Annotated in this window: 49 protein-coding genes and 1 pseudogene (1 of these 50 only partly in view); 25 read left to right on the top strand and 25 right to left on the bottom strand. The window is 73.3% G+C overall.

Annotated features, from left to right (window positions below; translation table 11 throughout):
- On the bottom strand, positions 1-722 hold the 5' portion of the coding sequence (locus AB0D10_RS06170; protein ID WP_360252079.1) for an SAM-dependent methyltransferase. It extends 136 nt beyond the left edge of the window; only the first 722 of its 858 coding nucleotides appear in the window; the start codon lies at positions 720-722; the stop codon falls past the left edge of the window.
- A gap of 546 nt (positions 723-1,268) precedes the next feature.
- On the opposite strand from AB0D10_RS06170, the gene AB0D10_RS06165 reads away from it, so the two are divergent.
- The 5 genes from AB0D10_RS06165 (at position 1,269) to AB0D10_RS06145 (ending at position 6,353) form a co-directional block, all read left to right on the top strand.
- Positions 1,269-1,892, top strand: coding sequence for a polysaccharide deacetylase family protein (locus AB0D10_RS06165; protein WP_360252076.1), 624 nt, complete (start codon positions 1,269-1,271; stop codon positions 1,890-1,892).
- Between the two features lie 154 nt (positions 1,893-2,046).
- Positions 2,047-2,370, top strand: a complete 324-nt coding sequence (locus tag AB0D10_RS06160; RefSeq protein ID WP_360252073.1) for a hypothetical protein — start codon at positions 2,047-2,049, stop codon at positions 2,368-2,370.
- Positions 2,371-2,547: 177 nt separating this feature from the next.
- Positions 2,548-3,630: a methyltransferase domain-containing protein gene (locus AB0D10_RS06155; RefSeq protein ID WP_360252070.1), complete on the top strand. Its 1,083-nt coding sequence runs from the start codon at positions 2,548-2,550 to the stop codon at positions 3,628-3,630.
- A 136-nt stretch (positions 3,631-3,766) separates the two neighbouring features.
- On the top strand, positions 3,767-4,639 hold the full coding sequence (locus tag AB0D10_RS06150; RefSeq protein ID WP_360252067.1) for a sulfurtransferase: 873 nt from the start codon (positions 3,767-3,769) through the stop codon (positions 4,637-4,639).
- A gap of 187 nt (positions 4,640-4,826) precedes the next feature.
- Positions 4,827-6,353, top strand: a complete 1,527-nt coding sequence (locus AB0D10_RS06145) for a M1 family metallopeptidase (RefSeq protein ID WP_360252064.1) — start codon at positions 4,827-4,829, stop codon at positions 6,351-6,353.
- An 81-nt stretch (positions 6,354-6,434) separates the two neighbouring features.
- Here the strand turns inward: AB0D10_RS06145 and AB0D10_RS06140 are convergent, their stop codons facing one another.
- From AB0D10_RS06140 to AB0D10_RS06120, 5 genes are all read right to left on the bottom strand, one after another.
- On the bottom strand, positions 6,435-7,274 hold the full coding sequence (locus AB0D10_RS06140) for an AAC(3) family N-acetyltransferase (RefSeq protein ID WP_360252061.1): 840 nt from the start codon (positions 7,272-7,274) through the stop codon (positions 6,435-6,437).
- An 83-nt stretch (positions 7,275-7,357) separates the two neighbouring features.
- Positions 7,358-7,723 (bottom strand): hypothetical protein, encoded by a 366-nt coding sequence (locus tag AB0D10_RS06135; RefSeq protein WP_360252058.1) that lies wholly within the window; start codon positions 7,721-7,723, stop codon positions 7,358-7,360.
- Positions 7,641-8,609 (bottom strand): NAD-dependent epimerase/dehydratase family protein, encoded by a 969-nt coding sequence (locus AB0D10_RS06130; protein WP_360252055.1) that lies wholly within the window; start codon positions 8,607-8,609, stop codon positions 7,641-7,643. Before AB0D10_RS06130 ends, AB0D10_RS06135 begins: the two co-directional genes overlap by 83 nt.
- A gap of 21 nt (positions 8,610-8,630) precedes the next feature.
- Complete coding sequence (locus AB0D10_RS06125) at positions 8,631-9,800, bottom strand: alkene reductase (protein WP_360252052.1); 1,170 nt, start codon at positions 9,798-9,800, stop codon at positions 8,631-8,633.
- A 34-nt stretch (positions 9,801-9,834) separates the two neighbouring features.
- Positions 9,835-11,331, bottom strand: a complete 1,497-nt coding sequence (locus tag AB0D10_RS06120) for a condensation domain-containing protein (protein WP_360252049.1) — start codon at positions 11,329-11,331, stop codon at positions 9,835-9,837.
- 250 nt (positions 11,332-11,581) lie between these two features.
- On the opposite strand from AB0D10_RS06120, the gene AB0D10_RS06115 reads away from it, so the two are divergent.
- Positions 11,582-12,901: an MFS transporter gene (locus tag AB0D10_RS06115; RefSeq protein ID WP_360252046.1), complete on the top strand. Its 1,320-nt coding sequence runs from the start codon at positions 11,582-11,584 to the stop codon at positions 12,899-12,901.
- 369 nt (positions 12,902-13,270) lie between these two features.
- On the opposite strand, the gene AB0D10_RS06110 is transcribed toward AB0D10_RS06115, so the two are convergent.
- Positions 13,271-13,729, bottom strand: a complete 459-nt coding sequence (locus AB0D10_RS06110; RefSeq protein WP_360252043.1) for a MarR family transcriptional regulator — start codon at positions 13,727-13,729, stop codon at positions 13,271-13,273.
- 127 nt (positions 13,730-13,856) lie between these two features.
- Between AB0D10_RS06110 and AB0D10_RS06105 the strand changes: the two genes are divergently transcribed.
- Positions 13,857-15,122 (top strand): alpha/beta hydrolase, encoded by a 1,266-nt coding sequence (locus AB0D10_RS06105; protein ID WP_360252040.1) that lies wholly within the window; start codon positions 13,857-13,859, stop codon positions 15,120-15,122.
- 137 nt (positions 15,123-15,259) lie between these two features.
- Here the strand turns inward: AB0D10_RS06105 and AB0D10_RS06100 are convergent, their stop codons facing one another.
- The gene (locus AB0D10_RS06100; RefSeq protein WP_360252037.1) at positions 15,260-16,135 is read right to left on the bottom strand and encodes a methyltransferase domain-containing protein; all 876 of its coding nucleotides are present in this window, start codon (positions 16,133-16,135) and stop codon (positions 15,260-15,262) included.
- A gap of 188 nt (positions 16,136-16,323) precedes the next feature.
- Entirely contained in the window at positions 16,324-16,896 is a 573-nt protein-coding gene (locus AB0D10_RS06095; RefSeq protein ID WP_360252034.1) for a carboxymuconolactone decarboxylase family protein, read from the bottom strand.
- Between the two features lie 222 nt (positions 16,897-17,118).
- Here AB0D10_RS06095 and AB0D10_RS06090 point away from each other — a divergent pair, with 222 nt between their 5' ends.
- A complete protein-coding gene (locus AB0D10_RS06090) occupies positions 17,119-17,577 on the top strand; it encodes a DinB family protein (RefSeq protein WP_360252447.1) in 459 nt (152 codons plus the stop codon).
- Positions 17,578-17,629: 52 nt separating this feature from the next.
- Here AB0D10_RS06090 and AB0D10_RS06085 read toward each other — a convergent pair whose 3' ends face one another.
- A complete protein-coding gene (locus AB0D10_RS06085; RefSeq protein WP_360252031.1) occupies positions 17,630-18,124 on the bottom strand; it encodes an ATP-binding protein in 495 nt (164 codons plus the stop codon).
- Between the two features lie 264 nt (positions 18,125-18,388).
- Complete coding sequence (locus AB0D10_RS06080; protein WP_360252028.1) at positions 18,389-20,044, bottom strand: CehA/McbA family metallohydrolase; 1,656 nt, start codon at positions 20,042-20,044, stop codon at positions 18,389-18,391.
- A gap of 383 nt (positions 20,045-20,427) precedes the next feature.
- Between AB0D10_RS06080 and AB0D10_RS06075 the strand changes: the two genes are divergently transcribed.
- Positions 20,428-21,204 carry a polysaccharide deacetylase family protein gene (locus tag AB0D10_RS06075; protein ID WP_360252025.1) on the top strand — a complete coding sequence of 259 codons (777 nt, stop codon included), beginning with the start codon at positions 20,428-20,430 and terminating at the stop codon, positions 21,202-21,204.
- A 103-nt stretch (positions 21,205-21,307) separates the two neighbouring features.
- Here the strand turns inward: AB0D10_RS06075 and AB0D10_RS06070 are convergent, their stop codons facing one another.
- The 3 genes from AB0D10_RS06070 to AB0D10_RS06060 form a co-directional block, all read right to left on the bottom strand.
- The gene (locus AB0D10_RS06070) at positions 21,308-21,691 is read right to left on the bottom strand and encodes a barstar family protein (RefSeq protein ID WP_360252022.1); all 384 of its coding nucleotides are present in this window, start codon (positions 21,689-21,691) and stop codon (positions 21,308-21,310) included.
- A gap of 109 nt (positions 21,692-21,800) precedes the next feature.
- Entirely contained in the window at positions 21,801-22,451 is a 651-nt protein-coding gene (locus AB0D10_RS06065) for a 4'-phosphopantetheinyl transferase superfamily protein (RefSeq protein WP_360252444.1), read from the bottom strand.
- A 270-nt stretch (positions 22,452-22,721) separates the two neighbouring features.
- Positions 22,722-22,916, bottom strand: a complete 195-nt coding sequence (locus AB0D10_RS06060; protein ID WP_360252019.1) for a hypothetical protein — start codon at positions 22,914-22,916, stop codon at positions 22,722-22,724.
- A 253-nt stretch (positions 22,917-23,169) separates the two neighbouring features.
- Between AB0D10_RS06060 and AB0D10_RS06055 the strand changes: the two genes are divergently transcribed.
- Both AB0D10_RS06055 and AB0D10_RS06050 read left to right on the top strand, forming a co-directional pair.
- Positions 23,170-23,700 carry a cysteine/serine endopeptidase inhibitor gene (locus AB0D10_RS06055; RefSeq protein ID WP_360252016.1) on the top strand — a complete coding sequence of 177 codons (531 nt, stop codon included), beginning with the start codon at positions 23,170-23,172 and terminating at the stop codon, positions 23,698-23,700.
- A 275-nt stretch (positions 23,701-23,975) separates the two neighbouring features.
- Positions 23,976-24,716: a hypothetical protein gene (locus tag AB0D10_RS06050; protein ID WP_360252013.1), complete on the top strand. Its 741-nt coding sequence runs from the start codon at positions 23,976-23,978 to the stop codon at positions 24,714-24,716.
- Positions 24,717-24,874: 158 nt separating this feature from the next.
- On the opposite strand, the gene AB0D10_RS06045 is transcribed toward AB0D10_RS06050, so the two are convergent.
- Positions 24,875-26,098: a GNAT family N-acetyltransferase gene (locus AB0D10_RS06045; protein WP_360252010.1), complete on the bottom strand. Its 1,224-nt coding sequence runs from the start codon at positions 26,096-26,098 to the stop codon at positions 24,875-24,877.
- 253 nt (positions 26,099-26,351) lie between these two features.
- Between AB0D10_RS06045 and AB0D10_RS06040 the strand changes: the two genes are divergently transcribed.
- The 8 genes from AB0D10_RS06040 (at position 26,352) to AB0D10_RS06005 (ending at position 33,966) form a co-directional block, all read left to right on the top strand.
- The gene (locus tag AB0D10_RS06040; RefSeq protein ID WP_360252007.1) at positions 26,352-28,589 is read left to right on the top strand and encodes an FUSC family protein; all 2,238 of its coding nucleotides are present in this window, start codon (positions 26,352-26,354) and stop codon (positions 28,587-28,589) included.
- A gap of 238 nt (positions 28,590-28,827) precedes the next feature.
- On the top strand, positions 28,828-29,007 hold the full coding sequence (locus AB0D10_RS06035; protein ID WP_360252004.1) for a hypothetical protein: 180 nt from the start codon (positions 28,828-28,830) through the stop codon (positions 29,005-29,007).
- Positions 29,008-29,022: 15 nt separating this feature from the next.
- The gene (locus AB0D10_RS06030) at positions 29,023-29,538 is read left to right on the top strand and encodes a flavoprotein (protein ID WP_360252001.1); all 516 of its coding nucleotides are present in this window, start codon (positions 29,023-29,025) and stop codon (positions 29,536-29,538) included.
- A gap of 82 nt (positions 29,539-29,620) precedes the next feature.
- Positions 29,621-31,009 carry an FAD-binding oxidoreductase gene (locus AB0D10_RS06025; RefSeq protein WP_360251998.1) on the top strand — a complete coding sequence of 463 codons (1,389 nt, stop codon included), beginning with the start codon at positions 29,621-29,623 and terminating at the stop codon, positions 31,007-31,009.
- A 154-nt stretch (positions 31,010-31,163) separates the two neighbouring features.
- Positions 31,164-32,123 carry a DUF6528 family protein gene (locus AB0D10_RS06020; RefSeq protein ID WP_360252441.1) on the top strand — a complete coding sequence of 320 codons (960 nt, stop codon included), beginning with the start codon at positions 31,164-31,166 and terminating at the stop codon, positions 32,121-32,123.
- Between the two features lie 264 nt (positions 32,124-32,387).
- The gene (locus AB0D10_RS06015) at positions 32,388-32,699 is read left to right on the top strand and encodes a hypothetical protein (RefSeq protein WP_360251995.1); all 312 of its coding nucleotides are present in this window, start codon (positions 32,388-32,390) and stop codon (positions 32,697-32,699) included.
- The gene (locus AB0D10_RS06010) at positions 32,696-33,250 is read left to right on the top strand and encodes a thioesterase family protein (protein WP_360251992.1); all 555 of its coding nucleotides are present in this window, start codon (positions 32,696-32,698) and stop codon (positions 33,248-33,250) included. Before AB0D10_RS06015 ends, AB0D10_RS06010 begins: the two co-directional genes overlap by 4 nt.
- A 320-nt stretch (positions 33,251-33,570) precedes the next feature.
- Positions 33,571-33,966 carry a DUF2267 domain-containing protein gene (locus tag AB0D10_RS06005; RefSeq protein ID WP_360251989.1) on the top strand — a complete coding sequence of 132 codons (396 nt, stop codon included), beginning with the start codon at positions 33,571-33,573 and terminating at the stop codon, positions 33,964-33,966.
- Positions 33,967-34,005: 39 nt separating this feature from the next.
- Here the strand turns inward: AB0D10_RS06005 and manA are convergent, their stop codons facing one another.
- The 7 genes from manA to AB0D10_RS05970 form a co-directional block, all read right to left on the bottom strand.
- Entirely contained in the window at positions 34,006-35,346 is a 1,341-nt protein-coding gene (gene manA, locus AB0D10_RS06000) for a mannose-6-phosphate isomerase, class I (protein WP_360251986.1), read from the bottom strand.
- A gap of 19 nt (positions 35,347-35,365) precedes the next feature.
- Entirely contained in the window at positions 35,366-36,298 is a 933-nt protein-coding gene (locus AB0D10_RS05995; RefSeq protein WP_360251983.1) for an ROK family protein, read from the bottom strand.
- A 101-nt stretch (positions 36,299-36,399) separates the two neighbouring features.
- Entirely contained in the window at positions 36,400-39,441 is a 3,042-nt protein-coding gene (locus tag AB0D10_RS05990; protein ID WP_360251980.1) for a glycoside hydrolase family 38 C-terminal domain-containing protein, read from the bottom strand.
- Between the two features lie 113 nt (positions 39,442-39,554).
- On the bottom strand, positions 39,555-40,811 hold the full coding sequence (locus AB0D10_RS05985) for a glycosyl hydrolase (RefSeq protein WP_360251977.1): 1,257 nt from the start codon (positions 40,809-40,811) through the stop codon (positions 39,555-39,557).
- A gap of 41 nt (positions 40,812-40,852) precedes the next feature.
- Positions 40,853-41,797: a carbohydrate ABC transporter permease gene (locus AB0D10_RS05980; protein WP_360251974.1), complete on the bottom strand. Its 945-nt coding sequence runs from the start codon at positions 41,795-41,797 to the stop codon at positions 40,853-40,855.
- 4 nt (positions 41,798-41,801) lie between these two features.
- On the bottom strand, positions 41,802-42,674 hold the full coding sequence (locus AB0D10_RS05975) for a sugar ABC transporter permease (protein ID WP_360251971.1): 873 nt from the start codon (positions 42,672-42,674) through the stop codon (positions 41,802-41,804).
- Between the two features lie 112 nt (positions 42,675-42,786).
- Complete coding sequence (locus AB0D10_RS05970; RefSeq protein WP_360251968.1) at positions 42,787-44,076, bottom strand: sugar ABC transporter substrate-binding protein; 1,290 nt, start codon at positions 44,074-44,076, stop codon at positions 42,787-42,789.
- Between the two features lie 255 nt (positions 44,077-44,331).
- On the opposite strand from AB0D10_RS05970, the gene AB0D10_RS05965 reads away from it, so the two are divergent.
- The 4 genes from AB0D10_RS05965 to AB0D10_RS05950 all read left to right on the top strand — a co-directional run bounded on the left by AB0D10_RS05965 (position 44,332) and on the right by AB0D10_RS05950 (position 53,237).
- Entirely contained in the window at positions 44,332-45,444 is a 1,113-nt protein-coding gene (locus AB0D10_RS05965; RefSeq protein WP_360251965.1) for a LacI family DNA-binding transcriptional regulator, read from the top strand.
- Positions 45,445-45,734: 290 nt separating this feature from the next.
- Complete coding sequence (locus AB0D10_RS05960) at positions 45,735-48,218, top strand: discoidin domain-containing protein (protein ID WP_360251962.1); 2,484 nt, start codon at positions 45,735-45,737, stop codon at positions 48,216-48,218.
- Positions 48,219-48,255: 37 nt separating this feature from the next.
- Positions 48,256-52,545, top strand: a complete 4,290-nt coding sequence (locus AB0D10_RS05955; RefSeq protein ID WP_360251959.1) for an NEW3 domain-containing protein — start codon at positions 48,256-48,258, stop codon at positions 52,543-52,545.
- Positions 52,542-53,237: a hypothetical protein gene (locus AB0D10_RS05950; RefSeq protein ID WP_360251956.1), complete on the top strand. Its 696-nt coding sequence runs from the start codon at positions 52,542-52,544 to the stop codon at positions 53,235-53,237. Before AB0D10_RS05955 ends, AB0D10_RS05950 begins: the two co-directional genes overlap by 4 nt.
- Positions 53,238-53,327: 90 nt before the next feature.
- On the opposite strand, the gene AB0D10_RS05945 is transcribed toward AB0D10_RS05950, so the two are convergent.
- Both AB0D10_RS05945 and AB0D10_RS05940 read right to left on the bottom strand, forming a co-directional pair.
- A complete protein-coding gene (locus AB0D10_RS05945) occupies positions 53,328-53,840 on the bottom strand; it encodes a GNAT family N-acetyltransferase (RefSeq protein ID WP_360251953.1) in 513 nt (170 codons plus the stop codon).
- Positions 53,837-55,087 (bottom strand): XRE family transcriptional regulator, encoded by a 1,251-nt coding sequence (locus AB0D10_RS05940; protein ID WP_360251950.1) that lies wholly within the window; start codon positions 55,085-55,087, stop codon positions 53,837-53,839. The genes AB0D10_RS05945 and AB0D10_RS05940 overlap by 4 nt, the downstream gene beginning before the upstream one ends.
- Positions 55,088-55,367: 280 nt before the next feature.
- Between AB0D10_RS05940 and AB0D10_RS05935 the strand changes: the two genes are divergently transcribed.
- Positions 55,368-55,853: an ATP-binding protein gene (locus AB0D10_RS05935; protein ID WP_360251947.1), complete on the top strand. Its 486-nt coding sequence runs from the start codon at positions 55,368-55,370 to the stop codon at positions 55,851-55,853.
- Between the two features lie 72 nt (positions 55,854-55,925).
- On the opposite strand, the gene AB0D10_RS05930 is transcribed toward AB0D10_RS05935, so the two are convergent.
- Positions 55,926-56,276: a DUF6368 family protein gene (locus AB0D10_RS05930; RefSeq protein WP_360252438.1), complete on the bottom strand. Its 351-nt coding sequence runs from the start codon at positions 56,274-56,276 to the stop codon at positions 55,926-55,928.
- A gap of 133 nt (positions 56,277-56,409) precedes the next feature.
- Between AB0D10_RS05930 and AB0D10_RS05925 the strand changes: the two are divergent.
- A pseudogene (locus AB0D10_RS05925) lies at positions 56,410-56,796 on the top strand (hypothetical protein); the annotation flags it as partial.

The following is a 56,796-nucleotide window of genomic DNA, read 5'->3' as shown; positions in this document are numbered from 1 at the left end:
TCGTCGTAGGAGCGCGGCACCAGGGTCATCCCGCCGGCCCGGGCGGCCTCGGCGACCTTGCCGACCGCCTCCGGGTCGAAGTCCTGGGTGGGGGTGGTGAGGGCGATGCAGCTGCCGGCGGGCAGGGCATCGCGCAGCGCGGCGACCCGGCCCCACGGGTCGTCCTCGTCGGCGATCAGCATCAGCACGGCGATCATCAGCAGGCCGACCGGCCGGGTGAGGTCGAGGGTGGAGGTGAGCGCCGGATCGGCGAACAGCTCCTCGGGCTTGCGCAGGTCGGCGTGGATGTAGGTGGTGCGGCTGGCCGGGCTGGAGACCATCAGCGCGCGGGCGTGGGCGAGCACGATCGGGTCGTTGTCGACGTAGACCACCCGGGTGCCGGGGCTGACCGCCTCGGCGATCTCGTGGGTGTTGGGGGAGGTGGGGATGCCGGTGCCGAGGTCGAGGAACTGGCGGATGCCGTGCTCCCGGGCCAGGTAGCGGACGGCCCGGCCCTGGAAGGCGCGGTTGGCCTTGGCCATCTCCTTGACACTCGGAACGGCCTGTTCGATGGCCTGGCCCATGGCGCGGTCCGGCGGGAAGTTGGTCTTGCCGCCCAGCCAGTAGTCGTACACGCGTGCGGAGTGCGGAGTGGTGGTGTCGACGCCGAAACGTTCCCACTGGCTCAGCTCGGCGGCGTCGTCCTGCGGGCCCTGCTGGGGGAAGTCCTGACTTGTCGTCATGGCCACGTCCTCTAATGGCAGATCATCACACTGGGGAGGCACAGCGTAGCGGCCCGGGTAAGAGGCCGGGTGGCGGGTCGGAGAAGAACGGCCGAAGGTGCCGGGGGCGGGGCGTGCGCTCCGGTGCCCCAGGAGCCTGCCCGGGGGGCCGCGCCGGGGTCTTCGCAGGGGCGCGCCGGAGTCTCCACGGGGTCACGCCGGGGTCGTTCTTGGGCCGTCCGGGTGGTGATCGGGGCCGTAGGGGGCGCCTCCGGGGAGCGGCGGTGACGCCCGGGGGAAGCATTCAGAATGCTGTCAGATCGTCAGATTATTTCGCGAAGATTGCTGCTGGCCACGGCCGGGATGTCCCTCCTGGGGGCCGCTTCCGGCTGCCGGAGCCCCTGGAGCGGCGGGGAGGGCGGGACGGCGGCCGAAGTGGGCGTGGACGAGAGTGCGCTCCCGGTGGTGGTGGCCGGAGCCGGGGGGTCGCCGGGCGCTCTACCGGTCACGCCCCCGGCGGTTCCCTCGGCCGTGTCGTCCCCCTCGCCCTCGGCGGTGCCGAGCGTGATGCCCGTGCGCAAGGCGCTCACCGAGGCCGAGACCAAGCCGGTGTACGAGCTGGACGCGGCGCGGAAGGTGGTGGCGCTCACCATCGACGACGGTCCCGACCCCCGGTACACCCCCACCGTGCTGGCGCTGCTCCAGCAGTACGGGATCCGGGCGACGTTCTTCCTGATCGGCGAGAACGTCGTCGAGCATCCGGAGCTGGTGCGGGAGATCGCGGACCGCGGCCACCACATCGCCAACCACACCTGGACCCACCCCGACCTGCGGCACCTTTCCGACACCAAGGTGCGGGACGAGCTGCAGCGCACCTCCGACCTGCTGTACAAGACCACCGGCCGGCAGCCCACCTGGTTCCGCGCACCGGGCGGGGACTGGTCCCCGGAGTCACTGAAGGTCGCGGCCGACCTCGGGATGCGGAACATGGCCTGGTCGGTGGACCCGAGGGACTGGTCCCGGCCGGGGACCTCGGCGATCATCGACACCATCCTCAAGGACGTCCGGTCCGGGTCGATCGTGCTCAACCACGACGGCGGCGGTGACCGTTCGCAGACGGTGGCGGCACTGAAGGCGTACCTGCCGGTGCTGGTCGACTCGGGGTACTTCTTCACCGCGCCGCCCAACTGAGAGCACTACCGGAGGTAGTGGGGTAGCGGCTCTTCCGGCGAAACCACTCGAACGGGTGGATTGGGAGAACCGTTTCTGCGCATTTTGGGCCTCTAGGGTGATAACGCACCAATGAATCCGGTACCGCCGCGTACCGCCTGAAAGGCCATCACCCATGCGACTCCGAAACGCCGTTCTCGCTGCCGTCAGCGCCGCCGCCCTCGCCCTCGCCGTGCCGACCTCCGCCAACGCCGCCACCGGCGACTTCCTCTACAAGGTCGGACCGGGCATCCCGACCGGCATCTTCGACCCGCAGAGCGGCGTGTGCATCGACGTCCCGGACATCGGCACGGAGCCGGCCTTCGCGCCGGAGAACCTCACCACCTCGACGGCCACGGTGTTCCTTGAGAAGCACTGCGACGGCGACGTCTTCTACGTGATGAACCCGGGCAAGAGGCTCGGCGACCGGCTGAAGTTCCGCTCCGTCGCCTTCTCCTGAGGCCGAGGACGATCACCGCGGATCCGGACGGCCCGGCGACAGGCAGGGTGCCGCCGGACCGTCCTCCCTCCTCGACCCGGCCCCATCGGCCCCATCGGTATCACCGGTGGGGCCGTTCGGGTGAACGGCGTAGCGTGACAGGAGAGGGGCGCCGTTCCGGCCGCGGAGGAGGAAGCCATGTCCGTACGGGAACTGGACGCGGAAAAGCAGGAGGCCTTCGCCGGACGCGTGGTCGGCGTCCTGAACGACGCCTGTCTGGGGCTGATGACCAGCCTCGGCCACCAGACCGGGCTGTTCGACCTGATGGCCGGACTGGATCCGGCGACCAGCGAGGAGATCGCGCGGGGTGCCGGGCTGAACGAGCGCTACGTGCGCGAATGGCTGGGCGGCATGGTCGTCGCCGGCTTCGTCGCGTACGACCCCGAGCGGCGCACCTACGCGCTGCCGCCCGAGCACGCGGCGTCACTGACCAGGGCGGCCGGGCCGGACAACCTGGCCGGCATGATGCCCTTCCTGGCGATGATGGGCGAGGTCGAGCAGGAACTGCTCGGCCACTTCCACACCGGCGGCGGGATGCCGTACTCGGCCTACCCGCGCTTCCAGCAGCTGCAGGCCGAGGAGAGCGCGCGGGTGTACGACCTGGCGCTGGTGGACGCGATCGTGCCGCTGGTCCCCGGACTGACCGAGCGGCTGCGGGCCGGCATCGACGTGCTGGACGTCGGCACCGGGCAGGGGCACGCCGTCACGGTGCTGGCGAAGGCCTTCCCGGCCAGCCGGGTCACCGGGATCGACATCGCCGAGAACGGCATCGCCGCGGCCCGCGCCTCGGCGGCCGAACTCGGGCTGGACAACGCCCGGTTCGAGATCGCCGACTCGGCCGGGATCGACGGATCGTACGACCTGGTCACCGCCTTCGACGTGATCCACGACCTCGCCCGGCCGACCCGGACGCTGGCTGCCGTCGCCGGTGCGCTGCGGCCCGACGGGGTCTTCCTGATGGGTGACGTCGCGGCCAGCAGCAAGTTGGAGGAGAACGTGGAGCACCCGCTGGCGCCGGCGCTGTACACCTTCTCGACCTTCTACTGCATGACCGTCTCGCTCGGCGAGGGCGGGGAGGGGCTCGGGACGGTGTGGGGCGAGCAGGCCGCGCGGCGGATGCTGGCCGAGGCCGGGTTCGGGTCGGTGGAGGTGGAACGCGTCGAGGGGGACATCCTGAACCTCTACTACGTGGCGCGGCGGGACGGGGCGGCCGCCGCCTGACCCGGCCGGGGTGGCCCGGGCCGGGCGGGCGGCGTACGTTCGAAGGGTCCGGCCCGGTCGCCGGTGCCCCGCGCGCACGCCCGAGCGCACGCGCACGGCGACGCGGCACGCCCACGGCAGGCAAGGAGGGCCCGGGATGACCGGCAACGGTTACGCACACCCCGAGGCGCTGGTCGACACCGAATGGCTGGCCCACCACCTGGACGACGGGACGATCCGGGTCGTCGAGGTGGACGAGGACAGCACCGCGTACGACCGGGACCACATCCCCGGCGCGGTCGGCTGGAACTGGACCACCGACCTGCACAGCCGGGTCGGCCGCGACTACGCCGACCGCGACGGCGTCCAGCACCTGCTCCGGGCGGCCGGGGTCGAGGAGGACACCACCGTGGTGCTGTACGGCGGCAACAACAACTGGTTCGCCGCGTACGCCTACTGGCTGTTGCGGTTGCGCGGCTTCGGGCCGGTGCGGCTGCTGGACGGCGGGCGCAAGAAGTGGGAGCTGGAGGGCCGCGAACTCACCCCCGAGGTGATGGACTACCAGCACACCGGCTACCGGCTGACCGGCCCCGAGCGGCCGGAGCTGCGGGCCCTGCGGGACGAGGTGCTGGCCAAGGCCGAGGTGTTCGCCAAGCCGGGGGCGGACGCGGTGCTGGTGGACGTCCGCTCGCCGGCCGAGTTCCGGGGCGAGCTGATCGCACCGCCGCACCTGCCGCAGGAGCAGGCCCAGGTGCCCGGGCACATCCCCGGCGCGGTCAACATCCCGTGGTCGCAGGCGGCCAACGACGACGGTTCGTTCCGGTCGGCGGAGGAGCTGCGGGCGCTGTACGCGGGCAAGGGGGTGTCGACGGAGCGCGAGGTGATCGCCTACTGCAGGATCGGCGAGCGGTCGGCGCACACCTGGTTCGCGCTCACCGAGCTGCTCGGCTACCCGCACGTGAAGAACTACGACGGCTCGTGGACGGAGTACGGCTCGCTGGTGCGGGCTCCGGTGACGCTCGGGTCCTGAGTGGCGGACGGGGCTCAGGACTGCGGGCGAGGCCGGTGTGGTGACGTGACGCCGTCGCGGCGTTGCTGCGACGGTGTCATTTCGGCGCGTTTCTTTTCATGAACATCTCACGATTGGGGAGTGGAGCGGGGATCACCGGGACATGGATCGATCCGACCCATCGTTCCGGTGATCCCTGGAGGACCACGTGCGCAAGAGGCTGATCGTCTCTGCTGCCAGCGCCCTGAGCCTGTTCCTGGCCGTTCCCGCCTCGGCATCCGATTTCCAACCCGGCGCGGCCGGGGTCGGCGACTCCTACTACCCGACCTACGGCAACGGCGGATACAACGTCTCGCACTACGACATCCGGCTGAAGTACCAGCCCACCACCGACGAACTCGAAGGCACCACCACGATCCTGGCCACCGCCACGCAGGACCTCTCCCGGTTCAACCTCGACTTCGCACTGAACGTCGCCGAGGTCCGGGTCAACGGGAGGCTCGCGGCCTTCACGACCAGCGGCGAGCAGGAACTGGAGATCACCCCCGCCCGGCCGATCGCCAAGGGCAGCCAGGCCACCGTGGTGGTCCGCTACAAGGGCGTGCCGTCCACCATGAAGAAGTACGGCTTCACCGCCTGGCTGCGCACGCCGGACGGCGCGGTGGCGGCCGGCGAGCCCGAGTCGGCGTGGTGGTGGTTCCCGAGCAACGACCACCCGAGCGACAAGGCCACCTTCGACGTCTCGGTACTGGTGCCGGACGGCAACCAGGTGATCAGCAACGGCATCCTGACCGGAACCTCCTCCCAGGCCGGGTGGACCCGCTACACCTGGCGGGAGAACAAGCCCCAGGCGACGTATCTGGCCACGCTCGCGGTCGGCAAGTTCGACGTCACGACCGACACCACGCCCGGCGGGCTGCCGGTCTACAACGCGTACAGCAAGGACCTCGGCGACAACGCGGACGCGGCCAGGGCGAGCGTCGAGCGCACCGGCGAACTCGTCGACTGGCTGAGCGGCTACTTCGGCGACTACCCGTTCAGCTCCGTCGGCGGCTACGTCCCCAACGTCCAGACCGGTTTCGCGCTGGAGACCCAGACTCGGGTCTTCTACAGCCCCCGGCAGTTCTCGCGCGGCGCCAACACCTCGGTGGTCGTCCACGAGCTGGCCCACCAGTGGTACGGCGACAGCGTCTCGCTCTCGCGCTGGAGCGACATCTGGCTGAACGAGGGCTTCGCCCGGTACTCGCAGTTCCTCTGGTCCGAGCACGAGAACGAGGGCACCGCGCAGGAACTGGCCGACTACGTCTACGCCTCGCACCCGGCCGACGACGCGTTCTGGACCGTCAAGCCGGGCGACCCGGGCGCCGACAACCAGTTCTCCGGCGCCGTCTACGACCGGGGCGCGGTGGCCATCCAGGCGCTGCGCAACACCGTCGGGGACGAGGCGTTCTTCCGGATCCTCAAGGGTTGGCCCACCGAGCGCCGCTACGGCAACGCCACCATCCCCGAATTCCAGGCGTACGCGGAGAAGGTCTCCGGCAAGAAGCTCGGTGACCTCTTCACGACCTGGCTGTTCACCGCGGCGAAGCCGGCCACCGGGCCGGTGGCGCCGGGAGCCGCGGCGGCCGCCTCGCTGGCGCCCGGAGCGGGCCAGACCGACGGGCAGCTGCCGGCGGAGCCGAAGTCCTGGAAGAAGATCCAGGAGACCAACTCCCTCCACGACGCGGGGCACTGACGCCCGGGCGTGAAGTGAGGTGACGGGGGTGGCCCGGTCGGCCGTCCGGGAGCGGGCGGACGGCCGGGCCGCACCGTCCGGTCACGGCCTGTCGTGCCGTGCGCCGGTCGGCTGCGCCGTGGTCGGGCCGTCCGCGGCCAGCAGCTCGGTGAGGCGGCGGACGGCGAAGGGTATGAGGCCGCGCAGCGGGACCAGCCGGCAGGGCGCGGCGCCGACCGGCACCTCGCGGATGCCGGCCGTCTCCTCGAACTCCCGCCCGACGACGGGGAAGTGGGTGTCGTTGTCGTCGCCCACGTCCGGCGCCTCGATCCAGACCCGCTCGCCCTGGATCGCCATCGGGAAGCGGCGGAGCTTGAGCCGGCGGTTGGGCGCGAAGGTCTCGGCGTAGTGCAGGGCGGTGTTGCGGTTGTGCCCGACCCCGATCAGCAGCACATGGCCGCCGAGGTCGTGCAGCGCGCCGAACGGCGACTCCCGGCCGACGGCGAAGCCGAGCGAGCGGCGGGCGGTGACCTCGCGGGCGTGCGCTCCGACGGCGGCGACCGACACCTGGGGGTGCGTGCTGCGCAGGCTCTCCGGCAGCGCGCGCAGGGCCTCCGCCACGGCGCCCGTGGAAGAGGGGAGTCCGGCGTGGAACAGCGGCACGGCAGAACGCAGTTCGGCGATCTCGGCCGTGGGCGGACCGGCCCGCCCGGGGGCCGGGTCGCGGACCGTGTCGGTGGTGAAGGTGGGCGCTGCGACGGTGCCGCCGGGCCCGACCGCCTCGCGCAGGGAGGCCACCACGGCCGCCGCGCCGCCCTCGACCCGGCCGAGGCCGGACAGCGAGGAGTGCACCATCAGCGCCATGCCCTCGCGGACGCCCACCCGGCGCCAGCCCTCGACGAGGTCGGCGGTGGTGAGCGTGGTGGTGCCCGGTGCGGTCATGGTGCCCTCCAGTGCGATCGTTCGGGCCCGACCATATCGGGTGGCACTGACAGGCGGTCAGGGCGGGGACGAACGGCGTCAGTTCACGGCCGGGCTGCGGCGTTCGAGCAGGACCACGTGACGCCCGGGCCCCGGGCGCCCGGGGCGGCGGGGTCGAGGGCCACCGGGCGGTGGTCGGGGAACTCGGCGGCGTCGACGGCGGCCCGGTCGGGGGCGCGGGTCCCGACGGTGGCGCTGCCGGTGTCGATGCCCGCCTGGAAGACCGCTGGGACGGCCTCGGCGTGCTCGGGGTGCAGCGCGACGACGACGGGGCGGGGCGGCGGCGGGGACGGGCGCAGGTGGGGGCGGGCGCAGGTGGGGCGGGGGTCATCGTGCGTCCGCAGCGGCGAGGGCCCGGGCCTCCTGCTCGGGCGTGAACCCGTGTCCGAGCGGCGGTGCGCCGCGCTCACGGTCCCAGGCGAGCACGTCGGCGACGGTGGCGGCGAGCGGGGTCGCGGGCAGCCCGGCGGCGCGGGCCCTGGCGGGGTCGCGCTGCTGGCCCGGCCAGAGCGACTCGGCCCGGACCAGGGGGAAGAACGACTTCGGGGCGGTCTCCGGCGGCACCGGGACGACCTCGGCCTCGGTGCCCGCGACCTCGGCGCAGGTGGCGATCAGCCCGCCCAGGGTGGTCGGTTCGGCCGGGCCGACGGCGTGGAAGGCGCCCGGCCGGTCGTCCTGGAGCAGCCGGAGCACCAGCCGGGCGAGGTCGCGCGCGTCGACCAGCTGGACCGGTTGCTCGGGGCGGCCGGGCAGGGCGATCCGCCCGCCGCGGGCCGCCCGGCGCGCCCAGTAGGTGAGCCCGCGGTGCTCGTCGTGCGGCCCGGCCACCTTCCCCGGCCGCACGACGGTCGCCCGGGTGCCGTAGCGGGAGGTGACGTGGTCCTCGCAGGCGACCTTGAGCCGGCCGTAGGTCTCCTCGGTGAGGTGCTCGGCGTCGCGCAGCGGGGCGCGGCGCGGGGCGGACTCGTCGGAGCCGGGGGCGAGGCCGTCGCGCCGGTACACCGCGTGGCTGGAGACGAAGAGGTAGCGGCCGACCCGGTCGCCGAGGACGGCCGTGGCCCGGTCGACCTGGTGCGGGCGGTAGCCGCTGACGTCCACCGCGGCGTCCCAGCGGCCCTCGCGCAGGGCGGTGAGGTCGTCGGTGTCGCGGTCACCGATCAGGCGGGCGGCGCCGGGGAAGAGGCCGGGGTTGGTCCGGCCGCGGTTGAACAGGGTGACCTCGGCGCCGCCGCGCAGGGCGTCGTCGACGATCGCGCGGCCGACGAAGGAGGTGCCGCCGAGGACGAGGATCCGCATGGAACCAGGGTAGGGGCCCGGTCAGCGGGTGGGCCGGGGGACGACGGTGGGCTCCGGGTCGTCGGCGGGCTGCGGGATGCGGGCGGGCTGCGGGGCGTCGGTGACGTCGGTGAGCCTCGGGTAGTCGGTGAAGCCGGCCGCCGTCTGGCCGTAGAGGTGGGTCGGGTCGACGGGGGTGAGCGGGGCGCGGGCGGCGAACCGTTCCGGCAGGTCGGGGTTGGCGATGAAGGCGCGGCCGTAGGAGACCAGGTCGGCCAGTCCGCCGGCCAGCACCGCCTCGCCTCGCTCGCGGTCGGTGGCCTCGCGGTTCTCGCCGACGTTGCCGATCAGCGGGCCGGACCAGCGGGGGCGCAGGTCGGCCAGGGCCGGGTAGTCGTCGTTGTCGGTGAGGTGGAGGTAGGCCAGGCCGAGGCCGTCGAGTTCGGCGAGCAGGGCCCGGTAGACCGGGGCCGGATCGGTCTCGTGCATGCCGAACTGCGGGTTGCCGGGGGACAGCCGCAGGCCGAGGCGGTCGGGGCCGATCGCCCCGGCGACGGCGGTGACCAGCTCGACCGGGAATCGCAGTCGGTCGGCGAGGGTGCGGGGGCCGTACTCGTCGGTGCGCAGGTTGGTGTTGTCGGCCAGGAACTGGTGGATCAGGTAGGAGTTGGCGCCGTGCAGTTCGACGGCGTCGAAGCCGGCGGCGAGCGCGTTGCGGGCGGCGTCGACGTGGTCGGTGACCGCCTGGCGGATCTCCTCGCGGGTCATCGCGCGCGGGGTCACGGCCTCGGCCTTGCCGCCCTCCCTGACGTGCACCGGGCCGGGCGCGGGGATGGCGGAGGGGCCGGCCGGCAGGTCGCCGAGCAGCCGGTTGAGCGGGTGGCCCTGGCGGCCGCCGTGCATCAGCTGGGCGACGATCCGGCCGCCGGCGGCGTGCACGGCCCCGGTCGCCGCGCGCCAGCCGGCCACGTGCGCGGGCGTCTCCAGGCCGGGCAGCCGCCAGCCGGACTGGCCGCGGCTGCTCGGCCAGATGCCCTCGGTGACGATCAGCCCGGCGCTCGCGCGCTGGGCGTAGTACTCGGCGACGACGGGCAGCGGCGTACCGTCCTCGGCGGCCCGGTAGCGCGTCATGGGGGCCATGACGACGCGGTTGGGGAGGTCGAGCGAGCCGAGGCGGTACGGGCTGAGCAGGGATTCCGCGGTGGTGGTCATGCCGGTACGGTAGAACCTGACATCGGTGTCAGGTTCAAGCCCGGGAGGACGCCTGCGCCGTCGCGCCCGCCGCCGCCGCGGTGCTCGCCGCTGCTGCCGCCGCACTCGCCTCGGTGAGGATCAACTCCTCGATGCCGTAGAGGAATCGCTCCATCGCGGGGCGCGGGAGCACGGAGGGGTCCGCCGTCATGGCGAGGCTCAGCGCCGCGGGGGACTGCAGGGCGTCCAGTGCGTACGTCAGGCCGGGGCGCGGCTCGAACTCCACCGGCCAGGTGAGGGTGGTCCGGTCGTCGCCCGGGTCGGTGCCGGCGGGATCGGTGTCGGCGGGGATCAGCTCGCGGGTGTCGTTGAAGACGCAGGACCGGTCGGCGGGTTCGGTGCCCTCGGCGGCGAGCCGCTCGATGTCGGCGGCCAGCGCGAGCTTGTCGTAGTAGGCGTGCCGGTAGGTGCCGATCGCGGCGGCATGGGTGCGGCGCACCACGTCGCCGAACTCGGCTGTGGCGTCCGGGAGATGGAACAGGCCGTCGCCGGCGACCACGCTCACCGCGTTGGTCAGCTCGGGCAGGAAGCGGTTGTTGACGACGACGTTGAGCACGGCCTCGGTCCTTCCGGCCAGCTCGGCGGTCATCGCGGCCGCCGCGGCGAGCAGGACCGAGGAGGTGCTCACCCGGTGGGTGGCGGCCACCTGCTCGACCGCACGGGGGAGGGCGGGGGAGCGGAGGACCGCGTTCGGGAACGGTGCGGGGGCTCCGGCGGCCGGGCCCGCGGTGGTCGGGCCTGCGGTGGTCGGGTCTGTGGCGGTCGGGCCTGCGGTGGTCGGGCCTGCGGTGGTCGGATCTGTGGTGGCGGTCGGCGGGAAGAGCCGGGGTGGGCCCAGTCGCAGCTTCCGCACGAAATGCTTGCGGGCGCCCGTGTCCCGTCGGACGCCCCGCTCCGAGGTCTGGAACTCGGCCTCCTCCAGGGGCTGTTGGGCGGGCTGCCGCAGGCCGGCCAGCTCGTCGCGGGAGTGGCCGAGGCTGAGTGCGGTCAGGTCGGCGACCAGTCGGTTCATCCCGGAGCCGTCGACCGCCGTGTGGGAGAGCGCCAGGCTGATGTGCCGGGCCAGCCCGTCCGCGGTCACCACGCCGACCCGGATCGGCCACTGCGCGGCGGTGTCGAAGGGGCGTGCCGCCAGTTCCCCGTGCAGCCGGGCGCCGAGCTCGGCCGGATCGTCGGCCCCGGCGGCGGACCACACCTCGACGCCCAACGTCCCTTCCGGGTCGACGATTTGGCGCAGTTCGCCGTCCTCGCCCGGGAGCAGCCGGGTGTGCAGGGAGTCGTGCAGGTGCAGCAGGTGCTCCAGTGCGCCGAGGATGACGGGCAGTGGCAGGCCCGGGTCCAGTGGTGCCGCGGTGGTGATGTTGTAGCGCGGCGCGTCGGCCGGGGCCAGCCGGCGTACGGCGTCCCGGATGGCCCGTTGGCCCCAGGTGGCCGGGCCGGACCCGGACCGGCCGGACGAGAGGACGATCTCCAGCAGTTGACGAGTGCTCACCGTGAGGCTCTCCGTTGTGCGGTGGTCAGGACGTCGTGCCGGTGCGTTGGGAGCGCGGGGTGCTGCTGGGGAGAGTGTGGCGCACCGCCCGCCGCGCGTCGAGGGCCCGGCCGGGCGGGGTGGCGGGGATGGGCGGGGCGGTCGGGGTGGCGGGGGCGGGGGTTCCACAGGTGTCTTGATATGAAGTATCTTGATGTCGAGATTGATGCCGATCATGCAACGGGGGCCTGCCATGCGGGGGAACGGACTGATGGCGCAGCTGCGGAAGCCGCCGGGCGGGCGGGACGCGCGGATCATGCTGCTGGCCCAGTGCGTCGACCGGACCGGGACCGGGGTGTGGGCGGCGGCCTCGGTGCTGTACTTCACCTACGTGTGCGGGATGGACGCCCGGCGGCTCGGCCTGCTCCTCGGGGTGGGCGCGGTGGCGGGGATCGCCGGGTCGCCGCTGGCCGGACGGGCGGCCGAACGGGTGCCGGTGCGATGGCTGCTGATCGGGTGCCACCTGCTGCGGGTGGGGACGATGGGCCTGCTGCTGGTGGTCGACGACTTCGCCGCCCTGCTCCCCGCGGTCGCCCTGACCTGCCTGGCCGAGCGGGCCGCCAGGACCCTGGAGATGCTCTTCGCCACCCGCGTCGCGGGCGAGCGGCGCGCCACGTACCAGGCACTGTTCCGCAGCGTGGCCAACGCCGGGTACGCGCTCGGTGCGGGCGTCTCGGCGATCGGCCTCGCGGTCGGCACCACGGCCGCGTACCGCACGCTGATCCTGGCCAACGCGGTCTCCTTCGTCGTGGCCGCCGTCCTGGTCTGGCGCACCCGGGAGCCGGCCGGCCGCGGCCTGGTCGCGGCGGCCGCCGGACAGGAGCCCGCCGCCGGCGCGACCGCCGTGCCGAGCCCCTGGCGCGATCGCGGCTACCTGGTGTTCGTCCTGCTGGACATGCCGATGAACCTCGACGACTCGATCCTCAACGTCGGCCTGCCGCTCTGGCTCGTCCACCACACTGACGCGCCGCCCGCCGTCGTCCCGGTCTTCCTGGTCCTCAACACCGTGCTGGTGGTGCTGCTGCAACTGCGGGTCTCGGCGCTGGCGGAAGGCCCGCGCGGGGCGGCCGCGGCCGTGGGCTGGTACGGGGTGACGCTGTTCGCCGGCTGCCTGCTGATCGTGCTCGCCACCGGTGGCGGGCCGTGGGCGGCGTCGATCGCGCTGCTGGCCGCGGCCGTGCTGGTCACGCTGGCGGAGCTGATGCGCTCGGTGAGCTCCTGGGAGCTGGCGGTCGTCCTGGCGCCGCCGGGCGCCCAGGCGTCGTACCTGGGCGTGGCCGGGATGTCCCAGTCGGTGCAGAAGTCGGTGGGCCCGCTGCTGCTGACCGGGGTGGTGATGGCGGCCGGCCCGGTCGGCTGGCTGGGCCTCGGCGCGGCCACCGTGGGCCTCGGCGCGCTCCAGCGCCGGGCCAGCCTGCGCCGGCTGGCGGCCCTGGCGGAGCCCGGGGCTCCCGCAGGTACGGAGGCTCCCGAGGCTTCCGTAGCGCCCGGGACCGATCCGGTGAAGCGGGCCGGCGCGGCGGTCGGTTGAGCCGGTGGCCCGGTGGCCTGGTGGCCGGTTCGTCGGTGGCAGGGGCGGCGGGCGGCGGGCGGCGGTCGTGACGGGGAGGGTGCGGAGGGCCCAGGCGGCGGCCGGGGCTGCGCAGGAGGCCGCAAGGAGGAGGGCCCCGGCGCTCCCCGGTCCGGCCGGCCGCCAGGGCGGCGCCCACGGTCCGGGCACTCCGAGGGTGGCCGACGCGGCGGCCATGGTGCCCGGTCGGGCGGCCATGACCCGAACGCGAGGTGCCGGCGCTGACGGCGGAGGGCCGGTCGAACGCGGCGATCTGCCGGGTGCCGGCGGTGCTGGAGTTCCTCCGGACGTGCGGCCCGGCCCCGGGCCGCACGGGGCGGGCGGCGGGGTTCAGAGCCGGTCGTAGACGGCGGACAGCCGGTGCAGGACCTCGGCGGCGCGGTCGAGTGCCTCGGCGTCGTAGTCGGACAGGTCGGTGTGCAGGGCGTCGGTGAGCGCCTCCTGGCGCTGCCGGTGCCGTTCGCGTCCGGCGTCGGTCAGGGTGACCACGACGGAGCGCTTGTCCTCGGGCGGCCGGGTGCGGGTGACGTAGCCGGCCGCCACCAGGCCGTTGACCAGCTGGGTGGTGGCGGCGCCGGTGGTCTCGGTGCCCGCGGCGAGCCCGCTGATGGTCAGCGGTCCCTGGTCGGCCAGGGTGCGCAGGGCGCGGGCGTGGGTGAGCGAGAGGGCGCCGGGGGTGCGGGTGGCGCGGCCGCGCAGCCGGGCGTCGGCGGCGCTGAGGCGGTAGGCGGCGCGGGACAGGCGGTCCAGGGCCTGGGCGCGGTCGGGGGTGGGCGGCTGCTCGGCCATGGTCGGTCCTCCTCGGCGGGTTGACAGCAGACTAGCCTAAGTACTTAATAGCTAAGTACTTAGTCACTAAGTGCTCAGTGATTCGCGGGGCGGCTCGACCCTGCCCCCGACCCCGGAGGAGACCACCATGACCATCCGTTCGACCGGACAGAGCTGGGCCCTGGACATCGCCCTCGCGCAGGGCGGATTCGACGCGCTGCACCCCGAGGCCGTCGGGACCATGGAGCAGCTCGGCCACGACCACACCGACTTCACCAAGGTCTTCGCGCTCGTCCGCAGCGGCGCCATGCTGCCCAAGGCGTGGGCGACGGTGGCCGGACAGGCCGAGGAGCGCGCCGCCCACCACGAGCGCGGCGGCTTCGCACGGACCGCCGCCGACCTCTACCTGCGGGCCGCGGTCATGTGGGGCCGCGCCCAGTACTCGGTGTTCGACGCGGCCGACCCGCGCAAGGCGGCCATGCGCGAGCGCGCGAACCACTGCGTGGCCCGCCTCGGCGCGCTGCGCGACGGCCGGGTGCGCCGGGTGGAGCTGGACTTCGAGGGCTCGACGATCCACGCCCTGCTGCACCTGCCGGCCGGCCGGGTCGAGAACGCGCCGGCCGTCATCCTCGGCCCCGGGATGGACATGATCAAGGAGGACTACATCTGGGCGGCCGAGCGGTACTACACCTCCCGCGGGATCGTCGCGCTGTCCGTCGAGGGACCGGGCCAGGGCGAGAGCCGCGCCGGCGGACTCACCGTCGACCTGTCCAACTACGAGCGGGCGATCGGCCGTTACCTCGACCACCTGGTCGGGCTGCCGGAGGTCGACGCGGACCGGATCGGCATGTTCGGCATCTCGATGAGCGGCTACTGGGGCTCCCGCGCGGCCGCCACCGACCGGCGCCTGGCCGCGCTGGCCGCGTTCGAGGCCGTCACCGGCGACTTCGCGACCATCTTCGAGCGTGCCCAGCCGACCTTCAAGAACAACTACATGTACATGGCCGGGTACACCGACGAGGCGGCCTTCGACCGCGACCTCGCCGACCGGATGCCGCTCGGCGACCTGGTGGCCGACATCGCCTGCCCGGTGCTGTACGGCATCGGCGAGTTCGACGAGCTGACCGACCTCGGCCAGGCGCTGGAGAGCTTCGAGCGGATCCGGGCGCCGAAGGAACTGCGGGTCTACGAGGACGAGTTCCACCCGCTCGGCGGCGTGGCGGCCGAGGCCTTCCGGTTCGGCGCCGAGTGGCTGGAGCGCGCCCTGAACGGCGAGTTCGCCGAGCCCGGCCGCGACGTGCGCCACTACGTCCACCGCGACGGCCGCACCACCGACGGCAGTGCCGACCCCACCTGGTGGCTCGGCGCGGCTCCGACCCGCCTGGTGGAGGTCCGGGAGAACACGCGGGGCTGAAGGCGGCGCGGAACCGCGTCGGGTACTGCTCGTCGGGACGCCCGTCCGCCGCGTGCCCGTCCGCCGCGGTGCCTGTCCGCCGCGGTGCCCGTCCGCGCGCGCCGGCGGACGGGCATCGCGTTCGCGGACCCGGCAGGTCAGGCCCGGACGGCGGTGACGACGTGGTAGTCGAGGAGGCCGTCGCGCCAGGAGGGGAGGAAGTTGCGGGTCCAGTGGCCGGGCGGGACGGCGTCGACCAGGTAGCGGTCGAGGCCGGGCCACACGTCGGCGCCGATGGACTCGGTGGTGACCTCGGCGAACCCGGCCGCGGTGAGGTCCTCGGTGAAGGGGCCGAGGGGGTGGGGGACGTCGAGGCCGTCGGCGAAGCTGGCGAGGAGGATCTTCAGGCGTTCGGCGACCTCGGGGCCCTCGGCGGCGAAGAAGGTGGTGACGGCGAGTCGGCCGCCGGGGCGCAGCACACGGGCGGATTCCCGGGCGAAGCCGGTGAGTTCGCGGAAGTGCTGGGCGGCTTCGACGGAGTAGAGGCCGTCCAGGGAGGCGTCGGCGAAGGGGAGCCGGTCGGCGGTGCCGATGGTGTAGGCGAGGCGGTCGGGGTAGGTGGCCAGGGCCTTGGCGTTGACGGCTCGGGCGCGTTCGACCTGGTCGGGGTGGATGTCGATCCCGGTGACGGCGGCGAACCGGAATTCGCGCAGGGCCAGGGCGGCGCCGAGGCCGCGGCCGCTGCCGACCTCGGCCAGCCGCAGGTGCTCGCGTGGTTCGGGGAAGCTCCGCAGCACCCGCCGGTAGAGCTGCTCCTGGCTGTGCACGCGGTCGTCGGAGGTGGGCGCGGTCAGGTCGATGCCCTGCCAGTCACCGAAGTTGATGAAACCGCCGGCGAAGCTGGCTGCTTTCGACAGATCGCCGGCGCCGTAGGTCTGGCGTACGGTCGGGGGGATGCGGTTGTGGTCCATGGGCCGCTGGGTCTCCTGCTCGGTGGGCGCCCGGCCGTCGGGCGCGCCGAGGTACGTACCCAAACCGGTGGTGGTCCGAACACGTTACGTGATGGGCCGGTGTGCCCGGTGGGAAAGGAGCGCGGCGGTGGTCCGAGGGGGCTCGGACCACCGCCGCGCGACCGGGGGCGGCTACCGGGCGGGCCGGTCGCCGGGGCGTTTGCCGGGCGGGTGACGGCGATCGGGGAACGCTTGGTCGGCCCCGGGCCGGGTCATTCCTGTGCCGCTGCCGTGGCGGGGCGGCCGGCGAGCGGGACCTCGCAGGAGTCGGAGAAGCCCTGGGAGGAGACGCCGTTGGCGATGTTGTTCCGGGCAGCCATGTTGACGAAGGCGACGTAGGCGGTGAGTTCGACCATCGCCGCCGCGCCCAGGGCGTCGAGCAGACCCCCGTACTGCTCGTCGGTGACGGTCGGCGGAGTCACGGACATGGCCTCGGCGTAGTCCATCACCTCCCGCTCCAGCGGGTCGAACACCTCGGAGGCCCGCCAGTTCGGCACCTGGGCGGCCTTGGTCAGGTCCAGGCCCTTGTTCTGTGCCTGGAAGTAGTTGATGTCCAGGCACCAGCTGCAGCCGACCAGCGAGGCCACGGCCATGTGGGCGAAGGACTTCAGGCTCTCGTCGAGCGCGTCCCACCCGGCGATCCTGCCCGCGAACTCGGTGTTCGCGGTGGCGACCCCGGGGTTGTGCCAGATCACCTCGGTGGGCTCGAAGACGGCGCCGAACGCCGTGATCATGTTCTCGCTGAGCCCGGCGGGCAGCGGGGCCTTCGGCAGGCGGAGCGCCATGGTGTCCTCCTCGTGCGGTGGTTCGGTCGGGCATGAAGACACCGGAGGGCGGGCGGATGTGACAGCCGGGAGAAAATTCGCCGCCGGGCGGGGCGGTCCGTTCGCTACAGTCCGCGAGGATCCCGAGTCCCTGACGGGATCCGGACGACACGTGAGGAGAGCGACACCGTGAACGCCCCCGACGAACGCCCCGCACCGCCGCTGACCGGCGGCGAGCGCGAGATGCTGCGCGGCTTCCTGGACTTCCACCGGGCGACGCTCGCCATGAAGTGCGAGGGCCTGGACGACGAACAGCTGCGCCTGCGGTCCAGCCCGCCGTCCACGCTCACCCTGCTCGGGCTGGTCCGGCACATGGCGGAGGTGGAGCGCACCTGGTTCCGCCGGGTCATCAACGGCGAGGACCTCCCGCTGGTCTGGTCCGCGGACGGCGACTACCAGGCCGCGTACGACGCGACCGGCGCCACCCGCGCGGAGGCCTTCGCCGCCTGGCGGACCGAGGTCGAGCACGCCCGCCGCATCGAGCTCGCCGCCGAGACCCTCGACGTCACCGGGTACCAGGCCCGGTGGGACGCCGAGGTGTCCCTGCGGCTGGTGATGCTGCACCTGATCCACGAGTACGCCCGGCACAACGGGCACGCCGACTTCCTCCGCGAGGCGATCGACGGGGTGGTGGGGGCGTAGGCCCTGTCCGTGGGGCCCGGCCGGGCCGCTGCGGAGCCGGGCGGCCGTGCTGCTACCAGCCGAGGAGGTGGGTGCGGCGGGTCAGGGCGGCGAGGACGGACTTGGCGGTGGTCTCGTGGGTGAGGTCGCGGGTGTCGAGGACGTGCCGGTCGTCGACCGGGACCGGGCCGGGGCGGAGGACGACGTAGTGGAGGGCGGTACCGGTGGTGCGGCTCTCCCGGCGAAAGGTGTCCAGCCCGGCCGGGACGTCCGGGCTCTCCACGACGACCTGGTAGCCGCGGGTGGCGTACGCGAAGGCGGCCTGTGCGGCGGCGGCCAGGGCGGTGGCGTTCTGGCGCCCGGCCTCCGGCAGGTGGGGCTGGAGCCGGCCGCTGCGGATGACCCGCAGGAAGTCGTCCGTCCGCAGGTGGACGCTGGGGTGCAGCTCCCGGGCGAGCAGCTCCGCGACCGGGCTGTTCCCGGCCCCGGACGGGTCGACAAGGACGAGGACGCCCCCGGCGCCCCGGCCGCCCCCGAGCTCCGGCCCACCTACGGTCGTACGGTTCACAGCTGCGGATCCCTTCGCGGGCCGGGGACGGTCGGGTAGCCGGGGCGAGGCGGTCGGAGTGCGAAGGGGCTGGTCGGCCCTGGTCCGGACAGCCGATCGCCTCGTCCCTACGACTGATGCGTTTCGGGGATCAACCTAGTCCAAACGGGTGCCCCGAGTCGTCCCCCACCCGGTGGGTGGGTGGGGCGCCGCGGCCTGCCGGTGACCGCCCGGTAAGCGTTCGGTGACCGGCCGGTGGCCGCTTCCGCCGTTCCCGGGAGTCGCCTACCGCTCCTGGGCGCGCAGCACGACCGGGTTGGTCAGTGCCGCCATCGGGCCCCAGGGCAGGTCCGGGCCCATCGCGTTGCCCCTGCCCGGGGTGCCGTCCGGCTTCGGGTGGCGGACCTCGGCCCGGACGTACGCGGCGAGCGCGGCGGTCGTGCGCCACACCACGGTGCCCGAGCCGCCGGCGGGCAGCGACTCCTGGTGCATCTGCCCCTCGTCGGTGATCAGCCGGACCGTCCCGCCGGGCACCCCGGAGACGGTGAGTTCGACGTCCAGCGGCGCGTCGGCCGGGACGGTCAGCTCCTCGCCGATGCCCGCCCGGCGGCCGTGCCCGGTGACGGTGAACTCCAGCTGGACGGACCGGGATTCGGCGAGCCAGCTGCGCCCGTCGCGCAGCCCGTCCAGGACCGCGTCGCGGGTGAGGTCCTCGGCCAGTACCACGGTGTGCGGGGAGCCGATCACCTGGGGCTCGCTGTGCGCGTCGCTGTTGCCCATGGCGGGCAGCCAGGAGCGGCCCTCGCGCAGGGCGACGGCGAGCCGGCCGTCCCAGGTATCCACCGCGGACTCGTCGTCGTACGTCCAGGGGCCGTTCCACACCTCGACGGCGTCCGCCTGGTCGTAGCCGAACTTCCACTGGCAGGCGACGTACGGGCAGTACGGGTGGGCGGGCACCACCAGGCCGCCGGAGCGGTGGACCTGGCGGACGAAGCGCGGGAACTCCTCGTCGCGCGAGCGGTAGCGCCAGTCGACGAACTGGCCGCCCTCCAGGCCGAGGGCGAGCCAGTGGCCGTTGCGGGTGGTGATCTCCTCGCCCGGGAGGATCAGCAGGTCCGGGCCGGCCAGCGGGCCCCAGGCGGCGTGCGAGGAGCTGGTGTTGTGGTCGGTGGAGACGATGAAGTCCAGGCCGGCCGCGCGGGCCCCGGCCGCGACCTCCTCGGGGAGGCGCCGTCCGTCGGAGTGGACGGTGTGCAGGTGGCAGTCGCCCCGGTACCAGGCGCGGCCGCGGCCGCGGGCCCGTTCCGCCGGGTAGTGCGGGGTGAACTGTGGTCCGGGCGCGCCGAATCGGAGCGTGACCTGGACGCGGTAGTCCAGGCCCTGCGGGGCGACCTGGTACGGGCCCAGCACGACGTGCCAGGTGCCGGGATCGACCGGGCCGGGGAGGTAGCCGGGGGTGGCGGCGGAGCGGGAGAGGCTGAACTCGGTGCGGAAGCCGCCGGACCAGCCGCGGAAGCCGGGGCCGCCGAGGTCGGTGCCGCGCTCGTCGAAGATGCCGATGTCACAGGAGTTGCCCGGGGTGCCGGCCGGGACCGGGGGCTTGTCGTAGCTGTAGGAGACGGCTATCTCCCGCACGCCCTCGGGGACTTCGACCGGGAGGTGGACGAAGTCGGGGGAGCCGGTGGGGAGGTGGCCGGTGAGGGTGAGGGTGCGGTCGGGGGCCGCGGTGGGGGACGCGTCGGGGGCCGCCGCGGCTTCGCCGGTGGTGGCGGCGAGGCCGAGGGCGGTGGCGGCGCCGGTGGCCAGGCCGGTGCGGAGCAGGTCACGGCGGGCGGGGTGCGGCGGTCGGTCGGTCGGGCCGGGCCGGGCGGGTTGTCCGGGCTGGGGCGTGCCGGGCTGGGCCGGTCGTCCGGGCCGGGGCGTGCTGGGTTCGGTCGGCATCGGGGCCTCCGGATCGGGGCGGGCGGTCGCTCGCGTGCCTACCCGGGCGGGTGAACCGGGGGTGAGTGGGGGCCCACGGCGGCGGGGCGGGTCGGTGAAGAGGGGCCGGGTGCGGGGCGGTGGGCGAGTTGCGAGGAGTGACGAATGGTCGGTTCATAGTCATGTAATCAGTTGATTCGAGTGCAGATGAATCGGAGGCGGGCGTGGCGGTGAGTCGGCGGGCACTGCTCGTGGTAATGGCCGGTGGCGTGCTGACGGGGTGCGGGACCCGGGCGGCGTCGACGTCGCTCGCCGGGGCGGCCTCGTCCTCGGTCCCCGCCGCGGGGACGGCGACGGGGACGGCGGCGGCCACCACGTCGGGCATATCCGGGGCGGTCGACGCCGTGCCCACGGACCCCGCGACCGCCGCACCGACGGCCGAGCCCACCCCCGCGGCCACACCGGTCCAGGCGAAGGAGCCGACCCGGGCCGACGTGGTGGAGCGGTACGGAGCCGTCGCCCCGACGGACTGGGGGCTGGAGGTCGCCGGAGTGATCACCGAGCTGCCCGACGGCGAGCGCGCGACGGCACTCACCTTCGACGCCTGCGGCGGGCCCGGCGGCAACGGCTACGACGCCGACCTGATCGACTTCCTGCGGGCCCACGCCGTCCCGGCCACGCTCTTCCTGAACGCCCGCTGGATCGACGCCAACCCGGACGAGTTCGAGCAGCTCGCCGGCGACCCGCTGTTCGAGATCGGCAACCACGGCACCGTCCACCGCCCGCTCTCGGTCACCGGCCGCTCCGCCTACGGCATCGCCGGCACGGGTGACGTCGGCGAGGTCTACGACGAGGTGGCGGCCAACGCGCGGAAGCTCACCGGGCTGCTCGGGCATCCGCCCCGGTTCTTCCGCTCCGGCACCGCGCACTACGACGACGTCGCAACCCGGGTGGTCGCCGACCTGGGCCAGCGGGTGGCCGGCTTCACCGTGAACGGGGACGGCGGTGCGACGCTCAACGCCTCCCAGGTGCGGCAGGAGGTCGGGTCGGCCCCGTCGGGCGCGATCGTGATCGGCCACATGAACCACCCGGGCGGCGGCACCGCCCCGGGGGTGGCGGCGGCGGTGCCGGGGATGCTGGCGGCGGGGCGGCGGTTCGTCCGGCTCTCGGACGTGCTGTAGCCCGGGCTCCCGGAGATCGTGGCGTGGACCGGGCCCGGACGCCGCGACGCGGACCGGGGGCGGAGGCCGCGACGCGGACCGGGGGCGGGGGCCTCCGGCGGCGCTACGCGAGCCGGAGGCCCCCCGGGTGCTCGTCCTCGATGATCCGGACCAGCCAGTCGAAGACCGTCGGGCCCTTCCCGGCGCGGGCGGCGGCCAGGTCGGCGGCGACGTGCTCGCGGTTGGTGGGGTGGCAGCGGCCCAGCCGCAGCTCCAGCTGGCGGACCGTCTCCGGGTAGCCGAGCCCGCGCCGGGAGGCCTGGTGGTCACGCCACTCGATGACCCAGTCCCCGTCGTCGGGCGTGCCGTAGCCGCCGCGCAGGCAGTCGGCGAAGGCGTCGAGGTTGCGGCCGAAGTAGCCGTCGACGCCGATCTCCTGCCCGACGGCGTCCCAGAAGTCCTCCAGGGTGCCGATCCTGCCGCCGTCGATCACATAGGTCACCGTCACGGGGACGAGGATATGCCTCCCCCACCCGGGCGGGGGAGGCGGTGCAGGCGGCGGGTGGGCGGCCGGAGTTCACGGCCGGAGTCCGCGCCGGGGTGTCGGCGGACGGGCCTCACGGCTCCACGGCGATGGCGGTCGCGAGCAGCCCGTCCCGGACGGCCCAGCGGCCGTCGAAGCCGTCGAGCCGACGCCCGCCGACCACCGGGCCGGGAACCAGCAGCCGGGCGGTGAAGGTGCCGTCGGAGGACAGGTCCAGTTCGGCCTCGCTGAACTCCAGGAAGAGCCCGGTCAGCGGGAACCACGCCTTGTACACCGACTCCTTGGCGCTGAACAGCAGGCGGTCCCACGGGACGTCCGGGCGCGTGGCGGCCAGGTCGGCGAGCCGCTTCTGCTCGATGGGCAGCGCGACGACGTCCAGGACACCCTCAGGCAGCGCCAGCGCGGGCTCGGCGTCGATGCCGACGGAGGCGAGGGCGCCGGCCCGGGCCACGGCGGCCGCGCGGAAGCCGTCGCAGTGGGTGAGGCTGCCGACCACGCCGTCCGGCCAGCTCGGCGCGCCGCGCAGGCCAGGGACGAGCGGGCGGTAGGGGACGCCGAGCCGGGCGAGGGCGGCGCGGGCGCAGTGCCGGACGGTGGTGAACTCGCGGCGCCGCTTGTCGACGGCCCGGGCGAGGACGGCCTCCTCCGCCGGCTCCAGCCGGGCCTGCGGGGGGTCGTCGTACGCCACCTCGGTCGCCACGATGTCCGGCAGCAGGTCCCCGATCACCCGTTCCCCCTTCGGTCGGTCGCGCGGAGTCGTCGCCGCGCGGGACGAGGGTAACCCGGTGGGGCGATCCCGGTGGGCGGAACGGGGACTGCGGCCACCGTCCGTCGCGTGCTGCTCGACGGCGGTCCGGACCGGCGGACGGTCAGGACGCGAGCGCGCCGGGACAACAGCGGCGCGGGCGACGGCGGGGACGGGGCGGGCAACGGGGGAGTCCGGGTGCCGGCAGGGCGGCGGCCCGTGCCGGCGACGTTCGGTGACGGACCCGGGTCACTGTCCGAGGAGGCGGGCGAAGTCGAGCCCGAGGCTGCCGAGGACGGGCAGCGCGCCGAGGTCGGTCACGCCGCCGACCGGGATGCTGTAGCCCTGGTTCACCGCGCGGGGCGCGGAGTCGGCGTTCGCGGGAGCGGCGGCGGCCGGGACGAGGGCGCCGCCGAGGAGCAGGGCGGCGAGAGCGGTGCGCATGTGACGGGACCTCCGGGGCCGGGTCGGTGCGGGACAGGCAGGTGGGTGACGGCCTGTCAACACCCTCCGTGGTGGCGCGGTCACGCATCTTCGCCCCTTCGGCGGCATTCGTAAAGCTCCTTGCCTTGTGTTCATGCCAACATCATGGAGGTCTGGACCATATCGAGGACGAGCGCATACGTTCCCTTCACGAGATGACCGCCGGAGTCGCCGAACCGCCGTGCTGACGCGGTGACTTGTGTCTGTCATGTTCATGTCCAGCAAGCTCCGCCAGCACTGCAACCGGAGGGAACGAACCATGCGCGCCATCGGCAAGAACCTCAGGATCCTCGCGGGCGCCCCGCTCGCCGCAGCCGCTCTCATCGCCTTCACGGCCGGCACCGCCAGCGCCGCGATCCCGATCAACAAGCCCATGACCGGCAAGGCCACCTACTACAACGACTCGGGCTTCGGCGCCTGCGGCACCCAGATCAACGCCTCGTCGCAGATGCTGGTCGCCGTCTCGCACACCTGGTGGACCACCGCGAACCCGAACAACGACCCCGTCTGCAAGGGCATTTCGGTCAAGGTCACCTACCAGGGCAAGACCATCACCGTCCCCGTCAAGGACCAGTGTCCTTCCTGCGACTCCACCCACATCGACCTCAGCCAGCCGGCCTTCGCCAGGCTCGCCCCGCTGGGCAAGGGCGTCATCACCGGCCTCACCTGGCAGTTCGTCAAGGCCGGCCTGAAGGGCGAGACCGTCGAGCTCTCTGCCCCGATCGCCGGGTCCACCCTCGGCTGACACCGACGGACGTGACACGGCCGTGCCCGCCCCGGGAGCGCACGAGGGGCGGGCACGGCCGCTTCCACGAGGAGTACGGGGAGCCGGTGCTGACGGAGGCTCCGGTCGGAATCCGGTCGCAGCGTTGCAGTCCGGTGACACGGAACGCGTCATTCCGTCGACTGCCCCGACTAGTTTCGATCGTGCACGCCGCTCCGTCACCCACCGGTCTCCACGGGGGAGACGGACCGGGCGGCGTCCGCGTCCTCACCCGCACCCAGTTCAGGAGAACCGGCATGTCCCTCAAGACGACCCGCCGCGCGACCACGGCCCGCACGTTCGCCGGCACCGTCCTGACCGTCGCGTTGCTGGTACCCGCCGCCACCGCCTGCAGCAGCACGTCCGGCGCGTCGAACGCGGCCTCCCCCGCCGCCACGGCCGCCACGGCCGGAACCCCCGGCACCAGCGCCCCGGCCGCCCCCTCCTCACCGGCCGCCACGGCCCCGGCATCCGGCGCACCCACCACCCCGGCCGCCCCGCCGGCCAAGCCCGGCAACGGCACCACGGCCGCCAAGCCCGGCACCGGCGCCACCACCACCCCGGCCCCGCCGGGCAAGCCGGCGCCCGGCGCCCGCACCCAGACCCTCCCCGACGGCAGCACCGCCGAGATCCGGGAAGTCGCCCCCCAGCACTTCGTCGCCAAGATCGTCAACAACGGTGACGTCCTCGCCACCCTGGACGCCAAGGACACCGACGCCGGACTCGACGCCAACGACATGTTCATCGTGCTCTCGCTGGACGGCACGGTCCACGCCTGGATGGGCGGCGGACACCAGGGCCCCGGCACCTTCAAGGTCGCGGGCGACTGGACGGTCAAGGTCACCAAGAGCGGCGAACTCAAGTACCGCGCCGACATCCTCGGCCTCGACAACGCGGTGAACGGCACGCTGGAGACGAACGGGCACGACGTCGGCGTTTCCGCCAACGGCGTCTACATCGTGCTCTCGACCGGCGGCCGGATCAGCGCCCACGCGTGAGCCCTTCCCCAGCCGACGCGTGAGCCCTTTCTCCGGCCGACGCGTGAGTTCTTCCCCGCGCCCGCTGGGCCCTTCCCCGGCGCCCGCTGACGGCGGACCAGGAGTCCCCGTCGTGGCCCCATCCACCCGTGGGCGGGGGTCGGTGCGGCCGCGCCGGATCAGAACCAGTGCAGGCAGTGCGGGGGACGCTCGGCACCGAAGAGGGCGTCGGCGAGCGCCGCGGCGCCCGGCCGGTGCGCCAGCACGTGGCCGGCGCGCACCAGCGTGCTCGGAGCCGTCCCGCCCAGGTACACCGAGCCCAAGTCCCGTACGTCCAACGACAGATCGGGCTCCCGGTCCGTCGTGACGCAGTCGGCCTCGCCGCCCCGCACGGTCAGCAGGTAGCGGCCCCGCTCGCCGAGGAACGGGTCGTCGACGTCGAGCACGAGCTCACCGTCGACGGACCAGCCGCGCGCGGTCAGCGCCCGCGGAACGTCCAGGATCCGCACCCAGAGCCAGTCGGTGCTCTTGCTCAGCTGACCGGCGTTGAAGTCCACCAGCTGCCAGCGCAGCGGATGTTCCGTCGGGAGGTGCTTGAACACGACCTCCGACACCAGATCGTGGCCGAGCAGGAACCCGGCGAGGGCCGTGAACACGGCGTCGTCGACGGCGACGGTCTCGTCCACCATCAAGATGTCCGGCTCGTCCAGCCAGTAGCTGGCGTACCCGTCCGGGACACCGTCCGCGTCCCGGTGCACGGCGACGTACCGCGGCGCCGGAGCGACCGGCGGCTGCCCCGCACCCGAAGCCCACCAGCGGTGCGGCCGCGACAACGCACCCGGCTGCACCCGGCGGTAGCGGTCGTAGACCTCCTCCAGGAGCTCACCGCACTCGGCCCGCCGCAGCACCTCGACCGAACCCGCCGCGAACGCCTCCGCCGCACCCCGCGCCCGGGGGACGGCCAGCGCCGCCCGGTGGCGCGGCACCGTCAGCCGCCGCGTGTACGTCGCCGGCCCGTAGCCGAACCGGCCGTAGATCGAGGCCTCCGACGCCAGCAGCACGGAGAGGAACTCCCCCCGCTCCCGCACCTCCGCGAGCTGATGCCGCATCATCGCCGTCAGCACACCCCGGCGCCGGTGCGTCGGCAGGACACCCACCGCCGTGACCCCGGCGACCGGGACGGCGGCCCCGCCGGGCAGGGTGAGTTCGAAGGAGTACGCGCCGGCGGTGCCCACGGGCTTCCCCTCCGGCGAGACGGCCAGCAGGGCGCGGTCCATCTCGAACGCCGACCAGAACACCCCGCTGCCGTCCTCGGCCGGAGTCTCCGGGAAGCGCGCGAACGCGGCGTGGATCGTGTCGACGAAGACCTTGAGGTCCTGGTCGGTCGTGGAACGGATCTGCATTGCTGCCGCTGCCTCCTTGGCCACACCGCCCCCTGCGGTGCCCCGGCACAGTGCACCGTCGTCACGGTCCGGGGTCAAACGAATTACCGCCGGGGCGGCCGGGCTCGTCACTGCCGCGGAGGCCCGGACGCCCGGGCGCAGCCGTCCCCGCTGCGGGACGGCCCGATGTCGTCCTACCGTGAAGGTGTCCCACGCCCGAGCCCGGCGGCGGCCCCGCCCCGCCGGGGCGGCACACCCACGGGAGCGAGGTGCGATGCGCCGATCGCGAGGGCGGGCGGAGCAGCCGCGCCGCACGCGCCCCGACGCCACGGTCGTCCACCGCGCCGTCCGGGTCACCCTGGCCGCGTGCGCCGGGTTCTACACCTTCCGCTACGGCCTGCACCGCCCGGTGTCGGCCACCTACGCGCTGTTCGCGGCCGTCGCCCTCGGCGCCCTCGCCCGGGTCGAGGGCGCCGCCCGCGCCCGGGCCCGGACGATCCTGTGGACACTGCCGGTCGCCTGGGGCCTCGTCTGCCTCGGCACCGTTCTCGCCGTGCGCGACTGGGCGGCGGCCCTCGGCATGGTCGGCGTCGGCTTCGCGGTGTCCTACGGCACCGTCGGCGGCCCCCGGCTGATGGGCCTGGCCACCGGGCTGCAACTGCTCTACATCCTCCCGTGCTTCCCGCCCTACAGCCCCGACACCCTCCCGCAGCGCCTGCTCGGCGTCACCGCCGGCCTGCTGCTGCTCGCCGCCGCGGAACTGCTGCTGTGGCCCGAGCCCGCGCCGCCGGACTACCGGAGCAGACTGTCCCGCGCCGCCGCGGCCCTGGCCGACCTGGCGGACCTCGCCGCCGACGCCTGCGCCGGCCGCGCCGCCGCCGCCGGGGCCGTCACCGAAGCCGCCGACCGGTGCCGCACACACCTCGACGCGCTCCGCTTCAGCCGCGTCCCCCTGATGGAACGGCCCGCCTCGGCCGGCGCCGTCGACCGGGCCCTCACCCACTGCGCGGTCGCCCTGCGCTACACCGGCCCGCAGGTGCACCGCGTCCTGCTGCTCGCCCGGGCCAGGCCCCACCCCGCCGCGGCACGGCTCACCGCCGCCACCGCACGGGCCCTGCGCGCGGCCGCCGCCGGGGTGCTCCGCACCGGGCCCGTCCCCGAGACCGGGCAGGTCGACCGGGAACTCACGGTCTTCGACACCGGCCGCGCCGCGGACTGGTCGGCCGACGGGGTCGCCCACGGGGCCGACAGCTCGGAGCCCGAGGGCCGGGAACCCGAGGGCCTCGTCCACCGCGCTCGCCCGGTGCTCGGCACCGCCGCCCTGGACGCCGCCGAAGGCGCCCGCTTCGCCGTCCGCGCCGCCAGGGTCAGCCGCCACGCCGCCCTGCCACCCGACGAGACACCCGCCGACCAACGGCCCGGACCGTTCTGGTACGCCTACGACCCTGCCCCGCTGCTGTGGTGGCGCCGGTTCCGGGCCAACCTCACACCCCACTCGGTCGCTTTCCAGAACGCGCTGCGCACCGCGCTCGCCCTCGGCGCGGCCCGGCTGATCGCCGGCACCCTCGACCTCTCGCACGGCTTCTGGGTCCTGCTCGCCACCCTCACCCTGATGCGCACCAGCGCCGCCGACACCCGGATGACGCTGCGCCCCGCGCTCATCGGCACGACCGTCGGCGCCGCCACCACCGCCGCCCTGCTGCTGGGAGTGGGCGAACGCCCGCTGGTCTACGCCCTCGCGCTGCCGCCGATGATGCTGATCGCCTTCAGCGCCGGACCGGCGTTCGGTCCGGCCTGGGGCCAGGGACTGTTCACCGTCGTGGTCGCCCTCGTCTTCACCCAACTGGCACCCGCCGGCTGGCGGCTCGCCGAAGCGCGACTGGTCAACGTGGCCGCCGGCGCGACGATCGGCATCCTGGCAGGCCTCTGCGCCTGGCCGCGCGGCGGCGGCCAGGACCTGCGGCGCCGCGCCGCCGGAATGCTGGACGACAGCGCCGAGGCCCTTCGGGAGACGGTCGTCGTGGTGACCGGCAGCGGCCCGGCCGCCGACGCCCTGCACCGGGCCCGCCGCTCCGCCCTGCTCACCGAAGCGATGTACGCCCAGTACCGCAGCGAACGGCACGACCCGGCCGAGGACGGGCCCAACTGGCAGGCGGCCCTCCTCACCGGACAACACACCGTCCGCGGCGCCGAACTGCTCCTGGCCCGCGTCCCGCCCGGCACCGCGGCGACCCACCCGGACGACGCGAAGGCGCTGCTGCGCCACGCCGACGACGTCACGGCCGCCTTCCGCCGCCAGGCGACGGCCCTCCGCGCCCGCGAACCGGCAGGCACCGCGCACCCCGCCCTCACCCGGGCCCGCGCGGCACTGACCGCCGAACTCGACCGCGCGGCCGATCCCCGGGGCGACCGACGGATCCCGCTGCACGCGGTCGACGTCGCGGTCTGGCTCACCGGGTTGCTCGACGACCTCCAGCAGATCCACGACGACCGGCCGCCCCCGCCCGGCTGACCGCGCTCACAGTCGGCCGGGCCGGGAGACGTCGTTCAGACCTGGCGTTCGATGGCCTCGAAGATGGAACTGCCGTGGCTCCACGCCGTCCTGCAGACACCGCATGCGCCCGTCGGCGAGCGCGAGTCGAGTCCGATCCTACGGCCACGGAGAGTCCGGTGACTTCAACTCGGAGTCACCGGATCGGAGTTCTCGGAGCGGGTCGGCAGCGGGTTGGGTCGGTGCGAACCGTGCGGTCTTGAGCCTCCAGGCCGGCGGCATCACTGAGGAGTGGTCCGTGGTGGTGGCGGGGGAGGACGAGGAGGGGCATCGGGGGCTGGCGTTGGTCCACGAGCTGACGAAGGGGCGTTGGGGTGCGGCGGTGGAGGCGTTTGGGAAGGTGGTGCATGCCGATCTCGTGGTGGGGCGGCGGGGATGAGAGGGAGTGTCAGGGATGGCGGAGAAGCCGGTGCTGTACGTCGTGGTGTGTGCGGCGGGGGTGGCGGGTGGGGTGGGGGAGTTGATCGCGGCGGCTCAGGCCGGTGGGTGGGACGTGGGGGTGGTCGCGACCCCCACCGCGATGGGGTTCATCGACGCCGACGCGGTCGTGGCGCAGACGGGGTATCCGATCCGTTCCGCCTGGCGCAAGCCGGGGGATCCGCGGCCGCTGCCGGATCCGGACGCGATCGTGGTGTCGCTGGCCACCTTCAACACGATCAACAAGTGGGTCCTGGGCATCTCGGACACGCTCGCGCTCGGCATTCTCTGCGAGTCGTTCGGCTGGGGCGTTCCGGTAGCCGTTCAGCCGTGTCTGAGCGCCGCGCAGGCGGCTCACCCCGCGTACGAGGAGAGCCTGGGGAAGCTGCGGCGGATGGGGGTGCGGGTGGCGGACTTCGTGCCGGGCGCCTACGACTGGACGCGGGCCCTGGAGCTGTTGCGGGCTGACAGGGTGGCTGGCCCGGCGCGGTGATCCTGGCAGTGTGAGGGGTGGTTGGCGTAGGCCGGGCCGAGGTAGCGTCCGGGCAGGTCAGCGAGGGTGTGGGAGGTTTCCGGTGGCGGCGGTCAACGGCGGGGTGTCGTTCTGGTACGCGGCGGACGGTGTGCCGGAGCCCGGCCCCGGGCTGCCGGGGGACCGGGATGTCGACGTGTGCGTCGTCGGTGGCGGGTACACCGGCCTCTGGTCGGCCTACTACCTGAAGAAGGCGGACCCGTCCCTGCGGATCGCCCTGCTGGAGCAGCGGTTCTGCGGCTACGGCGCCTCCGGGCGCAACGGCGGCTGGCTGTACAACGGTTTCGCGGGGCGCGGCGCGTTCGCGAAGCGGTACGGGCAGCAGCGGGCGGCGGCGATGCAGCGGGTGATGGACGACGCCGTCGGGGAGGTGGTCGAGGTGGCTGCGGCGGAGGGCATCGAGGCGGACATCGTCCACGGCGGTGTGCTCGAAGTCGCGCGCAGTGAGCCGCAGTTGGAGCGCCTGAGGGCCTTCGTCGAGGGTGAGCGCGGCTACGGGGAGGGCCGCGTGGAGCTGCTGAGCGCCAAGGAGGCCGGCGGGCGGGTCGATGTCGCCGGTGCCCTCGGCGGTTCGTGGTCCCCGTTCGGCGCGCGCATCCAGCCGGCGAAGCTCGTGCGCGGTCTGGCGCGGGTGGTGCGGGACCTCGGGGTGGAGGTGTACGAGGGGTCGGCGGTGACCGCGATCCTGCCCGGGAGTGCCTACCGGAAGCCGCGGGCCGTCACCGGGTCGGGCACCGTCACCGCGGATCACGTGCTGCGCGCCACCGAGGGCTTCACGGCGGGGCTGCGCGGGGAGCGGCGTACCTGGCTGCCGATGAACTCGGCGATGGTCGCGACGGAGCCGCTGCCCGCCGACTTCTGGGCGGAGACGGGCTGGCAGGGCCGGGAGGTGCTGGGTGACTTCGCGCACGCCTACATGTACGCGCAGCGCACCGCCGACGACCGGATCGCGCTCGGCGGTCGCGGTGTCCCGTACCGGTTCGGCTCGCGGACGGACTCGGACGGTTCCACCCAGGTGGACACGGTGCGCCGGCTCCGCGCGATCCTGAACCGCTTCTTCCCGGCCGCCGCGCAAGCCCGGATCGACCACGCCTGGGCGGGTGTGCTCGGCGTGCCCCGGGACTGGTGCGCCACGGTGGAGCTGGACCGGGTGACCGGGCTCGGCTGGGCGGGCGGGTACGTGGGCAGCGGGGTGACGACGACCAACCTGGCCGGGCGGACCCTGCGCGACCTGGTGCTGGGCCGGGACACCGAGCTCACCGGGCTGCCCTGGGTGGGGCACACGGTGCGGCGCTGGGAGCCGGAGCCGCTGCGCTGGCTGGGCGTGCATGCGATGTACGCCGCCTACCACGCCGCCGACCGGCAGGAGGCGGGCGGGCAGGTGACGACCTCGCCGATCGCCCGGGTCGCGGACCTGGTGTCCGGCCGGTAGCCGCCGGAGGCCCGGTCAGCCGCCGGGGCCCGGTCGCGAGCCGTCGCGGCCCGGGCCGGTGGCTGCTGGGGCCTGCCCGGTGGCCGCCCGGCTGACGGCCGTTCGGACGTACCGTCCAGCGGATCCGGTCCGCTGCGCGGACGGTGGGGGCGTGATGCGGAGAACGCTGTCGGCGCTGTGCCTCGCCCTGCTGGTGTGCGCGCCCGCGGTCCGTGCGCAGGCGCGGTGGCCGGGTGGGCAGGTCGCCGTCGTGGACCAGGAATCCCGCCGGGTGCTGGTGCTGCAGAGTGCCGAGGAGCTGATGGCCTACCGGGGGCCGGACCGGTTGCCGGTGGTCTGGGGCTGGAGTGCGGACCGGGAGCCGGAGTTGGCGGACCTGGCCCCGGCCCGGAGTTGGACGAACCCGGACGAGGTGAAGAGCCGGATCCGGGAGGGCCGCCGCTACCTGCTGACGACGGCCTCGGGTGGGCTGGCCGCCGTGGTGGACACGGCCACCGGCCGGGTCCACTGGGCGGCGGACCTGGGCCCGGCCGTCAATCCTCACAGCATCGAGCTGCTGCCGGACGGCAATGTCGCCGTGGTGGCGAGCGCGGGCGGCTGGGTCCGGCTGTACGCGGCCTCGCAGGGCCGGCGTGCCGCCGCGTTCGCGGAGTTCCCGCTGGCAGGCGCGCACGGTGTGCAGTGGGACGGGCGGAGCAGCCTGCTGCGGGTGCTCGGCGGTTCCGCGCTGATCGCGTTGCGGGTCGGTGGTACAGCGGCCGCACCCACCCTCACGGCTGTCCGGAGCACCCCGCTGCCCGGTCCCGGTGGCCATGACCTGGCGCCCGTGGTCGGCGCTCCCGGGCGGTTCTGGGTGAGCACGTCGGCCGGGCTGTGGAGCTACGACCCCTCGGCCGACCGTTTCGCCCCGGTCCACTTGGCCGCTCCGGCCGCCGAGTGGGACGTGAAGAGCGTCGGTGACGAGCCGGGCCGGACCGGTCGTCTGCTCACCGCGGCCCCCGAGCACACCGGTCCGTGCGACTGGTGTACCTCGGTGATCTCCCTGCACCGGCCGGAGGGGGTCCGCGTGCTGCGCGGGACGCACCTGTACAAGGCGCGGTGGTGGGGCCACTAGCAGATCCGCGGCGCCAGCCAGTTGATCTTGGGCGTCGAGTCGGCGATACCACTCGAATTGCGGACAGCGTTCGGCTGACAGGGCATATTGTGTACCCCGGCAAACTACTCCGATGGAAGTCAGTTTCCCGTCGCGGTCCGAAAACCATCTGCCGACCCCCGTCGGCTGGGATAGCGTCGAAGGCGTCGGGGGGTCGACGCCGATCCGGTGTATTCGAACGCTGGTTACCGGGCCGTAAAGGCCGATTGAGTCCTGGAGAAAAACATGCGGAATTCCCCTTCGGAAAACCTGCCGGAAACGCTTGACGACCTGCAGCTCGCGATGGACTCGCTGGCCGCGTTCCCGTCCCGGAATGCCCCCGGCGGATCCGACGTGACCGAGCGCCTCGCGGCCGTCGCCGAGTTGTGCCGATCGGTCGACACGGTGCTCGACAGCCTGGTCGTCCAGGCGGCTGCGGAGGCCGCCGAGGAGGGGTGGACCGCGGCCCGGATGGCGGCCGAACACTCCGCCTACTACGCCAGGTTGCAGCGTGCGCTGCTCCCCGCCACCGCCGGTGCCGGGCTGACGCAGCAGTGAGCGCGGTGCACCTGGGCGCGCACGTCCTGGCCTGCCCCACCCGGTGGAGCGACGTCGACGAGAACGGGCACATCAACAACGCCCGGCTGGTCGGCTACATCCAGGAGGGGATTTACGACCTTTTCTGCCACCACGCGACCGCCGTCCGGGAATCGCTGTTCCCGTCCGGATTCATTATCGCGCGGCACGAGATCGATTATCTGGAGCAGTTGCACCACCGGCCCGAGCCATTGTCCGTGAGACTCACCGTGGAACGTCTCGGGCGGAGTTCCGCACATGTCGAGGTGAATGTCTGCCGCGACCTGCTCACCTTTATGCGGGCGCGGACCGTGGTGGTCGCGCGGGACCGCGAATCCGGTCGCTCGCGCACCCTGAGCCCGAACGAGCGGCGCTTTCTCGCGGCGTTTATGCCGGACGCGGCGCGCGCCGAGGGCGCCCTGGCCACCGCGACGGCGACGACGCCGGCACAGCGGGTGTCGCCGGGGGCCACGGGCAGCGGGATCCCGTCCGCGCGCCGGCCGCGCCGGCGGTGCCGCGCCTCGGCCGGCTGAGACCGGGCGGACGGGCGGGCCGGGGCTCGGCGCGCGGCGTCAGGTCGGTTCGACCGGCGCCCGGCCGATGCTCACCTCCGGGACGGAGCCCCGGGCCGACGGCGCGATCGACAACGGCGTCGATCCGCCGGGCCGGATTCCCGGCGCCCGGCCGGACCCGATGACAGCGGGCCGGTTCCCGGAGCGCCGGGCCGGGTTACGCTGAGCAGCACGGGCACCGGTACCTCCCACGGTGATCACGGGTTGCGAGTCACCTCCCCCGACCCGAGCGCAGAGCGCCGTCGGTCCTGCCGGATCCCGCCGACCGGAAGGAGGACGCGATGACCATCTCCTGGGAGGACTTTCTCGCCCGCGTCGTGGAACGCGGCGAGTACCGGGGGGAGGCGGAGGCGGACCATGCCACGCGGATCGTGCTCGCCCTGCTCGGCGAGCACCTGGTGGGGTCGGAGCGGATCGAGCTCGCCGGGGCACTGCCTGCGACGTACGCCTCACTGCTGCGCGACGCCGAGCCCGCGGCCGAACCGCTGACCGCCGAGCGCTTCGTCCAGGGCGTGGTCGGGTGGATCGACGGGGCGACCCCCGCGACGGCGCAGTGGGACATCGGGGCGGTGCTCAGCACGATGTCCGACCAGGTTCCCGGCGAGCTGATCGACCGGGTGGTCGAGCAGCTCCCGGACGGCTACGACCTGCTGTTCGGGCATCCCGCGTCGGCTTGAGCGGTGCGGTCCGCGGCTACCGGACGGTTCGGTCCGGCGTTACCGGGTGGTCCGGCCGGCCGGCCGCTGTCGGGAGGTGGGCGGCCGTCCGGTGGTGGCCCGGAACAGCTCCGCGCCCGGGCCGGTCAGTCCGACCGGTCCGGCGCCCGGGCGCAGGTAGGCGGACGCCCCGGCGGGGAGCGCGAGTTCTGCGCCGTCCGAAGCGTGCAGCCGGGCGTGCCCCGAGACGCAGAGAAGGATCTGCGGGGTGGGGAGGTCGATCCGGGCCGGGGTGGCGCCGGGACGCGGCCGGGAGAGCCGGAACTCCGCTGCGGGGGAGGGGAATTCCTCATCGGGGCAGACATCGGGGCAGACATCGGGGCAGACATCGGCGTCGGCCTCAGTGTCGGCCTCGGGGCCGGTGCCCCCGTAGGTACCGGCGCCCGCGATGCCGTCGATCGGGTGCGGCGTGAGCACGTCGGGCAAGCCGGGCCGGAAGGACGTGACCGCGAGCAGGCCGTCGACGTCGACGTGCTTCGGGGTGAGTCCGCAGCGCAGCACGTTGTCCGAGTTGGCCATCAACTCCACCCCCAGGCCCCGCAGATAGGCGTGCGGCACCCCGGCGTCCAGGTACAGCGCCTGCCCAGCGGTGAGCCGGACGTGGTTGAGCAGCAGCGCCGCGATCAGTCCGGGGTCGCCCGGGTACTGGCCGGCGGCGCGGGCGTAGGCGGCACAGGCCTGCGCGTACCGGCCTCCGGCGCCCGCGGCGCGATCCAACGCCCGCTCCACGAGGGACAGTTCGGCCGGAGAGGGGCGGTCGGTGGCGAGCGCGCTCCGCAGCAGCGCCGGCAGGACCTCGGCGGCGGGCCGTGAGCGCAGCGCCGCCGCCCACGGCGCCAGCAGGGGCACGTCGAGCAGTTCCAGCAGCCCGGCCGCGTCGGCGGCCGGGCGGAAGCCGCACAGCGCCTCGAAGTCGCCCAGTGCGCAGATGAGTTCGGGTTTGTGTCCACGGTCCCTGAACACCCGGTCCGGCGCGTCCGGCGGGACTCCCCGAGCGTCCTCCGCCGCGTACCCGGCCTCGGCCTGGGCACGGGTCGGGTGGACCTGCAGGGAGAGCGCCCGGTCGGCGGCCAACACCTTGAACAGGAACGGCAGCTCCGCGCCGAACCGCCGGACGGTGTCCGGACCGAGCAGGCCCGCCGGGTCGGCGTCGATCAGCTCGTCCAGCCGCCGCGGGCCGTCGGGGCCGGGGACGGACGACGGCGCCGACGGGTGTGCGCCCATCCACAGCTCGGCCTGCGGGGTGCCGTCCGGCTCGGTGCCGGTGAGCGCGGGGATGGCGGTGGGCGAGCCCCAGGCGTACCGGCGGACCGGGTTGTGCAGCAGGAGGAAGGGCGGCATGCGGGTGCTCCGGGGTGGCTCAGCGGCAGAGCGCGGCCGCGCCGATCAGCCCGGCGTCGGTGCCGAGTTCGGCGCGGCGCAGATCGAGGCCGCGGATGTAGGAGAGGGCGGCGTAGCGGTCCAGGTGCCGGGCGAGCGGGGCGAACAGCACGTCCCCGGCGGTGGCGACGCCGCCGCCGACGACGACCCGGTCGAGGTCGACCAGGGCGGCCGTGGCGGCGATGCCGGCGGCCAGGGCCTGGGCGGCGCGGTCGAAGGAGGCGAGCGCGACCGGGTCGCCCGCGGCGGCGGAGGCGGCGACGGCGCGGGCCGAGCGGTCCGCGCCGTCGGGCCGCCAGCCGTCGGCGAGCGCGCGGCGGGCGATGGCGGTGCCGCTGGCGAGGCCTTCCAGGCAGCCGCGGGAGCCGCACGGGCAGGGCTCGCCGTCCAGGTCGACGGTGATGTGGCCGAGGTGGCCGGCGTTGCCGCTGGGGCCGGGCCGCACCGCGCCGTCGAGCACCAGCCCGGCGCCGACGCCGGTCGACACCACCAGACAGAGTGCGTCGGTGGCCCCCCGGGCCGCGCCCTGCCAGTGTTCGGCGGCGGCCATCGCGACGCCGTCCCCTGCCAGGCGGACGGGCAGTGCGCGGGCGGCCACGGCCGGGTGCGCGGCGACCTCGGTGATCAGCGGGAAGTCGCGCCAGCCGGGGATGTTGACCGGGCTGACGGTGCCGTCGGCGAGGTCGACCGGGCCGGCGCTGCCGATCCCGACGGCCGTCACGGCGGCCCAGTCGGTCGTGCCGGAGAGCTGGTCCAGCACCTTGTGGACGACGGCGAGCACGGCCGCGCCCGGTTCGGTCGCCGGGGTGAGCAGCTGGAGCCGGTGCCGCAGCCGTCCGGCGCCGTCGACCAGCGCTCCGGCGATCTTGGTGCCGCCGATGTCGAGGGCGGCGAACAGCGGGGTGGAAGGCACGGCGGGCTCCAGGAGGTCTCAGGGGGCGCGGCGCCCCGCCGGTGAGGGTCGGGGCGCCGCACAGCGTAGAGCAGCCGTCCGGCGCGGACGGGGAACGGGACCTAGCCGGCGGCCCGCAGCCGCAGGGTGACCAGCTCGAACGGGCGCAGTGCGAGGCGCACCGCGCCGTCCTCCACCGTCACCTCGCCGCGGGTGCCGTCCCAGGGCCGCTCCAGCAGGTCGCAGGGGACGGCGTCGGCCAGCGGGAAGGAGGTGGTCAGCCAGCCCCGGACGCGGCCGCCGCCCGCCTCGTAGACGCGGACGATCAGGTCCCCGCTGCGGTCGTCGGCGAGCTTGACGGCGCTCACCACGAGCGCGTCGTGGTCGAGCTCCACCAGCGGCGCGACCCGCTCGGCGCTGCCGGTGACCCGCCGCTCGGGCAGGCCGATCCGGTAACCCTCGCGGACGGCGTCGCCGATCGCCGCGCCCGGGACGAGGGCGTGTCGGAAGCGGTGCACGCCCTGGTCGGTCTTGGGGTCGGGGAAGCGCGGGGCGCGCAGCAGCGAGAAGCGGACCGTGGTGGTGGTGCCGCCGTCGGTGTCGCGCACCGTGCGGGTGACGTCGTGGCCGTAGGTGGAGGCGGTGACCAGGGCGACGCCCCAGCCGGGTTCGTCGAGGTGGACGAAGCGGTGGTTGCAGGCCTCGAACTTGGCGGCGTCCCAGCTGGTGTTGGTGTGGGTGGGGCGGTAGAGGTGGCCGAACTGGGTCTCGGCGGCGTAGCGGTCGGTGTGGACGTCCAGCGGGAACGCGGTCTTGAGGAACTTCTCGGTCTCGTGCCAGTCGACCTCGGTGTCGATGTCGACGCGCTGCTCGCCGGCCCGCAGGGTGAGCGTCTGCACCACGGTGGAGGAGCCGAAGGAGCGGGCGATCCGCACCGAGGCCTGCTCGGCGCCGGTCGTGGCGGTGAGCGAGTCCACGCCGGTCAGGTCGGTGACGGTGTTGCGGTAGAACTGGTCGACGTCCCAGGCGTCCCACATGTTGGGGAAGTCCGGGTGCAGCTGCAGCAGGTTGGCACGGCTGCCGGGGGCGACGGTCTCCCGGCCGCTCGCGACCTCGACCACGGAGGCGATCAGGCCGTCCGCGTCCACCGCGACCTCCAGCAGGCCGTTGTGCAGCGTGTAGCCGCCCCCGGGCCGCTCGACCGCCGTGCAGGGCGCACCGTTCGCCGCGGCCGGCGCGGCCCCGCCTGCGGGCACCGCCGAGCGGGGGTGCGGCGCCCCGTTGAACACCAGCTCGCGCCCGCCCGCGGCGTCCCCGGCGAGGGCCCGCTGGGCCGCTCCGATCAGCTCCTCCAGCTCCCCGGCCAGTGCCGCGTACGTGGCCTCGGCCTCGCGGTGCACCCAGGCGATGGACGAGCCGGGCAGGATGTCGTGGAACTGGTGCAGCAGCACGGTCTTCCAGATCCGGTCCAGCTGCTCGTACGGGTAGGCCGCGCCGGTGCGCAACGTTGCGGTGGTGCACCAGAGTTCGGCCTCGCGGAGCAGGTTCTCGCTGCGCCGGTTGCCCTGCTTGGTCTTGGCCTGGCTGGTCAGGGTGGCCCGGTGCAGCTCCAGGTAGAGCTCGCCGACCCAGACCGGCGGGTCCGGGTACTCGGCCTCCGCCTTGGCGAAGAACTCGGCGGGCTTCTCCCAGCGGACGGTGGCCGAGCCCTCCAGGTCCTTCATCCGGGCGGCCTTGGCGACCATCTCGCGGGTCGTTCCGCCGCCGCCGTCGCCCCAGCCGGTCGGGGCGAGCGAGTGCCGGGCCACCCCCTTGTCCTTGAAGTTCCTTGCCGCGTGGGCGATCTCGCTGCCCTTCATGGAGCAGTTGTAGGTGTCCACGGGCGGGAAGTGGGTGAAGATCCGGGTGCCGTCGATGCCCTCCCACAGGAAGGTGTGGTGCGGGAACCTGTTCACCTGGCTCCACGAGATCTTCTGCGTCAGCAGCCACTTGGAGCCCGCGTTGCGGATGATCTGGGGCAGGCCGCCGGTGAAGCCGAAGGTGTCCGGCAGCCAGGCCTCGTGGTTCTCCACCCCGAACTCGTCCAGGAAGAACCGCTTGCCGTGCACGAACTGCCGCGCCATCGCCTCCGAGCTCGGCATGTTGGTGTCGGACTCGACCCACATACCGCCGGCCGGGACGAACCGGCCCTCGGCCACCGCCTTGCGGACCCGGGCGTACACCTCGGGGCGGTGCTCCTTGATCCAGGCGAACTGCTGGGCCTGGGACATGGTGTAGAGGAAGTCGGGCTCGTCCTCCAGCAGCGCGGTCATGTTGGCGGTGGTGCGGGCCACCTTGCGGACGGTCTCGCGCAGCGGCCACAGCCACGCCGAGTCGATGTGCGCGTGGCCGATCGCGCTGATCCGGTGTGCGGACGGCACCGCGGGTGCGGCCAGCACCCCGGCCAGCTCCGAACGGGCACGTGCGGCGGTGCCGTTGACGTCCTGCAGGTCGACCGCGTCGAGCGCCCGTTCGATCGCGCGCAGCAGCTCCCAGCGGCGGGCGCCCTCCACCGGAAGCTCGGCCATCAGCTCGCCGAGCACCTCCAGGTCCAGCACCAGCTGCCAGACCGTCTCGTCGAAGACGGCGAGGTCCATCCGGGCCAGCTTGTACTGCGGCCGGTCGCCGGCCGTCTCCTTGTCACCCAACTCGGTCGGCAGGAAGGGGTGGTAGTCCAGGATGACCGGGTTGGCGGCGGCCTCGACGTGCAGTAGCACCTGCTCGCCGCCGGCTGCCGGGGAGGCGATCCGCACCCACTGGTTCTGCGGGTTGAGGCCCTTCACCGGGGTGCCGTCCGGGCGGTAGACCAGACCCTCGCACTGGAAGCCGGGCATGTTGGCGTCGAAACCCAGGTCGATCAGCGCCTCGACGGTGCGGCCGGCCCAGGACTCGGGCACCGTACCGGTCACGGTGATCCAACTGGTTCCCCAGGGCGCGCCCCAGGCGTCACCGACCGCGATCGGGGTGCGGGGCGCGGCCAGGCCCTCGGCCACCGGGACGGGCTCGCCGGGTGCCGTCCAGATGCCGACCTCCAGCGGGACGGACTCGGGGTAGACGGCCGGGCGGATGCGCTCGTCCAGGACGCGCTTGAGGCGGGACTCCACCAGGGTGCGGTCATCGTGCATGTCAGCGGGCTCCGTTGGGTGGCTGAGGGCTGAGGGGTGCGGGGTGCGGGGTGCGGCTGAGCTTCGGGTGTGCGGGGTTCGGCTGAGCCTCGGGCGTACGCGGTGCGGAAGGGCTACGGGGACCGTACGTCGTCGGGGTGGACCACGTCGGTGATGCCGCGCGCGGCCAGGTGCGTCCGGTCCCCGGCGCGTTCGGCGAGTACGGTGGTCGGGCGGGCGCCCGCCTCGGTGAGGTGCATGAACGCCTCGTACACCGCGCCGCCGGGGCCGCAGGCCGAGCGCTTCGGGGAGGTGGTCTCGTCGCCGGTGGCGACGACCACGGCGGTGCTGCGCGGCTTCGGCGGCTGCCAGGAGCGGCGGGCCTCGGCGGCCGCCTCGGCGAGCCGGGCACCGGCCGGCTTGACCCTCCGGTCGGTGGTCAACAGGCCGAGGCTGTACTCCAGTTCGGGGAAGTCGGCGAGCGAGCGGTCCACGTCGTGCGAGCACCACCAGGTCACGCCCCACAGGTCCGGGCAGTCCAGCACCGCCTCGACGGTGGCGCCGGTGAAGCGGGCCGCGTCCTCGGGGGCGATGTGCGGGGCGGGCGCGCCGACCTCCTGCAGCCAGACCGGGCGGCCCGGGTCGTCCGCCCAGGCCTTGGACAGCTCGACCAGGTAGGCGGCGTGCTGCGCGGTGGCGGTGGAGTGGGCGCCGTAGCGCTGGGCGGTGCCGTTGAACACCCAGGAGTGCACGGCGGTGGCGGCGCCGATCCGGGCCGAGTGCCAGGGCGTGAAGGGGTGCTCGTCCAGGTACCAGGCGGCGTCGTAGGAGGCGTGCAGGTGGAGGCGGCCGGGGGCGCCCTGCTCGCAGGCTTCGAGCATCCGGCGGAGCCAGGCCCCGGCCTCGTCGGGGGTGGCCCGGTCCGGGTCGGGGTGAGGGTCGCCGGAGAACTGGTTGATCTCGTTGCCGAGCGTCATCCCGAGGAAGTTGGGCCGCTCGCGCAGCGCCCCGGCGAGGGTGCGCAGGTAGGCGGCCTGGCCGTCGATGACCTCGGGGTCGGTGAAGAGGTTGCGCCGGTGCCAGGTGCGGGTCCAGGAGGGCAGGAAGTCGAAGCTCGACAGGTGGCCCTGCAGGCCGTCCACGGCGACGTCCAGCCCGCGCTCGCCGGCCGCGTCGACCAGGGCCGTCAGCTGCTCGACGGCGCGCGGGCGGACCAGGGCGCGGTTGGGCTGGAACAGCGGCCAGAGCGGGAAGACCCGGACGTGGTCCAGGCCGAGGGCGGCGATGGAGTCGAAGTCGGCGAGCACGGCGTCGAGGTCGAAGTCGAGCCAGTGGTGGAACCAGCCGACGCTGGGGGTGTAGTTGACGCCGAAACGGGGGGCGGTGGTCATCGGAGAGCTTCCTCGACTCGGTGGGGCGTACGGACGGTGGGCTAGCCCTTGACGGCTCCCTCCTCGACGCCCTTGAAGAAGAAGCGCTGGCAGATGCCGAACACCACGACGATCGGCAGGAACGCGATCATGGTGCCGGCGGCGATCAGCCGGGGGTTGGCGGAGAAGGTGCCGTTGAGGTACTGCAGCCCGACGGTGAGGGTGTACTTCTGCGGGTCGTTGAGCACGATCAGCGGCCAGAGGAAGTCGTCCCAGGCACCGATGAAGGTGAAGATGACGATCACGCTGATCATGCCGCGCACGTTCGGCAGGCCGATGTGCCACAGCCGCTGCCACACGGTGGCACCGTCCACCAGCGCGGCCTGGTCCAGTTCGACCGGGACGGCGGCGAAGGCGGTGCGCATCAGCAGCACGTTCAGCATGGCGATCGAGCCCGGCAGGGCGACGCCGGCCAGGGTGTCGGCCAGGCCGAGGCCGCGCACCAGCACGTACTGGGAGACGATGGTGACCTCGCCGGGCAGGACGAGCGTGGCGAGGAAGAGGCCGAGGACGAGCCGGGCGCCGCGGAAGCGCAGCCGGGCGAGGGCGTAGCCGGCCAGGGTGCAGCCGACCACGTTGCCGGTGATGCAGACCGCGGCGACGATCACCGAGTTGAACGCATAGGTCCACACCGGGATGGTGTCGGCGACCTTGCCGTAGTTGCCGAGGGTGGGCTGGTCGGGCAGGAAGGCCGGGGTGCGGGTGTAGACGTCCTCGGCCGGGCCCTTGAGGGAGGTGGACAGCTGCCACAGGAAGGGACCGACGACCAGGAGCAGGACGAGCACCAGGAGCAGGTAGCGGGCGGCCGTCCGGCCGGGGGAGGGAGTGTTGAAGCCCCGGGAGCCCCGGGAGGCCGTGCTGGTCCGGGCGCCCCGGGTGTTCCGGGCGTCCCGGGCGTCCTGGGGGTCGTTGCCGGCCCCGGCGGTCTTCGGCGGGCTGGTGGTCACGGGTTCAGGCCGCCTTCCGGTTCAGGCGCATCAGGAACAGCATCGGGCCGAGGGTGACGACGAACAGCAGCAGGCTGAGCGCCGACGCGTAGCCGAGGTGGCCGTTGAAGCCGCGGCTGTACATCTGGATCAGCATCACCACCGACATGTCGCGCCCCCCGGGGCCGCCCTGGCCGTTGGAGAGCACGTACAGCTCGGAGAAGACGCGCAGCGAGCTCACCGAGATCAGCGCGGAGATCAGGACCATGGTCGGCCGCACCCCGGGCAGGGTGACGTGCCAGAACCGGCTCAGCGGCCCGGCGCCGTCCACCGCCGCGGCCTCGTGCAGTTCGCGCGGGACGTTGGCGAGGGCGGACAGGTAGATGACCATGTAGTAGCCGAGGCCCTTCCAGACGGTCAGGGCGATCGCGCTGAACAGCAGCAGCCAGCGGTCGGTCAGGAAGGAGACCGGGGAGTCGGTCAGCCCGCTCTGCCGGAGCAGGCCGTTGGCCAGGCCGCGGTCGTCCAGCACCCAGCCCCAGATCAGCGCCACCACGACGGCGGAGGCGATCACCGGGGTGTAGAAGGCGGTGCGGAAGAAGGTGATGCCGGGGATCCTGCGTTGGACGAGGAGCGCGAGCAGCAGCGGCAGGACGGTCAGCAGGGGCAGGCAGACCAGCATGAAGACGATGCTGTTGAGCAGGGCGTCGGCGAGCTGCTCGTCGTCCAGCAGGCGGCCGTAGTTCTCCAGGCCGGTGAACTGTCCGCCGCCCAGCGGCTTGGCGTTGGTGAACGACAGGATCACCGTGTTGACGGCCGGCCAGAGGTTGAAGACGGCCAGCCAGACGATCGCGGGCCCGGCGAGCAGCCAGGGGGTGAACCAGCGCCGGTGGGTCATGCGGTTGCCTTCCTGGGGCCTGGGGGGTGGTGCGGGTCATTCCCGGGAGCGGCGGGTGTGGGGGACCCCGCCGCGTCGCCGGTACCGGGTTCGGCGGACGCTCGTGCCGAGGTCAGCCTTTGAGCAGCTTGTTGCACTGTTCCACGGCGGTGTCCAGCGCCTGCTTGGAGCTTGCGTCGCCGCTGATGGCCAGCGCGATCTGCTGGTTGATGATCGTGCTCATCGCGTCGTCGACCTGCACGGGTTGGATGAGCTTGGCCTTGGCCAGCGAGCTGAACGCGATCACCTTGGCGTCGCCCGCGTTGGTGCCGTCGCTCTTGCTGAAGAACGGGTCGTCGGCGGAGGCCTTGGTGGACGGGAAGATGCTGGTCAGGTGGGCGAAGGCGGCCTGGTTCTCGGCGTTGGTGACCCAGCGGGCGAGGGCGACCGCGGCGGCCGGGTTCTTGGTGCTCTTCGGGATGGACAGCCCCTGGACGTACATCGGCGGGGTGGCCAGCGCGGGGGAGGGCACGACCTTCGGGGCGAGCGTCGGGTTGTCGGTGGCGAGACTGGTGATGTAGTTGGCGCCGGAGGTGGTCCAGGCGGCGGTGCCGGCGTTGAACAGCTTGGTGTTCCCGGCGTAGGTGTTGCTGAGGACGTCCTTGGGGAGCAGGCCCTCCTTGAAGGCGTCGCGGTACTTGTCGAGCAGCGCGGCGGCCTCGGGGGTGTTGAAGGTGAAGGACTTGCCGTCGTCGGACATGAGCTTCACGCCGGCGTTGTAGAGGTCGCCGAGGCCGGGCTTGCGGCTCATCAGGTAGGTCTGGCCGCCGGACTTCTCCTTCATCACCCGGGCCTGGGCGATGAGTTCGTCCAGAGTGGCCGGGGGCTTCTTCGGGTCCAGTCCGTTCTTCGTGAGGAGTTCCGAACTCCAGTAGTTCACATCGGTGTTGAGGTACCAGGGGTAGCCGAAGGTGCCCTGGAAGCCGGTGAAGCGGTAGGCCTCGACGCCGCCGGCGACGTACTCGTCGGCGAGCTTCGGGTCGGCCTTGGCGACGTCCAGCAGGAGGTCCTTCTTCGCGAGCGGGAGGGCGAAGTCGGGCGGGAGGTTGACCACGTCGGGCAGGGTGCCGGCGGCGGCCTGGCTGAGCACCTTGTCGGAGTAGCCCTCGCCGGGCTGGTCGAGCCACTCGACCTCGACGCCGGGGTACTTCTTCTTGAAGCCGTCGATGACGCCCTGCACGTAGTCGGTGAACTTCGGCTTGAGCGCCCAGGTCTGCAGGGAGACCTTGCCCTTGACCTGGCCGGTGGCGGCCGCACTCGCCACGCTGTCGCTGTCCTTGGTGTCGCCGGAGCCGAGTCCGCAGCCGGTGAGTGCGGCGGCGGTGAAGGCCGTTGTCGTCAGTGCCGCCCAGATTCTTCGCATGAGGGTCTCCCGGTCCTGGGGGTGGGTGGGGGATCGTGCTGAGCTCGGGGGTTCTCGTGGCCTCGGGGGCCGCAGGACCTGGGAGTCCTGGGCCCCGGAGCCCCGGGGTTTCGGGGTTTCGGAGTGATCGATGTCGACGGGGGTTGTGCCGGCTTCCGGAACCTGGCTAACTGGCTAACCAACTAAACCGGTCTAGCTATGGCAGGGACTATGCTCCCGCCTAAACTTGGATGTCAAGAGAGGAGTTCGGGTTCTGTGGGCAGACCGACGATCGCCGACATCGCCCGCCAGGCCGGTGTCTCAAAGGGCGCGGTGTCCTTCGCGCTCAACGGCCGGCCGGGCGTGAGCGAGGCGACCAGGGCCCGGATCCTGCGGGTCGCGGAGGAGATGAACTGGCGGCCGCACAGTGCCGCGCGCGCCCTCGGCGGTGCCCGGGCCGACGCCGTCGGCCTGGTGATCGCCCGCCCGGCCAGGACCATCGGCGTCGAGCCGTTCTTCAGCCAGCTGCTCTCCGGGCTGCAGGCGGTGCTCTCGGCCGGCTCCGTCGCGCTGCACCTGATGGTGGTCGAGGACACCGCCGCCGAGACGGAGGTCTACCGCCGCTGGGCCTCCGAGCACCGGGTCGACGGCTTCATCGTGGTCGACCTCCAGGTCAAGGACCCGCGCCTGCCGGTGCTGGACGAACTCGGGCTGCCCGCCGTCGTGCTGGGCGGGCCCGGCAAGGGCGGCAACCAGCTGCGGATCTGGGCCGACGACCGGGAGGCCATGCTCTCGATCGTCGACTACCTGGCCGCCATCGGGCACCGCCGGATCGCCCACCTCGCCGGGCTGCCGCACTTCCAGCACACCCAGCGGCGGATCCGCGCGCTGCGCGACGCCTCGCGCCGGCTCGGCCTGGAGGACGCCGTGTCGGTGCCCACCGACTTCAGCGACGCCGAGGGCGCGGCCGCCACCCGCACCCTGCTCTCCCGGGCCGGGCGGCCGACCGCGATCGTGTACGACAGCGACGTGATGGCCGTCGCCGGGCTCGGCGTGGCGGGGGAGATGGGCGTCGCGGTGCCCGGCGAGCTGTCCATCGTCTCCTTCGACGACTCGGTGCTCGCCCGGATCGTCCACCCGCCGCTGACCGCGCTCAGCCGGGACACGTTCGCGCTCGGCGAGCAGGTCGCCCGCAGCCTGCTGGAGGCCCTGGACGGGGCAGGGCCCGGGCGGGACCTGCAGATGCCCACGCCGCGGCTCACCGTGCGGGAGTCCACCTCGCCGCCCGGCGTGCCCGGGCCGGCGGATTCCGCCGTCCGCTCCGGCGCCGGCTCACCCCTCGGGGTGGTTGCTGCGCGAGTCGTTGACAGCGGTTCTGAACCGGTTTAGCCTCGCAGCGCCGAGCGGCCCCCGCTCGGCGCGCTCCGCCGCTCTCCGTCCGGCTCCCGTTGTGCCCGTACGTCGAGGAACCGCCGCAGCGGCGACGAGCGACGACCCACGCCCGGTCCGGACGCACCCGGCCCGGACCCAGTCATTCCGGCCCAACCCGTTCCGGATCCACCCGGCCCGGATCCACTCGTTCCGGCAGCATCACGAGCACCGGCACCGCCCGCATGCACCCGGACCCCCGTACGAGACGGGGCCCGCTCCCACCCCCTCCGCTCGATCGGAGCCACCGCATGTCACGACGCCTCCCCCTGCTGCTCAGCGCCGCCCTCGCGACGGCCGCACTGACCTCCACCCCCTCGGCCTGGGCCGAGCCGAGACCCGTCGCAGGGCCCGCCGCCGGCTCGGCGTCCGCCGCCGGTCCGGTGGCGGCACCCGCAGCGGCCGGCCAGGGCAACCAGCCCTTCGCCTCGTACTGGTACCCCGACAGCATCCTGACCTGGGACCCGGCTACCGACCCGGACGCCCGCTTCAACCGCTCCCGCGTCCCGCTGCAGCCGCGCACCAGCGACCCGGCGCTCAGGGCCAACCCCAACGCCCGTGCCGGCGAAGGGAAGATCGCCTCGCTGGTCTCCTTCGGCCCCACGTCCAACAACCCCTCGCAGGGCTCCGCCGGCACCGACTACTACGCCTTCGGCTACTGGCAGTACGTCGACAAGCTGGTGTTCTGGGGCGGATCGGCCGGCGAGGGCCTGATCCTCGCCCCCAACCCGACCGTCATCGACGCGGCCCACCGCAACGGCGTCAAGGTCTACGGCACCGTCTTCTTCCCGCCCGGCGCGTACGGCGGCCAGCTCCAGTGGGTGCGCGACTTCGTCCGGAAGTCCGGCAGCCGCTACCCCGTCGCCGACAAGCTCGTGCAGGCCGCGCAGTACTACGGCTTCGACGGCTGGTTCATCAACCAGGAGACCGGCGGCGGCGATTCGGCCCTCGCCGGCGAGCTGCGCAACCTGATGCAGTACACCAAGGCGCAGAGCGGCACCGAGTTCATGTGGTACGACGCGATGACCACCTCCGGCGCCGTGAACTGGCAGAACGCCCTCACCTCCGCCAACTCGCCCTTCCTCCAGGATGGTTCGAAGCGCACCTCGGACTCGATGTTCCTGAACTTCGACTGGTCGGCGAGTGGCCTGAACTCCTCCCGGAGCCTGGCCCGGCAGCTCGGCCGCAACGAGTACGACCTCTACTCCGGCATCGACACCGAGGCCAACGGCTACAACACCGGGGTGGACTGGAACACCCTCTTCCCGGCCGGCAAGCCGCACACCACCTCGCTCGGCCTCTACCGCCCCGAGTGGACCTGGAAGTCGGCCACCGACCGCGCCGACTTCTACGCCAAGGACTCCCGCTACTGGGTCGGCGCCGCCGGCGACCCCTCCCGGATCGACACCTCGGCGAGCTGGCCCGGCCTGGCCGGCTACGTGGCCGAATCCTCGCCGATCACCGCCAAGCCCTTCAGTACCACCTTCGACACCGGGCAGGGCGACTTCTACAACGCGGGCGGCACCCGGGTCGCCACCGGCGGCTGGAACAACCTCTCGCTCCAGGACGTGCCGCCCACCTACCGCTGGGTGGTCGACTCGGCCGGCAGCAGGCTCACCCCCTCCGTCGACTTCACCGACGCCTACCAGGGCGGATCCTCGCTCCGACTGACCGGCACCCTCGACGCCGCCAACACCGTCCGGCTGTACCAGACCAGGCTGCCGGTCGCGGCGACCACCAAACTCGACCTGGTGGTCAAGACCCCGGCGGCCGGGCCCACCAAGCTCAAGGCCGCCATCGCCTTCACCGACGCGCCGAACAGCTTCACCACGATCGACGTCGGCGCCGACGCCGGCACCAGGTGGGAGCGCCACACCCTCGACCTCTCCCCGTACGCGGGCCGCACCATCGCCCAGCTGGCGCTGCGGGTCGAGGGATCCGACCCCTCGTACGACCTGCGGGTCGGCCAACTCACCCTCTACGACGGAGCGGTGGAGAAACCGGCGGCGCCGTCCGGGCTCACCGTGCTCGGCGCGAGCGACGTGACGCCGGGCACCGCCCAGTCGCTGCGGCTGTCCTGGACGGCGGCGCCCGGCGGCAACGTCCACCACTACGAGGTGTACCGGCGCAACGCGGACGGCAGCCGGACCTTCCTCGGTGCGACGCCCAACGACGCGTACTTCGTCGGACGCCTCGACCGGGCCGGCGGCGAGAGCGCCACCACGCTGGACGTCGAGGCGGTGTCCACCACCTTCGGTCGGTCCGACGCCGCGTCCACGAGCGTGAGTTGGAGCAGCACCCCGCCGACCTCGACCAACCTGGCGCTGAACCGCCCGGCCACCGCCTCCGGCCGGTGCAACGCCGACGAGGGCCCGGCCAAGGCCGTCAACGGCAGCGTCAGCGGCGGCAACGGCGACAAGTGGTGCACCCTGAGCTCCGCCAAGTGGCTTGAGGTGGACCTCGGTTCGGCGAAGCAGCTGTCCAGGTTCGTGGTCAAGCACGCTGCGGCGGGCGGCGAGAACTCCTCGTACAACACCCGCGACTTCTCCATCCAGGTCCGGTCCACCACCACCGACCCCTGGACGACGGTCGCCGACGTCGCCGGCAACACGTCCGGCACCACCACCCACCCGGTGAGCGCGACCGCCCGCTACGTCCGCCTGGTGGTCACCAAACCCACCCAGACCACCGACCCGGCCGCCCGCATCTACGAGTTCGAGGCCTGGGGCGCGTAGCGCCCGCCCGATCGGACCCCCGGAAAGGAACCACCCCGTGCCGGTCACCATCACCGCCGTCGAGAACACCGACCTGTTCGTCGGCCCCGAGGACGCCCCGCGCCAGATCCTGCGGGTGACGACCGGGGGCCCGGCCGCCCGGATCGCCGTCAGCGGCCCCGGCGTCCACGGCGAGGCGACCGGCACGGGGCCGGTCGAGGTCCCGCTGGAGATCACCTCCGACGCCCGGCCCGGGGACCGGATTCCCGTCACCGTGGCGGCCGGGGGCGCCCGCGCCGAAGCCCTGCTGGAGGTCGCCGAACCGGGCTGGACGATGTTCCTGGTCTCGCACTTCCACTACGACCCGGTCTGGTGGAACACCCAGGCCGCCTACACCTCCCCGTGGGAACTGCTGTCCGCCGACGCCACCACCCGTCCGCTCTGGGAGCGCAACGGCTTCGCACTCGTCGACGCGCACCTGGACCTCGCCCTCCGGGACCCGGTGTACAAGTTCGTCCTGGCCGAAGTCGACTACCTGAAGCCGTACTTCGACCAGCACCCGGAACGCCGCGAGACGCTGCGACTGCTGCTGGAACGCGGACAGGTCGAACTCGTCGGCGGCACGTACAACGAGCCCAACACCAACCTGACCGGTGCCGAGACCACCATCCGCAACATCGTCCACGGCATCGGCTACCAGCGCGACATCCTCGGCGGGGACCCCCGGACCGCCTGGCAGCTCGACGTGTTCGGACACGACCCGCAGTTCCCCGGCCACCTCGCCGCGGCCGGCCTCACCGGCAGCGCCTGGGCCCGCGGCCCCTTCCACCAGTGGGGACCGATCCAGAAGAACTTCCGCGAGGCCAAGGACGACGCCCGGGTGATGCAGTTCCCCAGCGAGTTCGAGTGGATCGCCCCCGGCGGCGACGGTGTGCTCACCCACTACATGCCGCACCACTACTCGGCCGGCTGGTGGATGGACTCCTCGCCCGACCTCGCCACCGCCGAACGGGCCGTCCACGAGCTGTACCGCAAGCTCAAGCCGGTCGGCGCGACCAAGAACCTGCTGCTGCCCGTCGGGACGGACTACACGCCGCCGAACAAGTGGGTCACCGAGATCCACCGCTCCTGGGCTGCCAAGTACCTCTGGCCCCGGTTCGTCTGCGCCACCCCGCGCGACTTCCTCGACGCCGTCCGGGCCGAACTCGCCGCCACCGGACGGCGGCCCAGCCCGCAGACCCGCGACATGAACCCGGTGTACACCGGCAAGGACGTCTCGTACATCGACACCAAACAGGCCCAACGGGCCGGCGAGGTCGCCGCCGTGGACGCCGAGAAGCTCGCCACGCTCGCCGCCGTCCACGGCCTCGGCCGGTACCCGGCCGCCGCGCTGGACAAGGTCTGGCGCCACCTCGCCTACGGCGCCCACCACGACGCGATCACCGGCTCCGAATCCGACCAGGTGTACCTCGACCTGCTGGGCGGCTGGCGGGAGGCGTACGACCTGGCCACCGCCGTCCGGGACGCGGCGCTCGACGCGCTCACGGGCCGGATCGCCACGGCCGGGGACGGCCCACCGCAGGACAGTCCGTTCTCGGACGGTCCGTCGCAGCAAAGTCCGGCGCAGGACGGTCCGGTCCCGGGCGGTTCGGCCCGGGACGGCTCAGCGGGAGACGCCCCCGCCGTGGTGGTCACCAACACGCTGTCCTTCGACCGGACCGACCTCGTCTCGGTCGAACTGCCGGACGGCACCGGCGCGGTCCGGGTGGTGGACGACCGTGGCGAGGCGGTGCCGAGCTTCGTCGACCGGGGAACACTGCGGTTCCTCGCCGCCGACGTGCCCGCGCTGGGCTGGCGCACCTGGCGGCTGGCGGAGGGCGACCCGGTCGAGCCGTGGACGCCGGCCGAGGGCTGCGCGATCGCCAACGGCCGGTACCGGGTCACGGCCGACCCGGCGCGCGGCGGCGGCCTCAGCTCCGTCCGAGACCTGCGGCACCGACGCGAGCTGATCCAGGACGGCCGGATCGGCAACGAACTGCGCGTGTACGAGGAGTACCCGCAGCACCCCGACTTCGGTGAGGGCCCCTGGCACCTCGTCCCCAGCGGACCGGTCGTCGGCTCCGGCGACGGCGCCGCCTCGGTCCGCCGGGAGACCGGACCGCTCGGCGAGCGACTGGTGATCGACGGCACGGTCGACTCCGTCCGGTACCGGCAGACCGTCACCCTGTGGCGCGGGCTCGACCGGGTCGACTGCCGGACCCGGGTCCTGGACCACTCCGGCGCCGACCGGCTGTGGCGGCTGCGCTTCCCCGTGGACGTCCCCGGCGGGCTGCCCGTCAGCGAAGTCGCCGGGGCGGTCATCGGACGCGGCTTCGCGATGCCGGACGTGGACGCGGCCGAAGCACCGTGGACCCTGGACAACCCGGCCAACACCTGGTTCGGGCTCGGCGCCACCGCGCGGGCCGACCTCACCGACCCCTCCGGGGCGGCCACCGGTTCCCGCGCCCTCGGCGTGGCGGAAGTCGTCGTCCCGATGCTGGACGACGCCGCCGACGCCCGGCCCCTGGTGGTTGCGCTCGCCCGGGTCGGAGTCACCGCCACCACTTCGGGTGCGGACTGGGCGCGGTACGGCTGGCTGGACGTCGACTCCAACCTGCCCGACTTCCGGATCGTCGTCGGCACGCCCGACGTCAACGACGCGGCACGGGAGTTGATCGAGCGGGCCGGCGAGGAGTACGCCGCCGTCCTGAAGGCGCACGGCGCCGTCTGGGTGCCCGCCCTGACCCCACTCGCCGAGGTCTGGCGGCCCGACGCCGACCTGCGCGACCTGCGGGCCCTGCCCGCGCTGATCGTCACCGACCCCGCGGCGCTGGCCGACGACCTGGCCGACGCCCGGATCACCGCCGTCTGCCCGACGGCGGTCACCGACGAACTCGCCGACCACACCGTGGCGTTGCTCAGCTTCGGCCTGCCCGGATTCGCCGTCGACACCACCGGCGCCCTGCACCTGTCCCTGATGCGCTCCTGCACCGGCTGGCCCTCCGGCGTCTGGATCGACCCGCCCCGGCGCACCCTGCCCGACGGAGCTTCCTTCCAACTCCAGCACTGGACACACGAGTTCACCTACGCCCTGGTCGCCGGAAGCGGCGACTGGCGGGACCAGACACTGCCCGCACAGGGCCAGGAGTTCAACCACCCGCTGTACACCCGGATCGTCCCGGCCCAGAACGGCCCGCTGCCGGCCACCCTCTCCTGGCTGCGGGTCGAACCGCAGCGCGAAGTCCTGCTCGGCGCGCTCAAACCGGCCGGGAACCCCATCGCGCACGGCTCGGCACGGGACAGCGGACCCGAACTCACCCTCCGGCTGGTCGAATCCACCGGGCTCGGACGGACGGCACGACTCAGCGGCGCACTCGGACTCGGCGACGCACGCCCCGCCGACCTGCTGGAACGCCCGCTCGGCCCCGCCACCGCACAGCCGGACCTCCCCGGCTCCCGGATCGCCACCCTGCTGGCCACCCCCGCCGTCACCGCCCCGGCCGACGGCCCCGTCCTCGGCCCGGTCGCCGAACCCGCCCAGCCCGTCCACGCCCGCTACTGGCTGCACAACCGCGGCCCGGCGCCGCTCGGCTACCTGCCGGTGTCCGTCGGCGCCTCGCCCGGACTGCTGCGGACGGCGGGCGAGGCGGTCACGCTGTCCGTCGCCCTCTCCTCCCACCTGCGGGACACGGCGGTCGAGGGAACGGCCGTCGTGCTGCCACCCGAAGGCTGGGACACCACCCTCGGCAGCCGCCCGTACCGGCTCGAACCCGGCGGGGCCCTGCGCTTCCCGGTCACCCTCACCCCACCCGCCGACGCCGAACCCGGGCTGCACTTCGCCGCCGTCCGGATCGAGCACGACGGGCAGCAGATCGAGGACGTCGTCACCATCGCCGTCGGCGACCTGCTGTCCCTGCTGCCCGTCGCCGGCGACACCCCCGAGGACTGGACGGCCGCCCAGGGCACCAAGGCGGCCACGGGCCGGGACACCGGCCTGGACGTCGAGGTCTCCCACGAGACCGTGCGCGTGCCCCCCGGCGGCCGAGACACACTGAGTCTCACCCTCACCAACCGCACGCGTGGCGAGATCCGAGGAGAACTGCAACTGGTCTCGCCCTGGGGCACCTGGCAGGCGCTCCCCGACCCCGTCCGCGGCTTCACCGTCCCGGCCGGGTCCTCCACGGTGGTCGACATCGCCGTCGCCGCCCCCGCATCCACCGACCCGGGCTCGTACTGGGCCCTCGCCAAAGTCATGTGGTTCGGCCGCTGCCAGTACGCCCCGACCGTCGCCCTGGTGGTGGAGGCATGACCCTCGGCCTCCTCGACGGACAGCCCCTCCCACGGGCGGCACTCGACCACCGCCTCGCCGCCCTCCGCACCGGCCCACGCGCCACCGCCCTGCCGCAGGAAGGAAGTTCGGAGGACCGCCAGCTCACCCGCTGGGTCGCCCAAGTGCTCCTCACCGAAGCCCTGTGCGAAGCGGTCGCCGCCGAACGCGGTCTTGCCGTCGCCTCCTCCGGCACCGCCCACCTCGACCAGCAGGCCGCCGTCGAACTCGGCTCCATCACGGCCGCCGCCTACGAGGGCAGCCCGGCCGTCCGCGCCGTCTACGCATCCGTGACGGCCGACATCGAGCCCGCACCCACCGAGGTCGCCCACTACCGGGCCATGACCGCCCGAACTCCGGCCACCCGCTGGCACATCGCCCTCCCCGACGGCGGCTTCGAAGCCGACCCCGACACCGTTCCTGCTGCTCTGGCCGAAGCCCTCCGCGCAGCACCGCCGGGCGAGTGGGTCACCGTCGGCCCCTGGAAGGCCACCCTCCTCGCCACCCTCGTCATCCCCCGGGACCCCGACCCCACCCCCACCCTGCGCGAGGCCGCCCGCCGGGCCGCCTTCGTCCGCTGGCTGGACCGGGAGCGAGCCCGCCGCCTCACCCTGGTCGAGGGACTGGAACACCCCGGCGACCCCGCCCAACCCGACAACCACCACCGCCACTGAGGCCACCGGTCCGGCCCCGCGCTCGCCAGGCCCGCCGCGCTCGCCCCGAACACGGCGGGCAGACCATCCCGCCAGGCTGGGACTGGCCTGCTACCGAAGGATGCGGACCATGACGGCGTAGAGCGGCGCGTCTTCGAACGGACGGTGCTCGCCGACTTTCCGGTAGGACCAGCCCTCGTACATTGCTTGGACGCGAGGGTGGGTGACGTCGACGTAGAGCACGGCCAGGGCCTCCCCCCGTCCGGCGAGTAGCGCCTCGTGCGCCTGTTCGGCGATGCCCCGCTTGCGCCAGTCGGGGCGCACCATGACCTCGGACACGGCGAACGTGGACGTGTCGGCGGGTGGCGGCATGTGCCGACGCCACCATTCGCGGCCGTCCTCAAGCGGAGCGCCGTAGCAGTATCCGACCGGCTCACGCTCGTCGTAGGCCATGACGCAGCTGTAGCCGGGCCGGGACGTCCAGTGTTTGGCGAACCAGGGAAAGCGCTGAACGAAGGGGTCGTCGGCTTGTCCCCGGTATGCGTCCGCGTGGACGTCGATGAGCAGCTGCGTGTGGTCGGCGGGAATGTTGTCGGCTTCGTAGCGGCGGAGGGCTATGGTCACTGGTCTTCTCCCTGGGCGTGCACTCGGTCCGTCCACTCTCGCGCAACCGCCGAGGTCGGTGCCAGGGTGATCAGGCCGCGATGGAAGTCGCCCAGGAGGGTGCGCAACCTGGGCGGAAGCGGGTCGGAGCCCATCAGGGCGTACACACCGGTGGCGGTGCCGGTGGCCTGTTCGAATTCTCCCTGTCCGAGCTGAGCAAGCGCGAGGCGGGCGGTGGCGGAGGCGCGATTGCGGCGGAACTGCGATGGGATCCCGGCCAGGGCGCGATGTGACGCGCTCTCGGACTCCGGGTTGTCGTCGAGGTGCTGATGGACGACGGCACTCAGCGCGAACAGCTCGGCCGACCCGTAGAAGTCGGTCCACGTCGGACGCTCTCGGCTGTCCGTGCGACCCAGTGCGTCACGGGCATGTCCAAGGCAGCGCAGGGCGGCCTGCCGGTCGCCCGTGGTGGAGTGGGCAATGGCGGCGCGGGCGTGGGCGAGTGAGGAAAGGAGTGGATCACGGCGGGCCGCCCGGGAGTCCTGGGCGGCCCGGGCGGCTGACAGGGCGACCGACGGTCTGTTGGATTGGTAGCCCACCATGGAGAGGCAGTTGAAGACGCGCAGCGCGGTGACGTGATCATTTCCGAGGCCGGCCAGGCGCAGTGCCATGTCGAAATGCCGTTCGGCGTGCGCCAGTCGGCGGTCGTCGATGCAGGAGAACCCGGCAGTGGCGGTGTAGTCGGCGGCGAGGCTGTAGAGCCGCCGCCGGACGCCCTCGCTGATCGTCCTGTCCACCATGCCGAGCGCCTGGCCGGCGCCGGTCAGCGCAGCCGTCTCAAGTGATCCGTGCCCGCCTCGGTGGTCATCGAGCGCCGTGAGGGTGCGGAGGCTCTCCTTGAGCCGATCGACGTCGCCGTGACCGACGGCGTGGCCCCGGAGGACGAGGGCGGACGGGAAGGCGGCGGCCGATGCGGCGAGGAAATTGCGGCGGAGCACGGGTTCCTCCGGTGGTGCTTGGGGTCGGGCGGCGCGAGGTGGGATGAAGCCGAGTTGCTCGGGCGTTCGCTTCAGCGCGCGTTCGAGCGCGGTACGGATTCTGCCCTGAGGCCATCGTGACTGTCCCGAGAGCCATGTCCCCACTGTCCTGACCGTGAGGGTACCCGGACACCCGAGGGCAGCGAGTTCGCGGTTGACCAAGCGCGCCAGGGCGGCCCGAGTGAGCCCCAGATCTGCCATGAAGGCGCGTAGTTCGGGATTGTCACCCATGGCCTGAGCGTATCCGGACGGTTGCGGAGCGCACGCGGCCCTCTGTAAAGGAAAGGTCAACTTTTCCCTCCGGGGGTGCCCGTGCCGACCCGGTCTTTCACTCCCCGTGGGCGACGAACAGGAGTTGAGTGGGGCGTGGGGCAGGCCGGGTGGCGGCACACCGGCCACACCCCATGCTGCGCTGCCATCTGTCGGCAGTCGTGGCCCCCGCGAGGTGGAGCGGAAACGCCGACCTCGGCTGATGGTTCGTGCCCGGTGAGGAGGAGCAGTGGGGTGGGACATGATCGTCAGCCCGCTGAGGAACGCCCGGTTTCCGGTGCCCCTGGAATGGGACGCCCCGCCGGACGGCGAGGCGGTTCCGCCTGCGCGCAGGTTGGTGCTGGACATCGTCCGGGCCTGGGGCGTACCCCTTCCCAAAGCATCGCTGCGCGAGCTGGAGTTGTGTGCGAGCGAGTTGATCGCGAACGCGATGGAGCACGCCAAGGCCCGCTGTGCGGTGACCGTCCGCCGGTCGGGCGGGCGGCTGCGGGTCGAGGTGTCGGATCCCGAACCGGCCTTCGAGCGCTGCGACACGGGCCCCGACGCGACCAGCGGGCGTGGGCTGGTCCTCGTCGAGGCTCTGGCCCACTCGTGGGGCTGGCACCGGGCCGGGGCGGGCAAGGTCGTGTGGTTCGAATTCCTGGAACCCGGCGAGGTGCCGGGTGCCGTCACTGTCCACGGCTGGGGCGTGGCGCGGGAGTTCTGCTCGGTAATGGCGGTGGTGTGACGCCCGCACCGCCGAACCGCGGCGGGAGTTCTCAGGGCCGGGACACGTTGGGGCCGGTCGGTGCCTGCGCTGTCACTTAAGCAGCCGGAACCCCGGCCGCCGGACCCAGGCCCGGAGGAACCCGGCGGTGACCAGGGCGGTGTCCCAGCCGTCGTCGGTGATCCCGAGCAGGCCGGGGAGGCCGGCGATCACGGTCTTCTGACCGTCCGGCCAGTTCGGCCTTGGCGACACCGCCGATGACGTCCAGCACGGAGGCGGGGGAGAGGGGCTCGGAGAGATCGATGACCAAGGTCGGACCGGACATGTGGGGGAGTCCAGGGGCTGCCCGTGAAGCCGCTGGTCACCTGGGGCGGAATGGCGAACTCCGGCGAGGGTGGCGGTTCTCGGGGCACTCTGGTGCCACTGGAGCGACTCTGGCACCATGTCGGCCGAGGTGAAGAGGCAGTGTGCCAATCGTTCACCTCATCCGCACAACAGTGCACTCATAGAGCGTCGAGAAGATCTGAGGCCGGAATTGAAGACCTTACGGAACCACGTCCCGAACCTGGTGACGGTCGTGCTGATGCTGCTGGGCATGATGACCGCCGCAACCGCGCAGGCGCAGGCCGCCCCGCAGCGGCTCACCGGCAGCGCGACCATATGCTCCAACTCGCCGATCCCGGCCGGGTGGGTGATCACGAGCTCGTACGGCAGCAGTGGCTGCCCCGGCACCGGTGTCGCCTACTCCATCGCCGATGTCACCAACCAGACGTCCGCGACGGTGTGTTCGATGTCGCCGATCCCGACGGGCTGGGTCATCACCAGTTCGTACAGCAGCAGCGGCTGCGCCGGTACGGGTGTGGCCTATTCGATCGGTAATACGGCCAACCAGACGTCCGCGACGGTGTGTTCGATGTCGCCGATCCCGGCGGGGTGGGTGATCACGAGTTCGTACAGCAGCAGA

This window comes from Kitasatospora sp. NPDC048545, assembly GCF_040651155.1.
In the GTDB taxonomy this organism is placed as follows: domain Bacteria; phylum Actinomycetota; class Actinomycetes; order Streptomycetales; family Streptomycetaceae; genus Kitasatospora.
The sequence above is the reverse complement of the archived record's forward strand: the minus strand, read 5'-3'. Positions and strand labels throughout refer to the sequence as shown.

Coding starts and splice junctions, on each gene's coding strand:
- AB0D10_RS06045 (WP_360252010.1), bottom strand. CDS start 26,098: ATGCAGATCCGTTCCACGACCGACCAGGACCTCAAGGTCTTCGTCGAC.
- manA (WP_360251986.1), bottom strand. CDS start 35,346: ATGCCGCCCTTCCTCCTGCTGCACAACCCGGTCCGCCGGTACGCCTGG.
- AB0D10_RS05940 (WP_360251950.1), bottom strand. CDS start 55,087: ATGGGTGACAATCCCGAACTACGCGCCTTCATGGCAGATCTGGGGCTC.
- AB0D10_RS06130 (WP_360252055.1), bottom strand. CDS start 8,609: ATGCGGATCCTCGTCCTCGGCGGCACCTCCTTCGTCGGCCGCGCGATC.
- AB0D10_RS06150 (WP_360252067.1), top strand. CDS start 3,767: ATGACCGGCAACGGTTACGCACACCCCGAGGCGCTGGTCGACACCGAA.
- AB0D10_RS06125 (WP_360252052.1), bottom strand. CDS start 9,800: ATGACCACCACCGCGGAATCCCTGCTCAGCCCGTACCGCCTCGGCTCG.
- AB0D10_RS06005 (WP_360251989.1), top strand. CDS start 33,571: ATGACCATCTCCTGGGAGGACTTTCTCGCCCGCGTCGTGGAACGCGGC.
- AB0D10_RS06155 (WP_360252070.1), top strand. CDS start 2,548: ATGTCCGTACGGGAACTGGACGCGGAAAAGCAGGAGGCCTTCGCCGGA.
- AB0D10_RS05930 (WP_360252438.1), bottom strand. CDS start 56,276: ATGGTGCCAGAGTCGCTCCAGTGGCACCAGAGTGCCCCGAGAACCGCC.
- AB0D10_RS06030 (WP_360252001.1), top strand. CDS start 29,023: ATGGCGGAGAAGCCGGTGCTGTACGTCGTGGTGTGTGCGGCGGGGGTG.
- AB0D10_RS06020 (WP_360252441.1), top strand. CDS start 31,164: ATGCGGAGAACGCTGTCGGCGCTGTGCCTCGCCCTGCTGGTGTGCGCG.
- AB0D10_RS06080 (WP_360252028.1), bottom strand. CDS start 20,044: ATGCCGACCGAACCCAGCACGCCCCGGCCCGGACGACCGGCCCAGCCC.
- AB0D10_RS06055 (WP_360252016.1), top strand. CDS start 23,170: ATGTCCAGCAAGCTCCGCCAGCACTGCAACCGGAGGGAACGAACCATG.
- AB0D10_RS06015 (WP_360251995.1), top strand. CDS start 32,388: ATGCGGAATTCCCCTTCGGAAAACCTGCCGGAAACGCTTGACGACCTG.
- AB0D10_RS06160 (WP_360252073.1), top strand. CDS start 2,047: ATGCGACTCCGAAACGCCGTTCTCGCTGCCGTCAGCGCCGCCGCCCTC.
- AB0D10_RS05935 (WP_360251947.1), top strand. CDS start 55,368: ATGATCGTCAGCCCGCTGAGGAACGCCCGGTTTCCGGTGCCCCTGGAA.
- AB0D10_RS06060 (WP_360252019.1), bottom strand. CDS start 22,916: ATGCGCACCGCTCTCGCCGCCCTGCTCCTCGGCGGCGCCCTCGTCCCG.
- AB0D10_RS06140 (WP_360252061.1), bottom strand. CDS start 7,274: ATGACCGCACCGGGCACCACCACGCTCACCACCGCCGACCTCGTCGAG.
- AB0D10_RS06165 (WP_360252076.1), top strand. CDS start 1,269: ATGCCCGTGCGCAAGGCGCTCACCGAGGCCGAGACCAAGCCGGTGTAC.
- AB0D10_RS06110 (WP_360252043.1), bottom strand. CDS start 13,729: ATGGCCGAGCAGCCGCCCACCCCCGACCGCGCCCAGGCCCTGGACCGC.
- AB0D10_RS06115 (WP_360252046.1), top strand. CDS start 11,582: ATGGCGCAGCTGCGGAAGCCGCCGGGCGGGCGGGACGCGCGGATCATG.
- AB0D10_RS06040 (WP_360252007.1), top strand. CDS start 26,352: ATGCGCCGATCGCGAGGGCGGGCGGAGCAGCCGCGCCGCACGCGCCCC.
- AB0D10_RS06090 (WP_360252447.1), top strand. CDS start 17,119: ATGCTGCGCGGCTTCCTGGACTTCCACCGGGCGACGCTCGCCATGAAG.
- AB0D10_RS06105 (WP_360252040.1), top strand. CDS start 13,857: ATGACCATCCGTTCGACCGGACAGAGCTGGGCCCTGGACATCGCCCTC.
- AB0D10_RS05950 (WP_360251956.1), top strand. CDS start 52,542: ATGACCCTCGGCCTCCTCGACGGACAGCCCCTCCCACGGGCGGCACTC.
- AB0D10_RS05985 (WP_360251977.1), bottom strand. CDS start 40,811: ATGACCACCGCCCCCCGTTTCGGCGTCAACTACACCCCCAGCGTCGGC.
- AB0D10_RS05960 (WP_360251962.1), top strand. CDS start 45,735: ATGTCACGACGCCTCCCCCTGCTGCTCAGCGCCGCCCTCGCGACGGCC.
- AB0D10_RS06095 (WP_360252034.1), bottom strand. CDS start 16,896: ATGGCGCTCCGCCTGCCGAAGGCCCCGCTGCCCGCCGGGCTCAGCGAG.
- AB0D10_RS05990 (WP_360251980.1), bottom strand. CDS start 39,441: ATGCACGATGACCGCACCCTGGTGGAGTCCCGCCTCAAGCGCGTCCTG.
- AB0D10_RS05975 (WP_360251971.1), bottom strand. CDS start 42,674: ATGACCCACCGGCGCTGGTTCACCCCCTGGCTGCTCGCCGGGCCCGCG.
- AB0D10_RS05970 (WP_360251968.1), bottom strand. CDS start 44,076: ATGCGAAGAATCTGGGCGGCACTGACGACAACGGCCTTCACCGCCGCC.
- AB0D10_RS06050 (WP_360252013.1), top strand. CDS start 23,976: ATGTCCCTCAAGACGACCCGCCGCGCGACCACGGCCCGCACGTTCGCC.